The organism is Tsukamurella sp. PLM1 (genome assembly GCF_023168325.1).
Classification (GTDB): domain Bacteria; phylum Actinomycetota; class Actinomycetes; order Mycobacteriales; family Mycobacteriaceae; genus Tsukamurella.
In genome coordinates this window covers 2502779-2558167 of the sequence record NZ_AP025688.1, presented here as the reverse complement: position 1 = coordinate 2558167, position 55389 = coordinate 2502779, and the positions used below count along the sequence as shown (strand labels likewise).

The window sequence follows — 55389 nt, the reverse complement described above, 5'->3', positions numbered from 1 at the left end:
TCGGGCGGCACACCGTCGGGCACGACGACGGTGCGGTCGGCCGGGACGTTCACGAGCTCGGCGTACGACCCCGGGCCGTCGCACCAGGCGACCCGATCGCCCACGGCGCGGTTCGTGACGCCCTCGCCGAGGGCGACGACGGTGCCCGAACCCTCGCTGCCCGGGACGTAGGGCAGGGCGGTGGGGTACATGCCCTCCCGGAAGTACGTGTCGATGAAGTTGACCCCGATGGCGCCGGTCCGGACGAGCACCTGGCCGGGGCCGGGGACGGGATCCGGCGCCTCGCCGTAGGTCAGGACTTCCGGGCCGCCGTGCTGTGTCACCGTGATCGCGCGCATCCCTCATCTCTACCGCACGCGGTGTGGCAGGGTCGACGGGGCTGCAGAATCCGGCCCGCACATCCCGTCGACCGAGGAGTCCCTCGTTGCGTTCACTCGTCTATTACGTCGCGCTGTCACTGGACGGCCGGATCGCCGGCCCCGGAGGTGAGTACGACTTCTACCCCGTCGACGAGGAGTACTCGCGGCAGATGAACGAGGAGTGGGGTGACGGGCTGCCGACGGCGCTGCACGAGGCCCTGGGCATCACGCCACCGCTCACGAAGTGGGACACGGTGGTCATGGGGTCCGCGACCTACCGGATCGGCGCCGACGTCGGCGTGAACGACCCGTACCCGCACCTGCGGACCGTCGTCTACTCGCAGTCGCTGGACCCGGCGGCGTTTCCCGAGGTCGAGGTGGTGGCCGAGGACCCGGTCGCGCACATGCGCGCGCTCAAGCAGGAGGAAGGCGGCGACATCTGGTTGTGCGGTGGAGGAAGCTCGCCGCGACGCTCGCACCCGAGGTCGACCGGCTGGTGCTGAAGATCTACCCGGTGACCGCGGGCGACGGGATCCCGCTGTTCGCGGGCGGCTTCGCGCCGCAGCAGTGGAAGCTCGTCTCGCACCGCGTGTTCGACATCGGGGTGATCCTGGCGCAGTACGAGCGCTCCTGAGCCACCCGGGGTGGGGTGGTCATCGACTCGGCCGCTAGCGGGACGACGCCCGGTAGCCCGCCATCCGCTCGTGGTGGCCGGGCTCCGTGGTGGCCTTGCTGACCAACTCGCGGTCCCACTCGGAGGTGTCGAGACCGGCCTTCTCGGCGGCGTCCTTCGCCTGCGCGGGGTTCGCGACGATCTGGTCGCCCATGATCCCGTCGCCGCCGACGAGGGTGATGCGCACGCCCTCCTCGCCCATGTTCTGCAGCACGGCCTTCGCGCCGTCGTGCTTGGCGGCGAAGGCCTTCAGACGGGAGACGACGTTGCCGGGTGCCTGGTCACTCATGCGGCCAGCTTATCGGTCGTGCGGTCCGAACCGCGCACCACCCGCGCGGACATCAGCCGGTACAGGATCGCGGTCTCGGCGATGACCGACATCGCGCCCGCCACGTGCAGCACCACCAGCAGCGCCGGGACGCCGGTGAAGTACTGGACCACGCCGATGAGCGACTGCGCGGCGACCACGACGAACACGATCTTCACCCGGCGCCGCACGGCCTCGCTCGACGGCCCGCGGGAGATCAGCACGGCCGCCGCGACCAGCAGCGCCACGTACACCGCGACCAGCGCGCCGTGCAGCGAGGACAGCAGCGGGATCGACACGTCGAGGCGGTCGATGGCCTTGGGATTGGTGCGGTCGCCCGCGTGCGGGCCGGCGGCGGTGACCACGACGCCGGCGGCCAGGACGAGACTCATGACCACCGCGGAGGACGCCACCAGGCGCCGTGCGCCGGCGGGCGCGGCCGCGATGTCGGCACCGTCGTCCGGTTCCCCGACCTTCGCGTACAGGGTGGCGGCGAGCCACACCATCGCGCACGAGACCAGCATGTGCGCGCCGACGACCCACCAGCGCAGGCCGGTGAGCACGGTGATGCCGCCGAGGACGCCCTGCGCGAACGTCGACAGCGGCATGATCCACGCGTAGACCAGGATCTCGCGGCGGCGGCGCGCCCGCGTCACCGCGAGGACGATCGCGACCGACGTGGTGACCACGATCCACACCGCGATCTGCCGGTTCCCGAACTCGATGGCCTGGTGCCACCACGGCACCTCGTCCTGCGGGATCGGCAGAAGGGAGTCGTCGAAGCACTTGGGCCAGGTGGGGCATCCCAGGCCGGACCCCGTGACCCGGACCACCGAACCGGTGACGGCGATCAGTGCCTGGGACAGCAGCGCGGCGAGCGCGAACCGCTGCTGCGCCTTCGCGCTGGGGAGCGGCAGGCGATCGACGAGGCGCAGGAAGAGCTGGTACACGCGGGTCATGCTACGCGACGGCCGGCTGTCTACTACAGCGCGTCGGAGGTGTGGTGCGTCGCGGCCGCGATCCGGAGCAGGAGGAGCGCCGCCACGCTGAACGCCGCCGCGACCAGTGGGAGCGCCCCGACGCCAGCCGTCGCGAGGAGCGCCCCACCGATCGCGCCGCCCGCGGCCACCCCGAGGTAGGTCCCCGAGGTGTTCAGGGCCAGCGCCTGCGGAGCGACAGGCCCGGCGAGGGCGTACAGCCGGGCCTGGATCGCGGGGAGTTCAAGAAGGACAGCCCGCCCCACACGGTCCCCAGGGCCAGGAGGACCGCGAAGGGCACCGGACGTGCCAACCACAGCAGCCACAGGCACACCATCGAGGCGCCGATCCCGGCGATGCCGACCGTCAGGGTCCGGTCCGCGCCCCACCTGTCCACCGCGACGCCGCCGAGCCAGATGCCGACCATTCCGGCGACGCCGGAGAGGCTGAACGTCACGGCGCGCTGTCCGACGCCTGCGGAAGCGGTCTCCGCCAGCACCGGCGCGAGGTAGGTGAGCATCATCATCGAGCCCGTCATCAGCGCGGTGTTCGCGAGGAGCCCGAGCGAGACCGGCGCGGCGCGCAACGTCCGGAGTTGCTCACCCAGCGACGGCACGTCGCGTGGGGCTCGTCGCGCGGGAGCGTCGCCAGCAGGGCGACCAGGGCCACCACGCCGGCGGCGGCCATCGTCGCGAAGGTCGCGCGCCAGCCCCACTGTCCGCCGATCCATGCGCCCACGGGCACGCCGAGCGCGATCGACCCGGTCACGCCGAGCGCGACCACGGCGATGAACCGCCCCGTCCGGTCGGGTGGAGCCTGCTCCGCTGCGAACGCGAACACCGACGGGGTGACGCTCGCCGCCGCGAGCGCCGCAACGATCCGCAGGGCGAACAACGCGGGATAGCTCGGCGCGAAGGCGGCGGCCGTGTTGGCCGCGACGAACACCGCGAGTCCGGTGGCGAACAGCGCGCGCCGCGGTACTCGAATGAGCGCCACCGCGGCGAAGGGGCTGCGACCGCGACCGTCAGCGAGAACACGGTGATCAGCTGGCCCGCGGTGGCCTCGCTGACCGCGAGGTCGGCGGAGACCTCGGGAAGGATCCCGGCGATCACGTAGTCGTCGGTGTACAGCACCAGGCACGCGCCGAGCAGCGCGAGGAGCCAGGCGGGCAGGGAGACCGGCGCTCCGGTGAATCGGACATCGCCCAGATGTATCACCCGGTGCGAATGGTGTGCGAACGAATTAATCGACGAAGCGGAACAGGCGCACCGCGGCGGTGGCCCCGACGGCACCCCACACGAGCAGCACGGCGACGCCGAACCAGTCGACGGCGCCGGACTCGCTCGCTCGGGTCAGCGCCTCGATCAGTGCGCCCGACGGTGCCACGCGCGCGATCTGCACGACTGTGTCGGGCACGTGCTCGTGCGCCACCACGAGCGAGCCGATCGCGCCGAGCGCGAACCACAGCAGGTTCGCCAGCGCGAGCACGACCTCCGCCTTGAGAGTGCCGCCCAGCAGCAGCCCCAGCGACGCGAACGCGAACACGCCCAGCGCCAGCAGCGGTACCCACAGCAGCAGGCCCAAAGGCCCGGGGCGCCAGCCCAGCGCGATCCCGAACCCGCTGAGGATCACTGCCTGCAGCACCACCACCAGGATCACCGCGCACGTCTTGCCCGCGATCACACCCCACCGGGGCAGCGGGGTGGCGCCGAGCCGCTTGAGCGCCCCGTAGCGCCGATCGAAGCCCACCGCGATCGCCTGACCGGTGAACGCCGTCGACATCACGGCCACCGCCATGATCGCGGGCACCAGGTACTCGATCCGAGTGGCCTCCCCGCCGATCGGGAGCACCGTGAGCCCCACGAGCAGGGCGATGGGGATGAACATCGTCAGCAGGAGCTGCTCGCCGTTGCGCAGCAGCAGCGTCAACTCCAGGCGGGTCTGCGCCGCCAGCATCGCCGACGGGCGCGCCGCCTCGGGGTTCGGCAGGAACGTGCCGCGGGCGAACCGGGATTCGGTGGTCATGTCAGCCCCTCAGGTCGCGGCCGGTGAGGTCCAGGAACACGTCCTGCAGGCTGCGCGTGCCCACCCGCAGGTCCGAGAGCAGCGCCCCCTGCGCCGCGAGGAACGCCGCGGTGTCCGCGATCACGGCGGGGGTCACCTCCGCGCCGCGGATCACGTAGGTCGACCGGCCCGGGTCGGCGGCGTCCACCGTCGCCGTGAAGCCGGTGCCCAGCCGGGCGGTCAGGGCCGCGGTGTCCAGGCCCGACGGTGCCGTCACCCGCAGCTCGTGCTCGGCGCCTGCGCGCGTGAGTTCGTCCGGCGTACCGTCGGCGACGGCGCGACCGCGGTCGATGATGACGACCCGGTCGGCGAGGGCCTCGGCCTCGTCGAGCAGGTGCGTGGTGAGCAGGACGGTGACGCCGTCGCGGCGGAGCGCGGCGATGAGATCCCAGACCAGCAGGCGGGCCTGCGCGTCGAGGCCGGCGGTCGGCTCGTCGAGGAACACCAGCTCGGGCCGGCCGACGAGGGCGCACGCGAGCGCGAGGCGCTGCTGCTGCCCGCCGGACAGGCGGCGGTAACTGGTTCCCACGGCGTCGGTGAGCCCCAGGGTCGTGAGGAGCCAGTCCGGATCGAGGGGGTTCGCGGCGTAGGCCGCCACGAGCCGCAGCATCTCGCCCGCCTTCGCGCCCGGGTACGCGCCGCCGCCCTGCAGCATCACGCCGATCCGGGGCTTGAGTCGGGCGGCGTCGGCGACGGGGTCCAGGCCCAGCACCTCGATGGTCCCGGAATCGGGCGAGCCGAATCCTTCGCACAGCTCGACGGTGGTGGTCTTCCCGGCGCCGTTCGGGCCCAGCAGGGCGAGGACGGCGCCCCGTTCGACGGTGAGGTCCAGTCCGTCGACGGCGACGACGTCGCCGAACCGTTTGGTCACGGAGGTCGCGGACAGTGCGGGCACGGGAGGTCAGCGTACTCGGCTACTGCTGCGGCGCCGCTCGCGGTCACGCGGCAGCTCGAACGTCAGGTAGAGGGCCGGGCCACGATGACGACGGTGCTGATCCCCGCCTTGGCGATGACGTACGGTTCGATCTCGCCGCCGTTGGGCATGAGCATGACCGAGATGACGCTGGAGACGATGACCGCTGCCAGTCGGAAGCCGGGCGCGGTGGCCCAGGCGGCCAGGGGGACGATCGCCCACAGCAGGTACCAGGGTTGCACCACGGGGAACAGCAGGACGAGCGCGGCCATCGAGATGCCGAGCGCGCCGACCGGGTGGATGCGGTTCGACAGGGTGGCGATCAGCATCCGGAGCACGATCAGCGCGGCGAGGGCGGCGGCGATCGGCCGGGTGATCGCGAGGATCGCCGTCGTGTGGTCACCCAGGCCCAGGAGCACGCCGACCTGCCCGGTCCCGAGGCCGAGCACCGTCGGGATCGACAGCCAGGACCGCACCTTGTTGGCCGTGCCGAGCGTGCCCGCGTCGAGCCAGCCGTAGCCCAGACCCGTCACCTGGCACACCGCGACCACGACGATCACCAGGACCACCACGAGGAAGCCGGCCGACGCGGCGAGCGCGACGAGGGTGCGTCCGGCGTTCGGACGGAACTCACGCACCGCGGTGCGCCAGTCGCGGAGCCTGCCGCCGATGTCGGGGAAGCTGCCGCCGAGGCGCCGCGCGAGCGCCATGCCGATGAACCCCAGCGCGAGCACCGAGGTGATCTTGATCAGGCCGGACAGGGCGATGGTGGCGGCGCCGCCGGTGAGCAGCAGTCCCGTTCGCGTGGGGGTGAACCCGTCGAGGAACGGCAGCCCGGACGAGATCGCCCGCAGGCACCACTCCATGCCGACCAGCATCAGGCCGAGCATCAGCGCCTCGTTATGGATGCCGGCGATGAGATGGAAGATCAGCAGCGGGTTCGCGGCGCCCAGCCACAGCGCCGCGACCTCGTTGACGCCGCAGCGCCGCGCGAGCCGGGGAGCGCCCACACGATCATCGCGACGCCGGCCAGCGCGAGCACGCGGTGCAGCACGACGCCGGCGACCACGTTCTCGCCGGTCAGCCACGTGATGCCGCGGCCGAGGTAGAGGAACAGGGGGCCGTACGGGGCGGGCGTGTCCCGCCAGATGTTGGGCACCGAGCGGGTGAAGACGTGGTCGATGCCGAGCGCCTCGGCCGGCCCGATCGCGTACGGGTCCAGCCCGCGGGCGGTGATCTCCGACTGCGCCAGGTACGAGTAGACGTCCTTGCTGAACATCGGCGGCGCGAACAGGAACGGCAGCACCCACAGCGCGAGGATCCGGTCGAAGCCGCGGCGGGTGAGCCTGCGCGGGGAGCGGGGTCGGCGTGCGCGTTCGGGTTCAGGTAGCCGATGGTGTACCGGCGCAGCAGCACCCACGCGATCATCAGCATCGCCGTCCCGACCATCGTGACGGTCAGCGCGGTGGACTGCATCCGGAACATCAGGCCCAGCAGGCGCCGGCCCGCGATCGGGTTCTGCACCACCGGGAACGATCCGACCCCGAGCGCGCCGAAGGCGATCAGCACGGCCCCGACGCCGCCGAAGGTCGCGATCTTGCGGACGGTGCGCTTCTCCGCCGCGTTCAGGTCGGGGTGCTGCTGCTCGTCGGTGTGCAGCCGCGTCACCGCCCCGTGCGCGGCGGTGGGCGACGGCGGACCATCGGGCTTGGTGAGGCAGAGGAAGTCGGCGAACGTGCGCACGGGGGCCGGGACGTGAGGGGTTGCGCGCACGCACGCAAGCGTAGACGGTGCGCCGCAGGGCCCGGTCGCGGCGCGCGCTGAGATGGGGCCGCGTGCGGGTGGCGAAGCTTAGCCTGACCTTGCTGGCGGCGCTCGCCGAATTAGGAAACAATCGTGTTGTGAAAAACGAGCACGAGATCCAGCGCGACGGGGACACCCGTGACGCGGTGATCGCGCTGCTCGCGAACCGGGGCCAGGCCACTGCAGCCGATATCGGCGAGGCCCTGGGTATCACGACCACCGCGGTGCGGCGCCATCTCGACAACCTGCTGGACGCGGGGGACGTGACGGCGGCGGCACCGTCGGGCCTGGGAAGCCGCGGCCGGGGTCGCCCGGCCAAGGAGTTCCTCCTCACGGCCACCGGCCGGCGCAGGCTGGGCCAGGGTTACGACGCCCTGGCAGTGGACGCGCTGTGCGCCCTCCGCGAGGTCGGCGGTGAGGAGGCGGTGCGCACCTTCGCGCGGCGCCGGGCCGAACAGGCCATCGGCACCATCAGCCCCACGGAGTCCGCGGACCCGGTGGACGGTGCCCGTAGGATCGCGGCGTCGCTCTCGGACGCCGGGTTCTCCGCCGATGCCCGGGAAGTGGGCAACGGCGTCCAGATCTGCCAACACCACTGCCCGGTGTCGGAGGTCGCATCCGAATTCCCCGAACTGTGCGAGGCCGAAATTTCGGCGATCGAACAGGCGTTGGGAACTCATGTACAGCGTTTGGCCACCATCGCCAATGGTGACCGCGCATGCACCACCCACGTGCCCCTCGAGCGCGTGGTACCGCGAGCAACACCCGCTAAGGAGCTTCGATGACAACGGTCGAGAACGGCCCGCTGTCGGCGCCAGCCGCCGAGGACGCCAAGCTGTCCCAGGAGGAGACGATCGCCTCCCTGGGCACCTACGGCTACGGCTGGCACGATTCCGACGATGCCGGCGCCTCCGCCCAGCGCGGCCTGTCCGAGGCGATCGTCGCCGACATCTCGGCGAAGAAGAACGAGTCGGAGTGGATGCTGCAGCAGCGCCTCAAGGCCCTGAGCATCTTCGAGAAGAAGCCGATGCCCACCTGGGGCAGCGACCTCGACGGCATCGATTTCGACAACATCAAGTACTTCGTGCGCTCGTCCGAGAAGCAGGCCGAGAGCTGGGAGGACCTGCCCGAGGACATCAAGAACACGTACGACAAGCTGGGCATCCCCGAGGCGGAGAAGCAGCGCCTCGTCGCGGGCGTCGCGGCGCAGTACGAGTCCGAGGTCGTCTACCACTCGATCCGCGAGGACCTCGAGGAGAAGGGCGTCATCTTCCTCGACACCGACACCGGCCTGCGTGAGCACCCGGAGCTGTTCGAGGAGTACTTCGGCTCCGTGATCCCCGCGGGCGACAACAAGTTCTCCGCGCTGAACACCGCCGTGTGGTCGGGCGGGTCGTTCATCTACGTGCCCAAGGGCGTCCACGTGGACATCCCGCTGCAGGCCTACTTCCGGATCAACACCGAGAACATGGGCCAGTTCGAGCGCACCCTGATCATCGTCGACGAGGACGCCTACGTGCACTACGTCGAGGGCTGCACCGCGCCGATCTACAAGTCGGACTCGCTGCACTCCGCGGTCGTCGAGATCATCGTCAAGAAGGGCGGCCGCTGCCGCTACACGACCATCCAGAACTGGTCGAACAACGTCTACAACCTGGTCACCAAGCGTGCCAAGGCCGAGGCCGGCGCCACCATGGAGTGGATCGACGGCAACATCGGCTCCAAGGTCACCATGAAGTACCCGGCCGTGTGGATGATGGGCGAGCACGCCAAGGGCGAGGTGCTCTCCGTGGCGTTCGCCGGCGAGGGCCAGCACCAGGACACGGGCTCGAAGATGGTGCACTTCGCGCCGAACACCTCGAGCAACATCGTCAGCAAGTCGGTCGCCCGCGGCGGCGGCCGGTCGAGCTACCGCGGCCTGATCCAGATCAACAAGGGCGCGCACGGCAGCAAGTCCACCGTGAAGTGCGACGCGCTGCTGGTCGATACGATCTCCCGCTCGGACACGTACCCGTACGTGGACATCCGCGAAGACGACGTCACGATGGGCCACGAGGCCACCGTCTCGAAGGTCTCCGACGACCAGCTGTTCTACCTGATGAGCCGCGGCCTCACCGAGGACGAGGCCATGGCCATGGTGGTGCGCGGCTTCGTCGAGCCCATCGCCAAGGAGCTGCCGATGGAGTACGCGCTCGAGCTCAACCGATTGATCGAGCTGCAGATGGAAGGGTCCGTGGGCTAGTGACCAACACTCTCAACGACGCGGTGGAGGCCCACCCTGTCGCCAACAAGGGCGAGCTGTTCACGTCGTTCGACGCGGCGGCCTTCGAGATCCCCAGCCACCGCGACGAGGCGTGGCGATTCACCCCGCTGCGCCGCCTGCGGGGGCTCCACGACGGGTCGGCGCAGGCCGACGGTGCCGTCACCGCCACCGTCGACGCCCTGCCGGACGGCACGTCGTTCGAGACCGTCGCCAAGGGCGACGAGCGGCTCGGCCAGGCGGGCGTCCCGTTCGACCGCGTCGCGGCGCAGGCATTCACCTCCATGACGGAGGCGCATCTGCTGACCGTCGCCAAGGAGGCGGAGGTCGCCGAGCCGATCTTCGTCCGCATCGCCGGACCGGGCGAGGGGAAGACCGCCTTCACGCACATCCAGGTGCGCCTGGAGCGGCACGCCCGCGCCGTGGTCGTGCTCGACCACACCGGCTCGGGTACCGTCGCCGAGAACGTCGAGGTCGTCCTGGGCGACGGTGCCTCGCTGCAGATCGTCGACGCGCAGGACTTCGCCGACGACGCCGTGTGGGTCACCCAGCACCACGTCCGCGTGGGTCGCGACGCGCACGTCCGGCACTTCGCCGTGCAGTTGGGCGGCGAGCTGGTCCGCATGACGCCGCGCGTGCAGTTCGACGCCCCCGGCGGCAACGCCGAGCTGTTCGGCCTGTACTTCGCCGACGACGGGCAGCACCTCGAGCAGCGCCTGCTGGTCGACCACGCGGTGCCGCACTGCAAGTCGAACGTCGTCTACAAGGGCGCGCTCCAGGGCGACCCGTCCTCGAAGCTGCCCGACGCGCACACCGTGTGGGTGGGTGATGTGCTGATCCGCGCGGAGGCCGAGGGCACGGACACGTTCGAGCTCAATCGGAACCTCGTGCTGACCGACGGTGCCCGGGCCGACTCGGTGCCCAACCTCGAGATCGAGACCGGCGAGATCGCCGGCGCCGGCCACGCCAGCGCCACCGGCCGCTTCGACGACGAGCAGCTGTTCTACCTCCGCTCCCGGGGAATCCCCGAGGACGAGGCTCGCCGCCTGGTGGTGCGCGGCTTCTTCCAGGAGCTGATCGACCGGATCTCGGTCCCCGAGCTGCGCGAGCGTCTCGCCGCCGCCATCGAAAACGAACTCGCCACCGCCGGCGTCTGAAACTCGAAGAAGGAAATACGTTGTCTACTCTGGAAATCCGCGATCTGCACGTCAACGTGGTGCAGGCGGACGAGAACGCCGAGCCGATCCAGATCCTCAAGGGCGTCGACCTGACCATCAAGTCGGGCGAGACCCACGCGATCATGGGGCCCAACGGCTCCGGCAAGTCCACGCTGAGCTACGCCATCGCCGGCCACCCCAAGTACGAGGTGACCCAGGGCTCGATCACCCTCGACGGCGAGGACGTGCTGTCGATGACCGTGGATGAGCGGGCCCGCGCCGGCCTGTTCCTGGCCATGCAGTACCCCGTCGAGGTGCCGGGCGTGTCCATGTCGAACTTCCTGCGCTCGGCCGCCACCGCGGTCCGCGGCGAGGCCCCGAAGCTGCGGCACTGGGTCAAGGAGGTCAAGGAGGCGATGGGCGAGCTGTCCATCGACCCGCAGTTCGGCGAGCGCTCGGTCAATGAGGGCTTCTCGGGCGGCGAGAAGAAGCGCCACGAGATCCTGCAGCTGGGCCTGCTCAAGCCGAAGTTCGCCATCCTCGACGAGACCGACTCCGGCCTCGACGTCGACGCGCTGCGCGTCGTGTCCGAGGGCGTGAACCGGTACGCCGAGCGCGAGCACGGCGGCATCCTGCTCATCACGCACTACACCCGCATCCTGCGGTACATCCACCCCGAGTTCGTGCACGTCTTCGTGAACGGCCGGATCGTGGAGTCGGGCGGCTCCGAGCTGGCCGACGAGCTGGAGGAGAACGGCTACGTGCGGTTCACCCAGGCCGTATCGACCGGGCCGGGAGCATGACCGCTTCGGTGCAAGCCCTGGACGTCGCCGCGGTCCGCGGCGACTTCCCGATCCTCGCGCGCACGGTGCGCGACGAGAAGCCGCTGGTCTACCTGGACTCCGGCGCCACCTCGCAGCGCCCGCGCCAGGTGCTCGACGCGGAGTGGGAGTTCCTCACCACCCACAACGCGGCCGTGCACCGCGGTGCGCACCAGCTGGCCGAGGAGGCCACGGACGCCTACGAGGACGCGCGCGCCGCGATCGCGGAGTTCGTCCGGGTCTCGCCGGACGAGCTGGTCTTCACCAAGAACGCGACCGAGTCGCTGAACCTGGTGGCGTACACGCTGGGTGACGACCGCTCGGCGGCCGTCCTGGGCGGGCACCGGCTACGCGAGGGCGACACCGTCGTCGTCACCGAGCTGGAGCACCACGCGAACCTCGTGCCCTGGCAGGAGCTCTGCCGGCGGACCGGTGCGACGCTCAAGTGGTACGGCGTCACCGACGACGGCCGGATCGATCTGGACTCGCTCGAGCTCGACGATTCGGTGAAGATCGTCGCGTTCACCCACGCCTCCAACGTGACCGGCGCGATCGCGCCGGTGCCCGAGCTGGTCGCGCGGGCGCGCGCGGTGGGCGCCGTCGTGGTGCTCGACGCGTGCCAGTCGGTGCCGCACACGCCTGTGGACTTCGCCGCTCTCGACGTGGACTTCGCCGCCTTCTCGGGCCATAAGATGTACGGCCCGTCGGGCGTGGGTGTGCTCTACGGCAAGAGGGAGATCCTGGCGCAGCTGCCGCCGTTCATCACGGGCGGCTCGATGATCGAGACCGTCACGATGGAGGGCTCCACGTACGCGGCGCCGCCGCAACGTTTCGAGGCGGGCGTGCCGATGACCTCACAGGTCGTGGGGCTCGGCGCCGCCGTGAAGTACCTCGGCGGACTCGGCATGGCCGATGTGGCCGCCCACGAGCACGCGCTGGTGAGTGCGGCGCTCGACCGGCTGGACGCCATCGAGGGGCTCCGCATCGTCGGCCCCACCGAGAACCGCGATCGCGGCAGCGCCGTGTCGTTCGTGGTCGACGGCATCCACGCTCACGACCTCGGGCAGGTCCTCGATGACGAGGGCGTCGCCATCCGTGTCGGCCACCACTGCGCGTGGCCGCTGCACCGGAAGTTCGGCGTGGCCGCCACGGCGCGCGCCTCGTTCGGCGTCTACAACACGATCGCCGAGGTGGACGTGTTGGCGGACGCGATCGTCAAGGCCCAGAAGTTCTTCGGGGTGATCTGATGCGCATGGAGCAGATGTACCAGGACGTGATCCTGGACCACTACAAGCACCCGCACGGCCGCGGGCTCCGCGAGCCCTTCGAGGCGGAGGTGCACCACGTCAATCCCACGTGCGGCGACGAGGTGACGCTGCGCGTGCACCTGTCCGACGACCGCGAGACCGTGGTCGATGTCTCGTACGACGGCCAGGGCTGCTCGATCTCGCAGGCCTCCACCTCGGTCCTCACCGACCAGGTGATCGGCGAGCCCGTCGGCGAGGCGCTGAAGATGCTGCAGTCCTACACGGAGATGCTGCAGTCCCGAGGGCAGCTCGAGGGCGACGAGGACCTGATCGGCGACGGCATCGCCTTCGCCGGCGTCTCGAAGTACCCCGCGCGCGTGAAGTGCGCACTGCTCGGATGGATGGCGTTCAAGGATGCGCTGTCCCAGATCATCGACTCCAAGGAGAAGACGGCATGAGCGAGAACGCTGCTGAGGCCGCCGGCACCGCGTCCGACCCGGCGCAGGCCGGCGACAACCCGCTGAACCTGCCCAGCCTGTTCGACGTCGAGGAGGCCATGCGTGACGTGGTCGACCCCGAGCTCGGCATCAACGTGGTCGACCTGGGCCTCGTCTACGACCTCAAGGTCGACGACGATGCCGCCGTGCTCATCGACATGACCCTCACCTCTGCGGCCTGCCCGCTGCAGGACGTGATCGAGGATCAGACCCGCGCCGCGCTGGTCTCGTCGGGTCTGGCGACCGACGCGAAGATCAACTGGGTGTGGATGCCGCCGTGGGGGCCGGACAAGATCACCGACGACGGCCGCGAGCAGTTGAGGGCGCTCGGCTTCACCGTGTAGATCGCGTCCTCCGGTCAGCGGATGACCGTGGTGCCCGAGCACTCCAGGTACGGCCGGTTCAGCGAGCTGTCGGACACGTGCAGCGTGTACTCGACGGTGCCGGCGCCGGTGGGGACCGCGTTGATCGAGGACGACAACTGCCCGAGGAAGAGTCCCGGTGCGCCCGGTGCGCGCTGGGAGCCGACCTTGCCGGTCGTCGTGTTCCGCCAGTCCACCACGGTGCTCGTACTGGCCGGATCGGCCTTGCTGGGCCAGAGCGCGAGTAGATCGACAGCCGCGGGAGCCGACCGGGACTGTTCTGCGCCGACACTGAGGTCGTTACCCACATTGCACCCCGCCGGCGCGGCGGTGGCGGCAGTGGTTCCCATCGTTGAGCCACAGAGCGCGAGCGCGCCGGCGATCGTTGTGAGTTTGGCGATACGGGACATCTGAGAACCCTTCGATTCACGGAACACGTCGATGGCGTGGCCCCCTCCTTGAGCCTCGCGGTGAGTGTCGTTCCCCTTTGAAGATTCGTTACTGAACCATGAGAATCTATGCGGAACCATGGATCCGATCACGGTTCGACAGCGCGCCGCCACCGTGGTTGTGAATCAAACCCGCAGGTTGTCGGTGCTGCGAGAGCAGGCGGGCGCTGCCGAATTGTCGTGTAGCGTCCGGTGAACGAGGGGTTCGACATGGACAATCTGCCGGCGATCGTTGCATTTCTGGTTCCCATCGGATGCCTTGTCGCGCTGGGAATCGCTTTCGTTCCACTGGCCCGACGGGTGTCGTTCGGACCTCACGTACGCCTGGCGACGATGCGGGCACTCTGTGTGGGGGTGGTGATCTTCTTCGTCGTGGTGGGCTTGGGGCGACTCTTCGACTGGCCCGATGAGGGTGCCGGACCTGCGATCGCGCTCGTGGTCGGCGCCGGGACCGCGATGCTGCTCCCTGCTTTCGGTCACCGCGGCGAGCCGACCGGTGCGCCGTCGCGCGCCGCGACGCCCGTGCTGTTGGTGGGAGCCGGGCTCGCCGTGAGCTGGGGGATCCTCGCTGTGGTGCACAGCGAACTCAAGGCCGTCGAGGCGTACGGAACGCGCAAACCGAACGGTCAGATCGCCCTCGCCGTCGAAGGCCGGGGCGCATCGTCGGGAAGCCTGGCCGGAACTAGCGACTGCATCGTCGTCGCGGTCGCCCTCGGAATTCTCGCGGTCATCACCGGCATCTCCGTGCTGATGACGTCGAGCACGTGGCACCGGCATCGTGGGTACCTGTTGTACCTCGTGTTGCTCAGCGGCTCGACCGCAGCTGTGATCGTGGGCGGGTTGGCGCGAGACGGTCGCGACCTACTACGTCTGCTCCAAGAGATCGGTGCGTCTCTGGCCACCGCGCCGACCGGCGACGTGTTGTTTCCCGGGGTCGACGGCCACGAGAACACCCTGGCCGCCCTCGCGCAGCTCGAGAACTTCGGTCTGGTCGCGCTGCTTCTTGCCCTGGTCTTGGGATTCTCACGCGGAGCAGACGACCGGTTGGTGATCTCGACGGCAGCGACCGGTTCCGGTACGCGTCGCGGCCGCCGGATCGAGGCGTGACGATGCCGCTGCGCAACCGGGTCGACCCGTGGGGCCGGATAGTGGCAGATCCGGCCCGTGGGGCATGGTTGGGTAACCGCGGGATCCTGCACGACGCGTCCGGCACGGTGGTCCGCGAGCACGCGAACGCCATGTGGATCGCGTGCCGCCTCGACTTCAACGGCCGCTACCGCTCGCCGAAACAGCCGGATTCGCGGAAGTACACCCAGCTCTTCCTGTTCGACGAGGCCACCGCCTACGCCGCGGGGCACCGACCCTGCGGCGAGTGCCGTAACGCCGACTACCGCGAGTTCAAACGACTTTGGGCGCTGGCGAATCCGGTGATCGAGAACACGCCGAAGGCGATGGACCGGGCGCTGCGCGCCGAACGCAGGGCCGGGAACGCCGTCGTCACCTCATCCCTGCCCGACGGTGCCTTCGTCACCGACGGCTCGGACGCCCTCCTGCGGTGGGGCGGTGCTTGGCTGCGCTGGAGTTTCGAGGGGTACGCGCCGGCCGATCCGGCGGGGAGCTGTGCCTACTCACTCCGCCGTCGATCGTCCGCATGTTGCAGATCGGGCTCCCTGTCACCGCGCACCCGTCGGCGGGCTGACGGCGACCGCCGCACTCTGCCCGGCTCGTAGGTTGCGTGCTTGTCTGACAAGTTGTAGCGTCCCGGATCATGACTTCTTCGACGACGGAATCGACACCGCCGGGTTCGCCCACGGCGTCGCGCGACGATAACGGCTCGACCGGGGCGCAGCTCGGCGTCGGGTTCACGGGCGGGGTCATCGGCGGGTTGCTCGGCGGCGGCAGTGGGGTGTTCTTCGTTCCGGCGCTCGAGAAGCTGACGACGCTATCGCGGCCCGCGCTGCACGGCACTGCGGGCGCGGCCAACATCGCGGTGTGCGGTGGGCGCCGCCACCTTCGCGATCGTCGGCGGGTCGATCGACCTGCGCGCGGGCACGGGGATGCTCATCGGTGGCACGCTGGGCGCGTTCTTCGGCGCCAAGCTGATCGTGCGGATCTCGCACCGGCTGCTGCGCTGGCTGTTCGTCGGAATCCTGCTCGTCACCTGCGCGAAGCTGTTCTTGGACGCGGCGGGCGAGGATCCGCTGCAGGGTTCGGCGCTGGCGCCGCAGAGTCTCATCGACAACCTCTGGTTCACGGTTCCCGTGTCACTGGCGCTCGGCATGATCATCGGTGCGTGGTCCGCCGGAATGGGGCTGGGCGGCGGTCTGCTCGCGGTGCCGGTGTTGATGCTGATCTTCGGGGCTGACCTCACGACCGCCGAGGGCACGTCGCTGCTGATGTTCTTCCCGAATGCGATCGCCGGTACGATCGTGCACGCGCGGCAGGGGACGGCGGACGTCCGGCTCGCGGCGGTGCTGAATGCGGCGGCCGCGCCCGGCGCGGTGCTCGGTGTGCTGGTCGCGCTTGCAATGGACCTGCACGTGCTCGGGTTGGTCTTCGCGGTTTTCGCCCTGGCTGTGGCGATGCGCGAGATGTATCGCATGTACCTGGAGCGGCGGGCCGGCGGGGCCGGTAGTGTTGATGGCGATCATGATGTCAGACAACCCGATGCCTGAGGAATGACATGGATGCGCTGACCCGGGTTCCGCTCTCAGCAGGCCGCCGAGGCCCTGCTGGGCGAGATCTCCGGCGGCCGCTGGGAAGTCGGTGAACAACTCCCCGGCGAGGTGACGCTGGCTCGCGAGCTCGGGATCGGTCGATCGACGATTCGCGAGGCGATCCGGCTGCTCGCCGCGCGCGGCGTGCTGGCCACGCGTCAAGGCGTCGGAGTATTCCTGGTATCGACGGTGCCGGTGCTCCCGTGGGACCGGGTCGCGGAGCTCAGTGAGATTTCCGAACTGCTGCAGGTCCGCATCGCGATCGAGTCGCGCGCCGCGGCGCTCGCGGCGGGGCGCTGCGATGCCGGTGCGTTCGGGGAGGTCCGGCGGGCGCTCGAGCGCAGGGACGAGGTGCGGGACGCGTCGTCGGCCGAGCTCGCCGTCGCCGATATCGATTTCCACCGCGCGATAGTCCGTGCCTCGGGCAACGCGCCGCTGGTGGCCCTGTTCGACAGCCTCGTCCCGCGACTCGTCGCGGCGATGACGGGCTTGCTCGACCTCGTGCCGTTCTCTCCGAGCGATGCCGACGACCACGCGGGCGTCGTCGACGCGATCGTGGCGGGCGATGCGGCTCGAGCTGAAACCGTCACGCGCGAGCATCTTCTCGGCCTCGCGCGTACCGTGGAGTCGGTGGACGTGCGCTGAGCTGGTGGGGAGCGCGTAGACGCTCTGAGGAGCCCGGCTCAGGCCCGCAGGGCGGCGGTCGCAGCGGCGACGCGATGGTTGATCTCGGACGCCAACTCGTCGAACATCATGAGGACCTCATCCGGGTACTTGCTCAAGAGCTCGTTGAGCTCAGTCCCCAACCCGGCGAACAGGGGGCGATCTCGCGCTCCGCCACATCGTTCGCGAGCTCCACGTACACGCGTCGCCGATCCTGGGCATCGCGTCGACGGCGGACGTAGCCGGTTCGTTCCAATCGGTCGATCATCGTCGTCACCGCGCCGCCGCGGGTGAGTCGAAGGCGTGCCGCGAGCTCACCCGGAGTCATGGGCCCGTCTAGGGAGAGCATGTTGATGCAGGTGAAGTCGGTGACGGAGATGCCGAGCCGGTTCGCGACCGCCTCATGGAACTGAACGGACCGGACGGTCTGGACGCGGAGGGTCGAGGCGAGGGCTTCGGACGGCGATGTCGGGGTTTTCCTGGATGTCACGATCGCTCGACCGCACTACTCTCTCGATTCATAGAGATACTCTAGCAGTAGAGAGGAATGTCGAGATGCGTACCAGAGTGGTGTTACTGGCCCTGTTGGTGGTGTTCGTCGGAATCCAGTTCGGCGCGGGGCTCTACGAGAAGTTGGCGATCGTGCCCTTGTGGGCGGAGGCTCCGCCGGGTGATGCGTTCGAGGCGAACGCCGAATCCGGCTTCCGGACTGCTGGACGGGTGTTCTGGCCCTTCGTGTCCCCTGTCGTCGCCGTCCTAGCCGTGGCGAACGTCGTGGCCGGATCGAAGCATCGCGGTAGCGGGCGGCGCTGGTGGCTCGCCGGCGCGCTGCTCATGGTCGCGTACGCGGCATTCAGCTACGGCTACTTCGTGCCGCAGATGCTGGTGTTCCAGTCCGACGGGGCGAGCTGGGACGCAGCGCGGATCGAGACGTTCGTCCACGAATGGACCAGTCGCAACTACCTCCGCATGCTGATCGGAGCGGGCGGCTGGGGGAGTGCCGTCATCGCGCTGGCGATGATCGACATTCGCCGACTCGACCGGCGGCCACAGCCGGTTGCCCGCGAACGTCGGAGTCGGAATCGTCCGGTACAGCGGTGAGTGCGGGGTCGCCGCTACGGCACTAGCGCCGCACCGGCCTGCGGCGATCGGCCACGGTCCGCGTGCCGCCTCATCCGCGGCTCCGGCTCACCGGCTCGGGATCGCGTGCCGCCGCACTCGTCCCGGGACCGCCGGGCACGAGCACGATGTCGGGAGCAGGGTCTCGTCGAAGGGCGTGGGCACCTCGGTAGGGGCCGATGAGGTCGAGCGCGGTGAAGTCGGGGTAGGCGACGATGGCGATCTGCATGCTGCTCCTCACGACGTCACCAGCATGCACGATCGCCGTCCTCAGCGCCGCCGGCGCCGCCCCGACGCCTGCCGGAGCAGCCATCCGTTCGAGATCACCTTGAAGCACGGCCGCCCGTCCAGCTCTCGCATCGGCCGCGCGTCGGTCCGGTGCCAGACGATGCCCTCCGCCATGCGCCCGGGAGCGACGAGCGATTCGACGCCGTCCGCCTGGGCGATCGCCTCGTCCACCGTGCCCGGCAGGCGCATCTCGGCGTAGACCGGCACGGCGCGGTCGACCGCCCACCGCGGCCACTCCGCACGCGGGAGCTGCGCACCCTCGCGCCACACCGCGAAGACCGCGAACCCCACCTCGCCGACGGCGAGCGGGTTCGTCTGAACGGCCGGACCGTACAGTTCTCCCTGCACGACGAAGCCGGGCGGCACCGCGTCCGAGAGTCCTTCCGCCGCCGCGTACCGCATCGACACCAGCTCCGGCGACGGCACCCACTCGTAGTTCCGGCCGCACACCCGCAGTCCATCCGCGGTGGTGATGAACGTGGTCGACGTGCCGTCGATCTTCTCGGTCGCGTACCAGTCGCCCGGACCGAGCGCCGGGTACACCGCAGCGAGGTTCTGCACCCGCTCGGCGTCGGTCTTCCGCGCGAGCACTGACGGGTACGGCCCCAGCGCCGCGCCGCTGAGCTCGGCCGGGAGCGCCGTCTCGTACTTCACCACGCCCAGCGCCGCGGCGAGGTCGGCGGCACCGTCGGCCTCCGGGAACTCGGCGATCGGCAGGACCAGGCCCTGCGAGATCACGCCCCGGAGCTTCATCGTCCGCAGCACGTGGAAGCGTGCGCCCCCGATCGTGCGGCTGCCCCGCGGCTCGAGAAAGGCGAAGCGCCCGTCGGCCAGCGGGAGCGCGGCGTCGACCTCGACGTAGACGGCGCGGTCGCCCGGCCCGTACTGGCCCTTGCGCACCACGGACCGCCAGCCGCCGAACACTGCGACCTCGATGGCGTCCGCGCCGGCGATCTCCTCGATCGCGTCCACGGTCCGCACCGTGACCAGTTCCCCGTACTCATACGGCAGGTATATCCCGTGCCAATCCGTTTGTGCGACGGGATTTCCGGGTGCTACGGATGGGAACGCGAAAACGTGTCGGTCGGTCGTTCCAGCGTGAGCTCATCGACTCGGGGGAGAGGAGGAATCATGGCTCATGACGATCCGTACAGGACCGGCGTTGATGGCGGGGGAACTGATCACGTTCGAGCGCTGGTACCACCGCGTGACCGTGGAGGCCCGGCCCAACCGGGAGCACATCGTCCTCTCGGCGAATCAGTACTACCGCGTCCCGCCGGGCGATTCGGTCGCGGCCTTGGCTCCAGCCCGGCCCGGCGAGTTCCACACTAGAGGCGCCTGAAACGCTCACCCGCCGCGAGGGCCAGGTCCGCTCACGGCGACCGGCACGGCCTCACGGTGCGCAGGGCGCGTGCCGATGAGCTCATGGTTCTCGCGATCGCCCACGACGAACAGCGTGCCACCGTGGAGCCAAGCACGGTGGAGTTCGTGAATCCTCTCCCTGGTGGGCAGCCCTGTGCGATGGAAGGCGTTCTCCGCGTAGTCGAAGGGGCCGACCCGTCCGCAGAACGCGGCGTCCGCGAGTCTGCGTTCGGTGTCATCCCGCGGGTCGCGCGCCCTCCCGACAACGGTACCCCGGCGGAATCGGAGCGTGACTGACGGGTTGGCGCGGATGTTCTTGGCCCACAGCGCCTGTTCGCCACCGATCGACACGAAGAACACTTGCGGACCGACCTGGTACGCGCGAACGAAGGTGCTCCGGGGACGGCCCGAACGACGTCCGATCGTTGTGAGCTCGACGACACCGTCGGGCATTCGCAGGGCGAACCAGGGCCCGTGCACCAGTTTGAGCACGCGGGTGATGACGCGTTTCGCGTGAGGGGAACTCACCGTGCCGAGGCGGCGGAACCTCTCCGGGGTGTACTCGCCGTTCGAATACGCCAGCGGGCGCGGATCATCTCGGGTCATCGACGGTCTCCCAGTGAGGACTGCTGCCCTCGCCATGGTACTGGCATCTGCGCTCCCGCTCTGAGCTCTGCCGGAGCAACCAGCGGTTCTACGAGGCCCGACGTCCTGTGGCGGCGACGGTGAACGTTACAGGCGTCCTCGAGACCGCGAGAGCCGGGCGCTTCGCGGACGTCCCACCGCACCCGCTGATCGTCCGCGGCGCTGACCGCGTGATCCCGGCTGGGACGCGCAGTTCGCGTTCACCTCACCGCGAGGGCAAGCCGCGCGCGCGCGCACGTCCGCGTCGGAATCGTCGAGGGCGGACTCGAGCGCAGCCGCGACCGCAGGCACCGACGGCCAGGTCCGGAGCGCGACGACGGCCGCCTTCCGCACGTCGAGGTGCGGGTCCCGCAGGGCCGGTCCCAGGACGGCCACGGCACCGTCGGGCCCCAGGGCGACGGTGCCGCGTGCCGCGCCCTGCCGCACCTGCCAGGCCGGATCGGCGAGCCCGGCGGAGAGCAGCTCGACGTCGGTCGCATCGCCCAGCGCGCCGAACGCCTCCAAAGCTGCCGCGCGGACCAGCGGGTCGTGGTCGGCCGTCAAGGAGCGCACCGCGTCGACGCCGCCGCGGCCCACGGTCGCCAGGCCCACAGCCGCAGCGATTCGGACCTCGCGGTTCTCATCCCTGGTCGCGGGCACCAGAGTCGCCCAATCGTCGTGCGAGACGAGGCCACTGACGCCGACGACCCGCACGCGGTGGTCGGGATCCGCGGCCAGCGCGGCGAACCGGGCCGGGAGCCCGCCTTCAGCGAGCGCAGCAGGTTCCCCACGGCGGCGCGCACAACGGCGTCCGGCGAATCCAGATACGCGGACAGCCCATCCGCGGACGGCAGCACCTCCACCAGCTCGACCAGGCCGGCGGCGGCGGTACGCCGGACCGCGGCGTCGGCGTCACCGAGCGCGGTGACCAGGAGCGAGGAATCCGTCGGGTGCGCCCTCGATGAGGAAGGCGACCGCACTGCGGCGCACCGTGGTGTCCGGATCGGACAGGAACCGAGAGAGTTCCTCGAGCGATGGCTCCTCCACCGCGAGCAGCTCCCGTAGCCGCGGCGAGACCTCCGGCACGGCGGAGGTCCGGTCGGCGGCCGCGGGCACGGTGCCCACGGGCGCGACCGCCAGCGGGCCCAGGATTTCCACCTCCGCCGACGTCCCCGGGAGGTGGTCGAACTCGTCCACGGCCACGAGGTACGGCGCCACCGGCCGGGTGAGGAACTCCATCTCGCCGTCGGCGCCGAGCCGCAGGTTCAGGTGCCGTCCCCACCGCTCGTCGTCGCGTTCCGGCAGGTCCGGGCGATCGTGGTAGAGGCCCCACCGGGATTCGGTCCGCGCCAGCGAGGCCTTCGCCGCCATCTCGGCGCAGTCCCGGATGAACGAGACCTCCACGCAGCGCATCAGCTCGTGCGGCGTCCGCGCGCCCAACCCGCCGACCTCACTGCGCATCCGCTCGAAGGTCTCGATCGCGATGGTCAGCTTCGGGGCCGTCTTCGGCGGCGCGATGTAGTCGTTCACGAAGCGCCGCAGCTTGTACTCGACCTGGGGCTGCGGCGGACCGTCGGCCTGCGGGCCGCGCCGTAGATCAACTCGTGCGCCGCGGCGATCTGCCCCCCGAGGTCCTCGGGGGCCGGGGCCACCGACCGCGCGTGCCGCACCGCGTCCGCGCCCGCCAGCTCGCCGAAGACGAATGCGCCGATCATGTAGTTGTGCGGCACGCACGCCAGGTCGCCCGCCGCGTACAGCCCCGGCACCGTGGTCCGCGCGTTCTCGTCCACCCACACGCCGGACGCGGAATGCCCACCGCACAGCCCGATCTCGGACACGTGCATCTCGATGTCGTGCGTGCGGTAGTCGTGCCCGCGGCCCGCGTGGAAGGTGCCGCGCGTGGGGCGCTCGGTGGTGTGCAGGATCGACTCCAGCTCGCCGAGCGTCTCATCGGGCAGGTGCGAGACCTTGAGGTAGATCGGCCCGCGTGCCGAGTCGATCTCGGACTTCACCTCGGCGATCATCTGCCCGGACCAGTAGTCGGAGTCCACGAACCGCTCGCCCTGGGCGTTCACCTGGTAGCCGCCGAACGGGTTCGCCACATACGCGCACGCCGGTCCGTTGTAGTCCTTGATCAGCGGGTTGATCTGGAAGCACTCGATGCCGCTGAGCTCCGCGCCCGCGTGGAAGGCCATCGCGTAGCCGTCGCCGGCGTTCGCCGGGTTCTCGTAGGTGCCGTAGAGGTAGCCGGACGCGGGCAGTCCCAGCCGGCCGCAGGGCCCCGTCGCCAACACCACCGCGCCGGCCGCGATCTCGATGAACTCGCCTGTCCGCGTATTGAACGCGACCGCGCCCACGGCCCGCCGGTCGGACCCGCTGCCGGTGGTCAGCACCCGCACCGGCATCACGCGGTTCTCGATCCGGATCCGTTCGCGCATCTTCTTCTGGCGCAGTACCCGGTACAGCGCCTTCTTCACGTCCTTGCCCTCGGGCATCGGCAGTACGTACGAACCCGAGCGGTGCACGCGGCGGACGGCGTACTCGCCGTACTCGTCCTTCTCGAACTTCACGCCGTATCGCTCGAGCCGCTGGATCATCGCGAAACCCCTTGTCGCCGTTTGATACACGGTCCGTTGGTTCACTATGCCGTCGTTGGCGCGGGTGATCTCGGCGACGTAGTCCTCGGGTTCGGCCTTGCCCGGGATGACGGCGTTGTTCACGCCGTCCATGCCCATCGCCAGCGCGCCGGAGTGCCGGACGTGCGACTTGTCGAGCAGGAGCACGTCGGCGCCGGCCTCGGCTGCGGTGAGCGCGGCCATGGTGCCCGCTGTCCCGCCGCCGATCACCAGTACGTCGCAGGTCAGGCGGGTGCGGTCGTCGATCTCGGGGATGTTCATGAGACTCCTCACAGTTCAGCGTTCGGTGAGCGCGTCGACGACTCCGGCCCGCAGGGCGGATGCCGACGGTGCGCGGCGCACGTCGAACGAGGCCCGGACGGGCTCGCCGCGGCGGCCCAGCACGACGATGCGGTCGCCGAGCAGGATCGCCTCGTCCACGTCGTGGGTCACGAAGACGACGGTGGCGGGGTGGGCGTCGAGGGTGCGCAGCAGCAGCCGCTGCATGTCACCGCGGGTCTGCGCGTCGAGCGCGCCGAAGGGCTCGTCCATCAGGACGGCCCGGGGCGCACCGGCGAGCCCACGGGCAAGCTGGACCCGCTGCCGCATTCCGCCCGACAGTTCGCGCGGGAGGTGACGCGCGTAATCCGACAGCCCCACTTCGGCGAGCCACAGTCGCGCGTCGTCGGCCCGACGGTCCCGAGGCACGCCTCGCAGCTGTAGCGCGAGACGGACGTTCCGCTCGACGGTGCGCCACGGGAGCAGCGCATCCTCCTGGAAGACCATGGCGCGGTCGCGATCCGGGCCGGTCACGGGCGCACCGTCGGCGAGGACGACGCCGGCGTCGGCACGGAGCAGCCCGGCGAGGGCGCGCAGCACCGTCGACTTGCCGCAGCCCGACGGGCCCGTCAGGACCAGGCGTTCGCCGGGCTCGACGGTGAGGTCGAGCGCGCGCACAGCGGTCGCGCCCCGGTAGCCGAGGTCGACGGCGTCGAGCTTCAGGCGCAGCCCGTCGCGCTGCGCGGGCGGGCTGACCGCCGGGGCGCTCATCGGTCGCCCCGCGGCAGCCAGCGGGTGACCCGGCGGCCGGCCAGTTCGATGACGGCGGAGGTGAGGAAGCCCAGCACGCCGATCGTCAGCATGCCGACGAAGACCGCGGGGTAGTCGACGAGCGTGTACGACTGCCACGTGCGGTAGCCCACGCCGAGGCGCCCGGAGATCATCTCGGCGGAGACGAGGCAGATCCACGCGACGCCCACACCCACGGAGAGCCCGGAGAAGACGCCGGGGAGCGATCCGGGGAGCACGACCCGCCACAGCACCGCGAGGTCGCCGCCGCCCTGGGTGCGTACGGAGTCCTCCCACACTGTCGGCAGGGCGCGGACGGCGTGCCGCACGCTCACCGCGATGGGGAAGAACGCCGCCGTCGCGGTGATCGCGACCATGCCCGCCTCGGACGACGGGAGCAGCAGGATCATGACGGGAACGAGCGCGATCGCGGGGATGGGACGGGCGATCTCCAACAGGGTCCCGACGGTCAGCTCGGCGGCGCGGGAGCGGCCCAGCGCGACGCCGGCGGCGATGCCGAACACCGCGGCGACTGCGAAGCCCGTGCCGATGCGGATCAGCGACTGTGCGAGGTCCAGCCAGTACTCGCCGGTGCGCACCGACTGAGCGAGCCGCCCGGCGACGGCGCTCGCCGAGGGCAGCGTGTCGAATCGGATCCAACCGAGTGCCACGTGCTGGGTGGTGAGCAGCTGCCAGACGCCGATCGCGGCGGCGACCACCGCGATCCGGACCGGCCAGGCAGGGAGAACAGCCCGGCGGGTGGGGCCGTGGCCGGCCGGCGGAGCGCCGCGGTGGGGAGCGCGTCGAGGGCGGTCACCGTCGGGCCTCCTCGAGGAGGGCGCGGTACTCGACGGGCACCGCGCCGGGGTGCTCCGCGAGATAGCGGTCACGGGCGTCGGGACCCGCGAACGGCACGAAGGTCGCGCCGTCGCGAAGCCACAGCGATTGATCTGCGTACCAGCGGGTTCCGGTGAGCGCGTCGGAGACGTACGCGGCGCGGATCTTCCGGTCGGTCGCTGCGAGCGTACGGATGAGCGTCGTCGCGTCGGGGACGGTCTCGGTGGCGTCGGCACCGTCGAACCAGATCTCGAAGGTCGGCTTCGGTGCGGGCGTGGCGGCGTCGTACTGGAATCCGCCGCGCGCGGCTTGGGCCTGCGCGAGGGGTTCGGGGTCGACGAATCGATCCAGGTCGAGGGGTGCGCCGAACTGCCCGATCGACTGGAGGTACCCGACGTCGCCCTTGAGTGCTCCGATGAGCGGGGCGGTGAGCGTCGGGTTGGGGTCGGTGCCGCCCGGCCCGTTGTACTGGTAGACGACCTCGGCGGGGAGACCGCTGCCCTTCGCGACGTCCTGCGCGGCCTCGAGCGGGTGCTCGCGCTGGAAGTCGGTGGCGTCGAGCTGCGCCTGGAGGAAGGCGCGGACCACGTCCGGGTGCGACGCGGTGTACTTCGCGTTGGCGACCACGCCGTGCAGGGTGGGCGTGTTCAGCTCGCCGCCGTCGTAGAGCAGGCGCGCCTTGCCCTGGCGCACGAGGAGGCCGGGCCAGGCGACGAACTGCGCCAGCGCCTGGACCTGGCCGGATTCGAGCGCACTCGCCCCGACCTGCGGCTGCTGATTCACCACGGTGACGTCGCCGGTGGCGATGCCGGCGCGGCTCAAAGCGGCGACGAGGGTGCCGTGCCCGGCGGACCCGATCGACGCGGAGACTTGCTTGCCGCGCAGGTCCGCCAGGGCGCGCACCGGCGAGCCGGGGGAGACCACGACGGAGTTCAGGGCCCCGCGGCCGCTCGACCCGGTGACCGACAGCATGACGGTCTCGGTATCGGCGCCGGACTGTGCGCGGGATCCGTTGATCAGCAGCGGATAGTCGCCCATCGAACCGATCTGGATCTTGCCGGCGAGCATTCCGCTCGTGATCGGCGCGCCGGTGTCGAAGTCCTGCCAGTCGACGCGGAAGTTCCCGACGGCGGCGAGGCGCTTCTCCAGGAAGCCCTTGGCGCGCAGCAGGGTTCCCGCGGTGACGGTGTTGATGGTCTTGGACTGGTAGCCCACGACGAGGGTCTGGACGGAATCGTCCGCTGCGGGCTCGAGGGAGCAGGAGGCGAGGGCTGCGGCGGCGGCCGGCGCGGCCGCGCGCAGGTCGGGTGGTGTCATGGCTGGGTTCTCCGGTGGGCTGGGCGGGCTATCGCAGGAGGTAGGGCATGTTGACGGTGACGGCGCCGGTCGGGCAGCGCGCGGCGCACGGCCCGCAGTACCAGCACTCGTCGACGTACATGTGGGCGCGGTTGGTGCTCGGGTCGAGTGCGAGCGAGTCGAGGGGGCAGGCCTCGATGCAGATGTTGCAGCCCTCGATGCAGAGGGAGGCGTCGATGGTGACGGGGACGTCGACGCGCTGTTCGACCTGTGCCATGGTGTGTTCCTCCGTGTCGGGACGTCAGTCGCGGTGCAGGGTGCCGCGCAGGGTGATCCGGTCGGATCGCATGCGGATGTACTCGAGGTCCACGGGACGCCCGGTGTCGAGTCCGGTGAGGCGCTCGTAGAGCAGGAGCGGGGAGCCGGTGGCGATCTCCAGGTTCGCCGCGGTGTGCGGGTCGGCCGCGGCCGCGCTGAGGCTGAAGTCGCTGCTGCCCAGCCGGTGCCCGGTGACGGCCTCGATGAGGGGGAAGACGTCCTCGTTCTCGAGATCCTGTTCCAGCAGGAGATCACCGATGTCGGCCACGAGGTAGGTCAGGTCGAGGCTCACGGGCTCGTCGTTGAGGTACCGCAGCCGCTCGAGGTACACGGCCTCGGCGCCGCGCGGGATGCCGAGCTTCTCGGCGACGATCGGGGGCGGCACGAGCCGGCCGGCGGTACGTACGCGGTTGCGCACCTCGCCGTGCAGCGCGAGGGTCTCGCGCAGGCCGCGGAGGCTGTCGAGTCCGTGGTCGACGGTGCGGGCGATCACCTCGGTGCCCACGCGCGGGCCGCGGCGGATCCAGCCCTCGGCGCGCAGGATCGACAGGGCCTCGCGGACGGTGCCCCGGGAGACGGAGAACTGGTCGCCGAGGTCCTCCTCGCCGGGCAGGGTCCCGCGGTAGGTGCCGTCGTGGATCGCCTGGCGCAGGACGTCGGCGACGATGCGCGCGGAGTCGGCGCGGATCGGTCGGTCGGTCGCTGGCATGCGGCAACGATAGGAACTGGTCCGGCCGTCTCGGCGGTCGTCGGATGTGTGCCTCGGCGAAGGACCGGCGAGGGCGCCGCATTCCGCCGGTCGGTGCCCCCGCGCGGGCCTTGTCACCTGGCGTTTCGTGTCGTGGTGCAGCTATTGCGCCACCCGAGGGAGCGAGTCGCGGATTTGAATCTCGGTGATCGACTGGTTCCCGGACACCGCCCCTGGCGGCCGGGCGCCGTCAGAGATCCTTGGCGAACCAGTGCTGCGCGTACGGGTTGTCGTTGTACCGCTCGATCTCGCGGTAGCCGAGCTTCCGATAGAGCGCGATCGCCTCGGTGAGGTTGCCGTTGGTGTCCAGCCGCAGGGTTCGCACGCCCGCGGCGCGGGCACGCTCCTCCAGTTCGGCCATGATCCGCCGGCCGAGACCGAGGCCGCGCACCGAGGGCGCTGTCCAGACCCGCTTGACCTCGGCGAAGCCGCCGTCCTGGAAGGTGAGCGCGCCGCAGCCGACGGTCTCCTCGCGGAGCGTCGCCACGAGCAGCAGGCCCGCGGGCGGCGTGATCGACGGATCTCCGATCGCGCCGCCCACCCCCGGGTCGAACCCGCCGGGAAATCGGTCGGCGAGCTCCGCGTAGTACGACCGGGCCGCGAACCGCGCGGCGGGCGACTGCGCGTCCGCCTCCTCGACCCGCACCAGCGACGCGACGAGCAACCGCTCCACCTCGGCCATTGCCACGACGAGCCGCTCCCGCTGCCCGTCCGAGAGCGGATCGAGCAGCGCGTGCGCCGCGTCCTCGGAGCGGGTTTCGAGTTCGGCGTACTCCGCCGCACCCGCGGCCGTCACCCGCGCGGTCCGGACCCGGCCGTCACCGTCGTCCTGCCCGACGGTGACCAGCCCGTCCGACTCGAGCGCGCGCAGGAGTCGGCTGAGATACCCGGAGTCGAGATCCAGGCGGGTGCGCAGGTCGCGCACGTCCACGCCGCCGTTGGCGCGGCCGATCTCCCAGAGCAGCCGCGCCTGGCCCAGCGGCCGATCCCGCGCGAGGTAGCGGTCCTGCAATACGCCCAGCCGTTGCGTGACCGCCCGGTTGAACCGTCGCACCTGTGCAGCCTGCTCAATCATATTTCTGACTCTAGTCAGATAAATGATACTTCGGCAACGGTGTGCAACCCGGCCCGGTTCATCGAACCGGCCGCGCGAGCCGATGCGACGGCAATAGCCTGGCCGCATGTTCGTGAATCTGGGTGTACGAGACTTCCTGAACCGGGCCGAGATCGTCTACCCCGACCGTGTCGGGATGGTCGATGAGCCGGACCAGCCGGCACCGTCGTGGGGAGAGAAGTCGTACGCCGAGATGGCGGCCCTGGCACGCGGGCAGGCTGCTCGCCTCGACGAACTGGGCGTCCCCGTGGGCGGGCGCGTCGCGATCGTCTCGCAGAACGCCGCACGGCTGCTGACCTCGTTCTTCGGCGTCTCCGGCTGGGGCCGGATCCTCGTCCCGGTCAACTTCCGGCTCGCGCCGGCGGAGGTGCAGTACATCGTGGAGGATTCCGGTGCCGAGGTGCTGCTGCTCGACCCGGAGGTCGAGCACCTCGCCGAGACCGTCACGGCGAAGCGCGTGTTCGTGCTCGGCCGCGACGACGAGCAGATCTTCGGGCCCGCCGGCGCACCGTCGAACCCGCGGCCGTGGGCGGGCGACGAGAACGCCACCGCCACCATCAACTACACCTCAGGTACCACCGCCCGGCCGAAGGGCGTGCAGCTCACGCATCGGAACCTGTGGCTCAACGCGACCGTGTTCGCCATGCACGTGGCGCTCACCGACAACGACGTGCTGCTGCACACCTTGCCCATGTTCCACGCGAACGGGTGGGGAATGCCGTTCGCCGCCACGGGGATCGGGATCAAGCACGTGGTCCTCCGGAAGGTCGACGGTGCCGAGATCCTCCGCCGGGTGCGCGACCACGGGGTCACCGTGATGTGCGCGGCGCCCGCGGTGGTGACCGCGGCGCTCGACGCCGCCGCGGAGTGGGACGGCCCGATCCCGGGCGCGGGCACGGTGCGGATCATCGTGGCCGGCGCCCCGCCGCCCACCCGCGTGATCCATCGCGTGCGGTTCGAATTGGGCTGGGAGTTCATCCAGATCTACGGTCTCACCGAGACCTCGCCGCTGCTCACGGTCAACCGGGAGCGCGCCGAGTGGGCCGGCGACGATCCGATGGATATCGCGCGCCGCCTCGGCCGCGCCGGCACGCCCGCGCTCGGCGTGGAGCTGACGATCGACGAGGACGGCGAGATCCTCGCCCGCACCAACCACGCGCTGCAGGCGTACTGGAACAAGCCGGCCGAGACGGCCGCGGCGCTCGAGGGCGACTGGTTCCACACCGGCGACCGCGGTACCTACTCCGGCGGCTATCTCACGATCGCGGACCGGAAGAAGGACGTCATCATCTCCGGCGGCGAGAACGTGACGTCCATCGAGGTCGAGGACGCGCTCAACCTCCACCCCTCGGTGCGCGAGGTGGCCGTGATCGGCATCCCCGACGAGAAGTGGGGCGAGCTCGTCACCGCGATCGTGGTCGCCGACGGCGTCACCGCCGAGGAGCTGATCGCCCATACCCGCGAGCACCTGGCCGGCTACAAGTGCCCGAAGCGGGTCGACTTCGTCGACGCCCTGCCGCGCACCGCCACCGGCAAGATCCAGAAGTTCGTGCTCCGCGCCCCGTTCTGGGAGGGCCGTGAGCGGGCGGTGAACTGACCGCTCAGGCGTGCCAGGCCGGGTCGCCGACGTTCTCGATCATCCGCTGCAACGTGCGGATCGTGGTGATGAACTCCGCGTCGGTGACGCCGTCGCGGATCCGCGCCAGCGCGGCGCGGATGTCGGGCCACGTCTCGTCGCGCCGCTGCGCGCCCTGCGGGCTGAGCGCGAGGGCACCGTCGGACTCGGTGAGCAGGCCGGTCGCGACGAGCGCGAGCACGTCGGGGCGGAGCGCGTCGTCGGTGTCGACGAAGCCGCGGTGGTACTCGACCACCTCGTCGAGAGTGACCCCGTCCGGCCGGGCGGCGATGTAGTTGAGCGTCCACCACTGGGGCTGGGTGAGGCCGTGGCTTTCGAGGGTGGCGCGGATGAACGTGACGGCGGACCGTCCGGTCATGCTGGCCCAGTAGCCGATCGGTTGCGCGAGGATGCGGTCGTCCGTGTAGGTCTCCATGCGGGGAACGCTATTACCTCAACAAAGCTTCGGGTCAAGGCCCGATTTCGGGGTCCGGTCACCGTCGGGCGGGCGGAGTGGGACCATGGGGCCAACGATAGAACACGTTCTACATAGGAGGATGCCCGTGTTCGAGTGGTCCGAGGAAGACCTGATGGTGCGTGATGCCCTGCGGGCGTTCATCGACAAGGAGGTCCGCCCGCACGTCGACGAGTTGGAGACCGGCGCCCTGCCGCCGTACGACATCACGCGGAAGATGTTGCAGACCTTCGGGATCGACCAGGTCAACCGCGAGAACCTCGAGGCCGAGCTGGCCGCAGAGGAGGCGGGGACAAGCCCAAGGCTTCGGGTGGTGGAGGTTCCAGCACCTTGTCTTCCTCGATGTTCCTCATCCTCAACGTCGAGATGGCGGGCGTCAGCCTCGGCCTCATCGGCTCGATGGGCGTGTCGATGGGGCTGACGGTGTCCACGATCAAGTCCCGCGGCACGCTCGCGCAGAAGAAGCGCTGGCTGCCGGAGCTGGTGACGATGGAGAAGGTGGGCGCGTGGGCGATCACCGAGCCCGACAGCGGCTCCGACGCCCTGGGCGGCATGAAGACGACGGTGCGCCGCGACGGCTCCGGCGGATACATCCTCAAGGGGCAGAAGACCTTCATCACCAACGGCCCGCACGCGGATACGATCGTCGTCTTCGCCAAGCTCGACGAGGGCGACGGTACGCCGATCCGCGACCGCAAGGTGCTCACCTTCGTGCTGGACACGGGTATGGAGGGGCTGACGCAGGGTAGGGCCTTCAAGAAGATGGGCATGATGAGCTCGCCCACCGGCGAGCTGTTCTTCGACGATGTGCGCCTCGGCCCGGATCGGCTGCTCGGCGAGACCGAGGAGACGCCCGGTGGCGGCGGGGCGTCGGCGAAGGCGGGCTTCACCGCCGAGCGCATCGGCATCGCGGCGCTCGCGCTCGGCATCATCAACGAGGCGCAGCGGCTGTCGATCGACTACGCCCGCTCGCGCACGCTGTGGGGACAGGAGATCGGCAAGTTCCAGCTCATCCAGCTCAAGCTGGCCGAGATGGAGGTCGCGCGGATCAACGTGCAGAACATGCTGTTCACGGCGATCGAGGCGTCCCGTGCGGGCAAGCCGCCGACGCTGGCGCAGGCCTCGGCCATGAAGCTCTACAGCTCGCGCGCAGCGACGGAGGTGGCGATGGAGGCCGTGCAGCTCTTCGGCGGCAACGGCTACATGGCGGAGTACCGGGTGGAGCAGCTGGCCCGCGACGCCAAGTCGCTGATGATCTACGCGGGCAGCAACGAGATCCAGGTGACGCACATCGCGAAGGGCCTGCTCCGCGGCGAGTAGCCGCGCCCCGCACGTCCGTGAGACAGGACCGGCCGGCCTCGCGTGAACGAAGCCGGCCGGTTCGCGTCTCCGCGTCGGTGGGTCAGGGGATGGTGATGACCTGGCCGACGTTGATCAGGTCCGGGTTCGCGATGCCGTTGAGCTGCGCGATCTCGGTGTAGCGGTTGCCGTCGCCCAGGTACTGCTCGGCGATGGCCCACAGGGTGTCGCCCGAGGCGACGGTGTGGGTGCGCGGCGCGGGAGCGGCCGGCGCCTCGGCGGCGACGGGCTCGGCCCGGAGCGGCTTCACGGGCCGGCGCCGGGGCGTCGGTGGCGGTGTTGCTGGCCCACTTGTCGGCGTCGCAGGCGTAGACGACCAGGTTGCGGTCGTCCTGCAGCACGATCCGGTCGGCGCCACTGCCCTCGGTGTGCGTCGACCAGACGCCCTCGCCGGCGCCGGTGTAGAGAACGAAGTTGCCGTCGGTCTGGAAGTTCGCCCGCTCGACACCCTTGCCCTCGGTGCCGCTGGCCCACACCACAGTGCCGGCGCCCTCGGTGAGCACGAGGTTGCCATCGCCCTGCAGGGTCAGCGTGTAGCCGCCGTTGAGAGAGTCGAGCGTCTCCCCCAGGCCGAGCTGGTTACCTGCGCGAAGCACGTCGGTCATGTGTATCCCCTTAGTAGATGTACTCGGTGTACATGCGCGCGCCGCGCGCCCGAGACGACAATAGCGATCCCATCCGACATTTCGGCGAATGGGAATCATGCAGTCGGCAAAATCGTTGGAGGAGGTATGGCGACAGTTGAATTGACCGCAGACAAGTTCGATCAGACCGTGACCGGCAACGACATCGTGCTGGTGGACTTCTGGGCGTCCTGGTGCGGGCCCTGCCGGGCATTCGCGCCGACGTTTGAGAAGGCATCCGATACGCATACGGACGTGGTGTTCGCGAAGGTCGATACCGAGGCGGAGCAGAGCCTCGCCGCGGCGGCCAACATCCGATCGATCCCCACGCTCATGGTGTTCAAGAAGGGCAACCTGGTCTACAACGAGGCCGGCGCGCTGCCGCCCGCGGCCCTCGAGGACCTCATCAGTCAGGCCAAGGCGCTGGAGATCGATCAGGCCGACTTCAGCGGCGCCGGCGAGAAGTCGGCGGAGTAACCGCCCGCGCCAGGCGCCGGCGCAGCCCCCACGGCGCCGCCGCGAACGCCGCAGCCATCGCTGCGGCGTTCGCCGTCGTTCCGGAACACGGCGCGAGGAACGCGCGGACGTGGCGGTCGTCGAGCCCGAAGAAGGTCTCGAAGAAGGTGCGTTGCTCGGCGGGGTTCATCCCCAGCAGCGCGCGCAGCGCGGCGGCGCGCAGCCGGTGCGCGGCCACGGCGTCCACGCTCACCGGATTGCGGCCGCCGCGCAACGCGGTCACGGCGACATCCGCGAACGCCAGCGACCCCGCGACCGAGTATCCCGTCGCCGGGTGCAGCGTGGTGCCGCGCACACCCACTCCGCACCACCCGGGACCGCGTCGCGGCCCTGCGGTGAGCAGCGGGAAGTCCACCCGCTCGTCCAGGTCGCCCGTTTCGACCCCGCGGTGCGCCAGCCGGTTGCGTAGGCGCGCCTCCAGCGCGTCGACGGTGACCGCCGGCGCCCCGGCCAGGCACGTCTCCTCCAGCAGCACCGCGTCGTCGGACACCCGCACGGCGTAGAGGAACGAGGCCGGTGCTCGGTCGGGTACGCCGGGCGCGGGACGCCAATCCATCCACAACTCCTCGTGCGCCCCGGCCGGGACCAGGACCCCTGCGGCCGTCTGCCGGGGAACGGACGCCGGGGTCGACGGTGCCGGCCCCGCGCGTCGATCACGAACGCGGCGCCGTGCCCGTCCCGGTCCGCGCGGTCGGTCCGGACGTCCACTCCGTCGAGAGGCATCGCGTCCTGCAGGGCGTCGACGTCGAGCATCGCGTACTCCCGCCGCAGATCGTGCCGGGTCCGCACGACGACCTGCGGCGACGACACGGCCGCGACCGCCGCGCGCGGAAGCCACACCGGCAGCTCATCGGCCCAGAGCCCGAAGGTGCGCCGCCATCGCGCGTCCGGCGCGGGATCGAACGCCCGCACCCGGAGCCCGGACGCCGCCGCGCGATGGGCGATCGCACGTCCCGCCGGGCCGAGGCCCAACACGACGAGGTCCGGCGTGTTCACAGTGCCGCTCCGAGCAGCGCCAGCTGGGTCCGGTTCGCGCAGTCGAGACGGGTCATCAGGGCCGAGACATAGCCCTTGACCGTGGACTCCGCGAGGTGCAGCCGCGCCGAGATCTCGGCGTTGGACGCGCCGGTCGCGAGCTCGCGCAACACATCCTGTTCGCGAGCCGGGAGCTCCTCGATCCGCGGATCGTGCTTCCGGGCGCCGTCGCCCGCGAGCCGTACCAGTCGGCCGAGGGCGTCGGGGAGAGTAGGGAGCCACCCGCCGCCGCGGTACGCACGGCCGACGCCAGCAGCGCCGGCTCGGCGGTCTTCACGACGAAGCCGGCCGCGCCCGCGGCCAGCCCGTCCACCAGCACCGCATCGGTGTCCAGGGTGGTGATCAGGACGACCGCGACCGGCGGGTCGAGCTCGCGGAGTGCGCGGGTCGCGACGATCCCGTCGACGCCGGGCATCCGGACGTCGAGGAGGGCGACGTCGGGCTGATGCGCGATGGCGCCCTCGACAGCCGCCGCGCCGTCGGCCGCCGTCGCCACCACGTCGAGGCCGGTTTCCGAGGACAGCATCGCGCGGAGATATTCGCGCACGATCGGATCGTCGTCGGCCACGAGCACACGCACCGTCATCGTGCGACCGCCGGGAACTCGGCCTGCACTGTCCAACCACCGTCGGCCGAGGGGCCGTGCCGGAGTGTGCCGCCCACGAGCGCGGTGCGCGCGGCGAGCCCGCGGAGGCCCGTCCCGCTCCCGGTCGCGGCGAGGACGGGGTCGGCGGGCGCGGACGGGTTGTGCACGAGCAGGCCGTGGTCGGTCACCTCGACGTCGACGGGTGCGCCCGCGGCGTGCTTGCGCGCGTTCGCGAGGCCCTCCTCGAGCACGCGGGTCAGACAGTCGGCCGTCGCGCGGGGGAGCGGCGCCGAGGCGGATCCGGTCAGGGTCACGCGCTGGCCCGCGTCGCGGGCCCGGTCCACCGCTGCGGTGATCGTGCCTTCGAGAGCGCCCGGCGCGACCACGCCGCCGGTCGCGAGCGGGGCCGACGGCGCCTCGGCGGTCTGCAGCCCGACGACGACCCGTCGGAGGTCGGCGAGGGCGGCCTGCGCGTCCGATTCGATCCCCGGCTGGTCCGCCGCGCGGGCGACCAGCACGATCCGGGTCAATCGCGAGGTCGCGAGGTCGTGCAATTGGGCGGCGAGTGCGAGCCGCTCATCGGCCCGGGCCTGCCGCGCCGCCAACGCGCGCCGTTCCCGCTGGGCGACGCGCAGCCGCATCCCGAGGCCCACGGTCGTGCCGCCGAGCATCGGCGCGAGCGAACCGAGCGCGCCCCACACCGAGTGCGAGGACGCCCCCACCGTCGCCGCGAAGACCGCGAACGGGACGAAGGCGATCGCCGCCTCGACGCGGTTTCGCACGGTCTGCGCCGCGGCCGAGGAGACGAGGGAGGCCGCCACCGCGACCCAGAAGGCCGCGCCCGACGCCGTCGCCTCTGCCCAGGGGCCGAGCACGAGGTAGCAGCCCGCCGCCGCGACGACGGGCGCCGCGACCACGGGGCGCACGAACGCCGGCGCCGCGGACGCGGCGAGCATCGCCGCCGCGCCCAGCCAGAGGCCGGCGCCCCGCAGCGTGGGGAACAGTGCGATCACCAGCGCGACGGTGCCGGCCGCCGACACCGCGAGCAGCGTCGCGTGGGCGGCGCGGGAGCGGGGACCGGGTTCGAAGGGGCTGGACTCGGGCGGCATGCAGTCATCGTAGGGACGCGCGGGACGCGCCCGGTACCGACTTCCGTCGGTCGCCGGCCGGCCCTTCGTCGGTCGACGGTCCGCCGAACGCCGCTACCGGCTCTGCGCCCCGTCCGCGACCGTCGTAGCCATGACATCCCAGGTCGCCGCCTCACCATCCACCCGGTCCACGGATATGAGCGGGGCACCGCCGCCGCCCGTCGCGCGGCGGCACCTCGCCCTCATCGGCTCCGCCGTGCTCGTCGTGATGCTGCTCGGCAGCCGCAACTACGGCTACTTCTTCGACGAGGCGTACTTCGTCGTCGCGGGGCGGGAGCACCCCGCTGCCGGCTACTTCGACCAGCCGCCGCTGGTGCCGCTGCTCGCCGCCGGACTCGATCACCTGGCGCACGGGAACCTCGTCGTGCTGCGGCTGCCCGCGACGCTCGCCGTCGTGGCCAACACCCTGCTGACCGGCCTCCTCGCCCGCGAGCTGGGCGGGCGCGCCGGGGCGCAGGCCTTCGCCGCGGCGGCGGTCGCGATGTCGCTGGTGAGCTCCGTCGGGCACTGGCTCGCGACGTACTCGCTCGACCCGCTGTGGTGGACGGTGATCCTGTACCTGCTGGTCCGCTGGGTGCGCACTCGCGCCGACCGGCTGCTGCTCCTCGCCGGCGCGGTGACCGCGCTGTCGCTGCTCACCAAGTTCCTCGTGCCCGCGCTGTGGGTCGCGGTCGCCGTCGGCGCCCTCGCGTGCGGTCCGCGGCGGCTGCTCACCCGGCCCGCCCTGTGGGCCGGCGCCGCCCTCGCCGTCGTCGCCGTCGCGCCCACGCTCTGGTGGCAGGCGGGGCACGACTGGGCCTACACGCGGATGGGTGCCGTCGTCCGGGCCGAGTGGCCCGGCGGCACCGGGTTCGCGCTCGTCGGGCTGTTCGGCGCGGGCCTGCTGATCGGGCTGCCGCTGCTCCTGGCCGGGGTCGTCGCACTGCTGCGCTCGCGCGACCTGCGCCCGTACCGCTTCCTCGGCGTCGCGCTGGTGCTGGTCGTCGCCGCGATCGTGCTCACCCACGGCCGCGCCTATTACCTGGCGTCGGTGTACGCCCTGCCGATGGCCGCGGGCGCCGTCGTCGCCGAAGGGTGGCTCGCGCGCCGCGGACGCCGGCCCACGGCGTCCTCCGCGCGATCGCGGTCCTCGCGCTACTCGGCTCCGCCGCCAGCTGGATCGCGGCCTCGCCGGTGTGGACGCCCGCGATGGCCGAGTGGATCGGGACGCCGCTGCGCGCGCCCGCCACCATGCTCGTCGACGGCGACACCCTGCTGCAGAAGCTGTCCGGGACGGTCGTCGCCGCCTACCGGACCCTCCCGCCCGCGGAGCGCGACGGCACCGTCATCGTCGCCGAGAGCTACCCCTTCGCCGCCGCCGTCGACTTCTTCGGCCGCGACGAGGGCCTGCCCCGCGCGTACAGCGGGCACCGCGCGTACTACTACTTCGGCCGCCCGCCGGCCGACGCCCGCGCGGTGCTCTGGATCGGCGACCCGTCGCCCGTGCTCGACGGGGCCTTCGAGCACCGTCGGGCCGTGTCGGCGCCCGGGGAGACCGGTGATCCCGTCGTACACCTCTACACGGGGCGAACCGTCGCCTGGCCCGAGCTGTGGGAGCGGCTGCGCTCGCAGTGACGCCCCGTGTCGGCGGTCAGTAGGGTGACGGGCGTGATCCTCGCGAGCATCCCGAGTCCCGCGCAGGGCGTCTGGCACCTCGGGCCCGTCCCGATCCGTGCGTACGCGCTGTGCATCATCGTCGGCATCGTCGTCGCCTGCTGGTGGGGCGACCGCCGCTGGGTGGCCCGCGGCGGCAAGCCCGGCCAGGTCCTCGACGTGGCGGTGTGGGCCGTCCCGTTCGGCCTCATCGGCGGTCGGCTCTACCACGTGCTCACCGACTTCAGTACCTACTTCGGCGAGAACGGGCGCGGCCTCGCCGCGGTCTTCCGGATGTGGGACGGCGGCCTCGGGATCTGGGGCGCCGTCGCACTCGGCGGCGTCGGCGCGGCGATCGGCTGCCGCCAGATGGGGATCAAGCTCGGGCCCTTCGCCGACGCGATCGCGCCCGCGATCATCGTCGCGCAGGCCATCGGCCGACTCGGGAACTGGTTCAACCAGGAGCTGTACGGCGGGCTCCACCACACTGCCGTGGGGCCTGCAGATCTTCGAGCGCGCCAACGACGTGGGCCAGCGCGGCCCGGACGTGCTCGACGGGCACAGTACGGGCGTGGTCCTGGCGACCGTCCAGCCCACATTCCTCTACGAACTCGTCTGGAACCTGCTGGTCGCGGCGTTCCTGGTGATCGTCGACCGCAGGTTCCGGATCGGCCACGGCCGCCTGTTCGCGCTCTACGTGGCCGGCTACTGCCTGGGCCGGTTCTTCATCGAGCTCATGCGCGACGACCACGCGACCCTGATCCTCGGCGTGCGGATCAACGTGTTCACGGCGGCGATCGTGTTCGCGGGCGCGCTCGCGTACTTCTTCCTGGCGGCGAAGGGGCGCGAGGAGACGGTGCTCACCGGGGCACCGGAGGTGGCTGCGCCGGGAGAGCCCGACGAGGCGGCTGCGCCGTTGGACGAGGCACCGTCGGACGCGGAGACCGGGGCCGAGGAGCCGGACGCCACCGAGGAGGAGGCTGATGTTCGCCAGATGGATACCCGCGGGTTAGCAGGAGAGTCCACAGAGCGGAATGCGGGGGACTAACGTGGACGCGGTGACTCGTCGAACAAAGATCGTCTGCACCCTGGGCCCCGCCGTCGGAACCGACGAGAAGGTGCTCGCCCTCGTCGAGGAGGGCATGGACGTCGCCCGACTCAATTTCAGCCATGGTGAGCACGCCGACCACGCGGTGAACTACGACCGGGTGCGTGCCGCGTCGAACAAGACCGGGCGGGCGGTCGGGATCCTGGCGGACCTGCAGGGTCCGAAGATCCGGTTGGGTCGGTTCGCCGGCGACGGCCGCACCGTCTGGGAGACGGGTGAGACGGTGCGGATCACCGTCGAGGACGTCACCGGCACCCACGACCGCGTCTCCACCACCTACAAGGAGCTGGCGCAGGACGCCCAGCCGGGCGATCGGCTCCTCGTCGACGACGGCAAGGTCGGGCTGCGCGTGGTCTCCGTCGACGGCGACGACGTGGTGTGCGAGGTCACCGAGGGCGGTCCGGTCTCGAACAACAAGGGCGTCTCGCTGCCCGGGATGAACGTCTCGGTCCCGGCGCTGTCCGACAAGGACATCGAGGACCTCGAGTTCGCGCTGGAGCTCGGTGTGGACTTCATCGCCCTGTCGTTCGTGCGGTCCCCGGCCGACATCGAGCGGGTGCACGCGGTCATGGACCGCGTCGGCCGGCGGGTGCCGGTGATCGCCAAACTGGAGAAGCCCGAGGCGATCGACAACCTCGAAGCGGTGATCCTGGCGTTCGACGCGGTGATGGTCGCCCGCGGGGACCTCGGGGTGGAGCTGCCGCTCGAGGAGGTGCCGCTGGTGCAGAAGCGGGCCATCCAGATCGCCCGGGAGAACGCCAAGCCGGTGATCGTGGCCACGCAGATGCTCGAGTCGATGATCGAGAACAGTCGCCCCACCCGCGCCGAGGCCTCCGATGTCGCCAACGCCGTCCTCGACGGCGCCGACGCGGTGATGCTCTCCGGCGAGGTCTCGGTGGGCAAGTACCCGATCGAGACCGTCCGCACCATGGCCAAGATCGTGCAGGCGGTGGAGGACGGCGGACCGTCGGTCCCGCCGCTGAACCACGTGCCCCGCACCAAGCGCGGCATCATCTCCTACGCGGCCCGCGACATCGGCGAACGCCTCAACGCCAAGGCGCTGGTCGCGTTCACGCAGTCGGGTGACACCGTGCGCCGCCTCGCTCGCCTGCACACCCGCCTGCCGCTGCTGGCGTTCACGCCGCTGCCGGAGGTGCGTAGCCAACTCGCACTGTCCTGGGGCACTGAGACCTTCCTCGTCGACGGGGCCGACAGCACCGACGCGATGATCAAGCAGGTGGACCAGTCGCTCGAGGGCATCGGCCGCTATTCCAAGGGCGATCAGGTGGTCATCGTGGCCGGCGCGCCCCGGGACCATCGGTTCGACCAACCTCATCCAGGTGCACCGGATCGGCGAGGACGACCACTAGGTCGTGGCGGGCGGCTCGGTGGCCTTCCCCGAGCCGCTCGGGCGGCTTCAGTACGCTCGTCGTCATGACGGAGACTGAAACCGATTTCGACGGGTTCCTGGCGACCTTGGACCTCGCGGAGGCGGGTGACGACCGGTTCCTCGGCCGGCATCCCGCGAAGGTCGCCGCCCGCACCTTCGGCGGCCAGATCCTCTCGCAGGCGATCGTCGCCTCGGGCAACACCGTTGCCGGGGCGCGGGATTCGCTGTTCCTGCACGCGGCGCACACGCACTTCATCAATGGCGGCGAGGTGACGGCCGACCTGGAGTTCAGCGTGCGCCGGCTGCGCGACACCCGCAACGTCGCGAACCGCCTGGTCTCGGTCGAGCAGGGCGGCACCGTGCTGGCGCTCATGCAGCTGGCGTACCAGACCGACGGGCGCAACCCCCTGGTCCACCACGACGCGCCGCCGCAGGTGCCCGGGCCAGAGGGCCTGCCGAACATCCAGGACACCCTCAAGGGCTACGAGGACGTCGTCACCATGTTCGTCGAGGCGCCGCAGCCGATGGACATGCGGTTCACCAACGATCCGGCGTGGATCGCCAAGGGCAAGGGCGTGATCCAGGAGGACAACAACGTCTGGATCCGCACCGCCGGTCCGCTGCCGGACGATCAGGTGCTGCACGACGCCGCGCTCGCGTACGCCTCCGACACGACCATCCTCGATTCGATCATCACCCGGCACGGCCTGTCCTGGGGGTACGACCGGATCATGGCCGTCACGCTGAACCAGTCGTTGTGGTTCCACCGCCGGGTGAAGTTCGACGAGTACAACCTCTACGCGTCGCATTCCACCGTCGCGGACGGCGGCCGCGGTATGTCGAACGGGCAGTTCTTCGATTCCGAGGGCATGCTGGTGGCAAGCACCACCCAGGAGGGTGTGCTCAAGTACTTCCCGTCGAAGGGGGCCAAGTGACCAGCCAGGAGTTGCAGGAGCGGCCGGAGTCCTCGCCGGTGCCGTCCGTCCCCGAGGGCACCCCGGGCCGGGATCCCCGCGCCGAGCTGCCCGCCCCGTTGCCGCCCGGCGCCCAGCAGCCGTGGCGTCGGCACGGTCCGGGCAATCGCACGTGGGTCGTCGTGGTCACCGCGGTCGCAGCGGTCCTGATGGCGGTCGTCGGCATCGTGGCGGTGACCTTCGGGTTCGCGACCACCGCGTTCGTCAAGCACGGCGCTGTCGTCCTCATGCCCGCGCAGTACACGGCCACCACCACCACGTGCAGCGGGACCGGCGGCGCGGCCGACGTGCGCGAGGGCGCGCGGATCACGTTCCGCGGCCAGGGCGGCACGTTCGATGCCACGCTCGACAAGGGCGTCCTCCGGTCGGGCCGGTGCGTGCTCGGATTCGAGGTGTCGACGCTCGACGCGAACCCGAACCAGAACTACGCCGTCTCGGTGGCCGGAATCGAGGGCACACCGGTCGCGGGCGACGAGCTCGCGAGCTCGTCGGGCACCGTCGTCGTCAACCTGATCGCACGCTGACCGCGGCGCGCCCGCGCGCCCGGCTGGGCGCGCGGCAGATCACCGAGGCCGCGGCCCTGGCGGACGTCGCGGCCGCGCTGGTGCTCGTGTCCCAGGTGTCGCCGTACGCGGCGGGGATCGCGTTCGCGGCGTGCCTGCCGTTCGGGGTCATCGGCCTGCGGCACACGTTCCGCACGTGCGCTCTCGCACTTCTGGTGGGCGTGGTGATGGCGTTCCTGCTCGGTGGGACGGCGCCGGTCGTGCTCACGATCGAGTCGGGCCTGGTGGGCATGCTGCTCGGGGCCTCGGTCCGGCGCGGATGGTCCACCGCGCGGCTGGTCCGCAACGCGCTTCCCCTGCTCGCGATCCCGTCGTCGGCGCTCGCGGTCCTGCTGCTCGTGGTGTTCCCCGGGGCCCGGGAGGTCATCTTCTCGGTCACGGGCGGGGCGGTGACCGGCCTCGCCCGGATCCTCGACGCGGTCCACCTGGGCGTCCTCGGGCGCCCGATGGTGGCGGCGTGGGAGTGGGGGCTGCGCTGGTGGCCGCTGACGGTGCCGCTGGTACTGATCGTCGCCGTGCTGGCCGTCGTGTGGCTGGCCCGGTTCATGTTCGGCGCGCTGCTGTTCCGCGCCGACCGGGTACTGCCGCGGGACACGGGGCACCTGTCGGCGATCGAGCCCGCCGACGGTCCTGCTGGGCCGGTCCCCGTGCGCCTGCGGGACGTGACGGTGCGGTACGGCGACCGGCTCGCCCTCGCCGTTCCCGGGCTCACCGTCGAGCCGGGGGAGTTCGTCGCGGTCACCGGCCGCAACGGTGCCGGCAAGTCCACGCTGACCCGCGTGCTGGCGGGCGCGGCGCCCACGTCGGGCACCGTCGAGCGGCCGGGTGGCCCCGGGCTCGGCGCGCCCGGGGGCACGGCGGTCGTGTTCCAGCGCCCCGAGTCACAGGTCCTGGGGGTGCGCGTAGGGGACGACGTGCGGTTCGGCCGCGCGCTCGCGTCCGGTGCCGACGTCGCCGGCGTGCTCCGGCGGGTCGGGCTCGGCGGCCTCGAGGAGCGCGAGACGGCGACCCTGTCTGGCGGGCAGTTGCAGCGTCTGGCCGTGGCGGCCGCGCTCGCGCGCGATCCCGCGCTGCTGATCAGCGACGAGTCCACAGCGATGCTCGACCGGGAGGGCCGCGGCGCCGTCCTCGACGTGATGCGGGACGTCTCCGCCTCGGGGACCTCCGTCGTGCACGTCACGCACCACGACGCGGAGGCCGCCGCGGCCGGGCGCGAGGTGCGACTGGGTGCGGCACGGGGCACCGTCGACGTGCTCGGCGCGCGCGGCGCACCCGCCGACGGTGCGCGGGGCACCGTCGAGCTGCGGGGCGTGAGCCTGATCCGCGATCCGGGCACTCCGTGGGACCGGCCGGTGCTGCGGGACGTCGACCTCACCGTTCCGGGCGGCACCGCGCTCGCCGTCACCGGCGACAACGGCTCCGGCAAGTCCACGCTCGCGTGGGTGATCGCGGGGCTGCTGCGGCCGACGTCGGGCACCGTCACCGTCGACGGTGCGCCGGTGGTCAACGGCCGCGGTCGCGTGGTGATCGGCGTGCAGAACGCGCGGCTGCAGGTGCTGCGGGACACCGTGCGCGAGGACGTGGCCGACGCATCCGGCGCCGACGCAGACGGCGTGCGGGCGGCGCTGCGGACCGTGGGCCTGGACCCGGGCGAATTCCTGAACCGGCGCGCCGACGAGCTCTCGGGCGGGGAGCAGCGCCGCGTGGTGCTCGCGGGGCTGCTCGCGTCGAAGCCACAGGTCCTGGTGCTGGACGAGCCGCTCGCGGGCCTCGACGACGAGGCGACCGTCCGGATGACGGCTGCGCTGTCCGCGGCGAAGGAGGCCGGCACCACCCTGGTGATCGTGACGCACGACCTGGCGCCCCTCGAGTCGGTGACCGACGCGGTGTACGACGTCACCGCCTCGGCCGACCCCGTTCTGCCCGGCCGGCGGCGCCGGGGCGGCCCGCCTTCGCGGACGTCGTGGGCCGGCCGTTGCCGGGCGGGAGTCCGGCCCGGCGCGTGTGGGTCGGCACGAAGCTCGCGGTCCTGGTGGCCATGGGCGTGGTGATGGGGGTGCGGACGGACTGGTGGAACATCGGCGCGTCGGCGCTGGTGCTGCTGGGCTGGTTCCTCCTGGCCCGGGCGCCGTGGCGGGCATGGCCGCGGATGCCGCGCCTGTTCGTGGTCTTCATCGTGCTCAGCCTGGTCGTGGTGGCGCTGGGCGCGGGGGAGACCACGGGGCATCTCTTCGGCGTCGAAGTCAATCTGTCCGGCGTGGACGTGTTCTTCCGCGGCCTGGCGGCCCTGCTGGTGTCGCTGTACGCGGCCCTCGTGTTCTGCTGGACCACGCCGCTCGGCGACGTCCCCGGCTTCCTGCAGCGATGCCTGGACCGGGTCGGCGGCGGGCGGTTCGTGGCGGCCGCGTCGTCGCTCGCGCTGGCCATCCGGCTGGGGCCGCTCGCACTCGCCGAGGTCCGCGCCATGTGGGGGCTGTCCCGGCAGCGCCGGCCGCTGCGGCGCAACGGCCGGCCGCGCGGCGTGAGCATCGAGACCCTGCTCGAGCTGCTGCTCCTGGCGACGGTCCAGTCGTGCCGCCGGGCGGGCGAACTCGCCGATGCCATCGCCTCGCGCGGTGGCCTGGGCGCCGTCGCGCAGCCCGACCGCGGGCCGTCCGGCTCGACGGTGCCGTCGTGCTCGGGGCGGTCGTGCTGCTGACGGCCGGGGTCGTGCTCGGCGGCGTGTTCCCCGGCATGGTGGACTAGGCCCGTGACCGCCATCGGATCGACGACGCGCCGCGACTGGCAGCCCGTGCTCACCTACTCCCTGATCGCGGTGAACGTGATCGCGTTCGCGTTCAGCGCGAAGGCCTCGGGGAGCATCGAGCACAACATGTACTCGGACGAGGTGGCGCGGCTCGCGCTGTCGGAGTACGCCACCGCGCACGGCTGGTGGTGGACCGCGGTGACCTCGGGGTTCCTGCACTTCGGACCGATCCACCTGCTGGTGAACATGTTCACGCTGTACGTGTTCGGACGCAACGTCGAGCGGGTGCTCGGGCGGGCGCGGTTCGGGGCGGTCTACGCCCTGTCGTTGCTCGGCGGCAGCGCGGCCGTGCTCTGGTTCGGGCTGGAGAACTCGATCACGGTGGGCGCCTCCGGCGCGATCTTCGGGCTGATGGGTGCCGAACTGGTGCTGAGCATGAAGCTCAAGATCAATCCGACGTACCTGCTGGTGCTGATCGGCGTGAACGTGGTCGCGTCGTTCACGATCCCGGGGATCTCGCTGTTCGGGCACCTCGGCGGCCTGGTCGCGGGCGCGCTGGTGACCGCCGGCATCGTCTACGCCCCCGAACTGCTGCCCGGGACCGGCGTACCCGCCGACAGGTCGAGTCCGTCGGGTGGGCGTGCGTCGGCGTCGTCGCCGCGGTCCTGGTCGCGGCGATCGGGCTGCGGTTCGGGACGGTCCCCGACGCGGTGCTGTACACGCCCCGGAGCTGAGCTCAGTGCCCGCGGTTCATCTCCCGTAGCCGCGCGTTGTACGCGGCCAGGGCGGCCTCGTCGTCGTCCACGTCACCGTCGGCGTCGTCGCCGATCAGGGTGCTTCGCCGTGCGGAGTCGAGCCAGGCGCCCATGTTGCCGCCGCGCTTGCCGGTGGCCTCCGCGGTGATCCACTGGAACGCGACCACCAGCAGCAGCACCATCATCAGGCCGTCGCCGCCGAACCACATGATCGCGCCGGCCGCCGACTGGTCCTCGAGGCCCGTGGGACCCCATCCCGCGCGCGACGCCGCGTAGCCGGGGGCGAGCTCGGTGCTGGTCATCATGAGCGTGACGCCCACCAGCGTGTCCGGCCCCATCGCCAGCAGGAACGAGGCGAACCGCAGCGGATGCGAGAGCTTCGTCGGTCCGCACAGCTCGTTGCCCACGAGCGGCAGCATGAAGATCCAGCCCACCACGAAGTAGCCCGTGTACTCGAGGCTCTTGAGCCATGGGTGTTCGATCGCGAGGTCCTGGAATCCGGTGAGGTGGGTGCTGATCAGGGCGAACGCGTACAGCGGCAACCCGACGACGGGGCTGGTGATCAGCCGGACGGCCCGGTTGCCGAGGACGGCCCGGACGCGCCGGTCACCGTCGGGCCCCGTGGCCGTGGCCAACAGCCGGATGGGCTGGGCCAGTACGAGGAACAGCGGCACCACGGTGATCAGGATCAGGTGGACCACCATGTGCGCCCAGAACAGGTGCTTGGACAGCTCGCCCATCACGCTGTTGACGGAGAACACCAGCAGCGCCATCGCGAGGAACCACGAGACGGTGTGCGATATCGGCCATCGGACGCCGGCGCGGCGGGCGCGGACCACGCCGTACACGTACAACGCGGTGGACAGGACCATCAGGGTGGTCACGACGGGGGTGAATACCCAGGTCTGGAGTATGTCGGGCGGATCGGCCGCCACCGAGGAGGGATGCATCGATGCCCGTTGTACCACCCCTGGCAAACTAATCCAACCGCCGTGTAACAAACCGCGGAGAGCGTTCGATGTACGGACGAACGCCCAGTCAACCTCGCCCGGGTACCCGCCCCGGGCTAGAACTCACGGAGTAGAGATGCCGAAGGTCCCCGAGCCCACGCCTCAAGAGGTCCGCGATTTCCTCAGCCCGATCTCGCACTGGTCGCACCTGAAGGCGAACGCGGAGGAGCAGTACCGCAAGACGATCCTGGCCGCGTACGCCGCGCGCATCCCGATCGTCCACATCGCCCGCTACACGGGCACGTCGCCGCAGGCCGTGAAGAAGGTCATCGACCGTCAGAACGACAAGGCCGTCGGCGACGCCCCCGCGTTCCCCAACACCCCGCGCACGGGGTACTACCGGGGACAGCAGCTGCCGGCCTCGCGCCCCATCCGCGCGGTGTGACGCGCTAGGGCGCTCCCGACTCCGACGTACCGGAGGGAGCGCCCAGCGTGTCGATCACCAGGTGCGCCACGGTGCGCATATCGGTGCGGCGGTCCATCGCCGTGCGCTGGATCCAGCGGAACGCCTCGGGTTCCGACACGTCGTGCGCCTGCATGAGGATGCTCTTCGCCCGGTCCACCAGCTTGCGGGTCTCGAGCTGGCCGGCCAGCGTGGTCACCTCGCGTTCGAGCGCCGCGAGCTCGGCGAAGCGGCTGATGGCGATCTCGATCGCGGGAACGAGATCGGCCTTGGTGAACGGTTTCACCAGGTACGCCATCGCGCCGGCCTCGCGAGCCTTCTCGACGAACTCGCGCTGGCCGAAGGCGGTGAGCATGACCACGGGGGCGATCCGCTCGCGGGCGATGTCCTGCGCCGCTTCGAGGCCGTTGAGCACCGGCATCTTGACGTCCATGATCACCAGGTCCGGCCGGAGTTCCCGGGCCTTCTCCAGGGCGACCTGGCCGTTCTCGGCTTCCCCCACCACGTCGTAGCCCTCCTCGCGGAGCATCTCCGTGAGGTCCAGGCGGATGATCGCCTCGTCTTCGGCGACGAGCACGCGGTGCGGGGTGGCGGGGTCGGTGTCCTTCATCAGGATTCAAGGTTACCGGGCGGCCGGATCAGCCCTTCGCCTGCGCGGTAACCTTTCCTCATGAACGTATTGAGCATGGCTCAATTGCGGGAGCGCGCCGGGAACCTGTGGGCGCTCACGCTGGGCGACGGCATCCGTCCCGTCGAGCGCACCGACCACGTCGTCGTCGCCGAGGGACTGCACCGCACGCTGCGGCGCTTCTCCTCCGACGGTGCGCGGTCCGCAGCGGCCGTGCCCGGGGCGGCGCCGGTGCTGCTGGTGCCGCCGATCGCCGCGCCGGCCGCCTGCTACGACCTCTCGCCGGAGTACTCGGTGGTGCGGCACCTCGCCGAGCAGGGGCGGGTTCCGTACGTCCTCGACTTCGGTGAGATGTCCTACTCCGACCGCGGACTCGGGTTCGAGGACTTCGCCCTCGACATCATCCCGCAGGCCATCGCGCGGGCTCTGGACGACTTCTGGGGCGGAGAGGTGCCCGACGGTGCTGGCATCGACCTGTTCGGCTGGAGCCTGGGCGGCGTGCTGTCGTTCCTCACGGCCGGCGCTTCGCCGCAGCCGATCCGGTCGATCGTGTCGGTCGCGACGTCGGTCGACTACGCGAACCAGCCGCCGTATCCGGTGGCGCGGGCGCTGACCAAGCCCGTGGGCGGGTTCGGTCCCGCCGCGCTGATCGGCCTGATGGGCGGCGTGCCGGCGCCGCTCGTGCAGGTGGTGTACCGCGCGACGTCGTGGGATCGCGAGCTGAAGAAGCCCAAGTTCGTGCTTGAGAACCTCGGCAACACCGAGAAGCTGGCGCGTATGGAAGTCATCGACCGGTTCCAGCGCACGTTCCCCGGCTATCCCGCACGGCTCGCCGGGCAGCTGTGGGAGCGCCTCGCGTACCGCGGCGAGTTCGGTGCGGGCGAGGTGCACCTGGGGAAGCACGTGGTGGACCTCCGGTCGATCGACGTGCCCATCCAGCTGTTCGGCTCGCACCGCGACGCGCTGTGCTCCTGGGAGACGGCGCGTCACGGCCTCGAGCTGTTCAGCGGGTCGCCGCGGGTCGAGTTCGCCACCGTCGAATCCAGTCACCTGGGCCTGCTCGCCGGCCCCGACGCCGTGCGCGAGACCTGGCCCGTGATCGACGCCTTCCTCGCTTCCGTGGACGCCGATTCCGCAGTGTCCGGTCCGGCCCGGTAAGCTTGCTCGGCCGGCCGTCTCCGACGGTCCGCCGGACGCCCCCGTAGCCCAATTGGCAGAGGCAACGGATTCAAAACCCGTCCAGTGTGAGTTCGAGTCTCACCGGGGCACCACAACAGGACTCGTGCCCGTCGCATCGCGGTGTCGGTCACGGACCGATGCGATCGCACCGGGTAGTGTGCGAGACGATTCTTCCGTGAAGTAACTGCGGTCGTACGCCCGAGTCGGAGGTGTTCATGCGCGGTCACTGGTCGGGGCAGCGGATTCCGCGGATCCCGGGCGGAACGCGGCTCGCTGGGGATCTGGGGGTGCTCACCTCCCGGCCGGCCGCACGCGACGCGCTGAACTGGGTCCGCGAGACCCGGCCCGACATGGTGCAACTGCGGCTCGGAACCCGCCGAGTCACGCTGGTGCCCAGCGCGCGGATCGCCGCGGAGCTCTGCGATCCCAAGCGATTCACCAAGGCGCTCGCGCCCGGGATGCACGAGCTGCGGCAGTACGCCGGCGACGGCCTGTTCACCGCATACTCCGACGAACCGAATTGGCAGCTCGCGCACGACATCCTGATGCCCGCGTTCAGCCGGCGCGCGATGGAGGACTACCACGGCATCATGGTCGACGCCGTCGACCAGCTGTGCACCCGCTGGGATCGGGCGTCCGGTCCGGTCGACGTCACCCATGACGCGGCGAAGCTCACCCTCGAGACCATCGGCCGCGCGGCGTTCAGCTACGACTTCGGCTCCTTCGAGACCGACGACCGGCATCCGATGGTCGCTGCGCTGTTGCGGGCGCTCTACACCTCGGGCCAGAAGACGAAGCTCGGGTCAGTGCCCGGCGGTCGCCTCCTCGGCCCCTGGTACGACCTGCGCAACCGCGAGCACCAGAAGTACGCCGACGACCTGCTCGACGAGCTCATCGACAACCGCGAGGCCGTCCGGTCCGCCGAGGGCAACGGCGACATCCTCGACCTGATGCTGAGCACGCGGCATCCGATCACGGGGAGTCGTTGTCGCAGCGCAACATCCGCTATCAGATCCTCACCTTCCTCGTCGCCGGCTACGAGACCACCGCCAGTGCGATCGCGTTCGCGCTCTACTACCTGGCGCAACACCCCGATGTGCTCGACCGGGTGCGCGTCGAGGTCGATGAGGTCGTCGGTGACGAGGTGCCCACCTTCGAGCAGGTCCCGCGCCTGCGCTACCTGCGCCGCGTGCTGGACGAGACGCTCCGCCTGTGGCCCGCCGCGCCCACCATGGCGCGGACGGCGCTGCACGACACGGTTATTCGGGATACGACGGTGCCCGGCGGTTACGCCATGCACCCCGGCGACGTGGCGGTCGTGGTGCTGCCGCTCGTGCACCGGGACCCCGAGGCGTGGGGCGCCGACGCCGACGCCTTCGACCCCGATCGGTGGCTGCCCGAACGCAGCCGCGGGCGGATGCCGCACGTGTACAAGCCGTTCGGCACAGGGGAGCGCGCATGCATCGGTCGCCAGTTCGCGTTGCACGAGTCGACACTCGCGCTCGCCCGCATCGCCCAGCGCTTCGATCTCACGCCGGAGCCCGGTTACGAACTCGACATCACCACCCGCATGTCGTTGGCTCCCCGCCGTTTCCGCCTCGGCATCTCGGGCCGCTCGGTCATGTCGGCCGTGCGTTAAGCCGCGTGCCCCGGCGCGGTCGACCGGTACACGTGGCCGGACGGCGTCTGCGTCTCGACCGTGTGCCGGCCGGATGGATCCTCCACGGAACGGCTGCGCCAGCCGGCCCCTTCCTTCGCGTAATTGCAAGCGGCGCACAGACCCTGGCCGTTCTCGTAATCCGTGCCGCCGCCGGAGGCATGCCGGTGCACGTGATCGGTGTGGATGATCGGGGCGTCGCAGTACGGCGTGCGGCAGTACTGGTCGCGCGCTGCGATGAGCTCGGCCAGCCCCTCGGGGAACCGTCGGGCGCGGGAGTCGAGCCCCACGACGGCGCCGGACTCGGGCCGCACGTACAACCGCTTGACCCAGGCCCGACCCTTCGCGGTCGCGACTCCGACGATCTTGCGGGCGATCTCCGCCGGGAGCGCGCCGCCACCCGCCAGGTGCGCCACGCCGGGGCGATCGCACAGCAGCACCGTTGCCGGCACCGTCAGGTTGACCGTCACGTCCTGCCCGTCGGCCACTGCGCGCCCCGTGAGCCGCTCGTACGCGAGATCGGCCATGATCTGGGTGAGCGTCCGGGTCTCGCCCGCGACGCCCTTGATCGCCACGGCCGCCTTCCGGAGTGCCGAGTACACCCCGACGCCCTGCGCCATCGGCAGAAGGAGCGAGATCCGGGTCATGAGGTCGGGCACGGGGCGGATGGTGACGCGCCGGTCCTTCGGCGCGCTCGCAAGATGCTCGACGGTGCCCTCCCGGTCCAGTTCGTACGCGACCTGCTGCACCTTGTCGTGCAGGCGCCCGAGCCCGAGTCCGGCGAGGATGTGTGGGTCGCCGCAGAGGATCTCGTCCGCCCGACAGCGCAGATCGGGATCGAGGTGGGCGACGCCCTGCACGATGACGGGCACCGCGTCCGGAGACAGGTCCCCGTCGCGCAGCAACGCGAGCGTATGCGGCAGGTTCGTCCGCAACTCGCGCGCACGGGCGAGGACCCCGCGGGCACGGTTCGAAGAGATGCGCAGTGCCAGCGCGATCTCGCCCGCGATGCCCACCTCCCACCGGTCCTGCGGCAGGCCGGCCGCGATGCGTTCGGTGACCCGCTCCGCGAGAAGCTGCGCGGCCAGGTCGTACTGCTCGAACTCGAGGCGGCACTGCTCGCGTCGAATCGAACTAATCCGATCGGCGATCGACCATGCGTCGACCTCCGTAGGTGGAGTATCTGCAGGTAATAGTACTGGCTGGCTCATGACTTGAGCGTACCCGGCTCCACTGACAAGTTTTCGGTGCTGAACCGAATTTAGAACGTATGAGTGTATTCGGTTTCGCGCGCGAACGCCGTGCAGGCGCTAATATCGGACGCTGTTGCCCGGCGTACGGAGCGTCGGGAAAAGAGGGGGATCCGATGTCCGCGAACTGCCCGAGTTGTCGGCAGCTCGATATGGCGCAGTCGGTGCCCGCCGTCGTGCACGGCGGGACGTCGACCGGCACCACGTACTCGTCCGTCAGCGGCACCGCGTTCACCGGAAGTGGAGTGGTGCCGGTGTGGGGTGGTGGGGTGTCGACGGTGAGGAGTCAGTCCGCGCTCGCTGCGGAGTTGGATCGCGCGCCGGCGCGGCCCCGAACCGGTACCGGCCTGGGGATCACCGGGGTCGTGCTCGTCGTGATCGCTGCGCTGTTCTGCATCCCTGCCGTGCTCACGGTCTCGTCCGTGCCGCCCGACGCGATCTTCGCGGCGTACGTGGTCGGCGCGTTCGCGATGCCCGCGCTGCTCGCGGGAACCCGTGCCGCCCTGTTCTACGCGGTGTACCGGTCCCAGAAGCGGCTCGGGCGGTATCGGGAAGCGGAGCTGGTGGCGTACCCGATCTGGGAGGCGGGATGGTACTGCCACAGATGCCACGCCTGCTGGTGGCCGAGGCAGGTGGCGGGGCACGTTCCACCGGGCGTCGCGGTGCCGCCGCCGGTGTTCAGTAGTTACGTGTGGGCCCACTGGAGGGGCTGACGAGGGCCAGGGGTCGCGCACCGTCGGAAACACGAAACCGGCGGCCGGGCAACGAAGCCCGACCGCCGGTCCGAAGTGAATGCTCAGTACTTGCCGAAGGCGAGCGCTACGTCGTGGCCGCCGAAGCCGAACGAGTTGTTCAGCGCGTACTTGAAATCGCCCTTGCGCGCCTCGCCGTGCACCACGTCGAGCTCGATCTCCGGATCCTGGTTCTCCAGGTTCAGGGTGGGCGGGATGATGCCGTCGCGCAGCGACAGCACCGTCAGCGCGGCCTCGAGGGCGCCGACGGCGCCGATCGAGTGGCCCAGCGCGCCCTTGGGGGCGTAGATCGCGGCGTCGGTGCCGACCACGGCGTTGATGGCCTTGGCCTCCGCGAGGTCGCCGATCGGGGTCGCGGTGGCGTGGGCGTTGATGTAGTCGATGTCCTCACGCTTGAGACCGGCGGTCTCCATGGCGCGCTTCATGGCGCGTGCGGCGCCGCCGCCCTCCACATCAGGAGACACCATGTGGTAGCCGTCGGAGGTGATGCCGGCGCCGAGCAGGCGCGCGAGCGGCTTGGCGCCGCGGGCGAGGGCGTGCTCCTCGGTCTCGATGATCATCAGCGTCTGGGCCTCGCCGAAGACGAAGCCGTCGCGGTCCTTGTCGAACGGCCGCGAGGCGTGTTCGGGGTCGTCGTTGCGGGTCGAGAGGGCGCGCATCATCGAGAACGGGGCGATGACGGGGCTGTCGATCCGGCCTTCGATGCCGCCGCAGACCGCGATGTCGGCATCGCCGAGCACGATCTGGCGCCACGCGTGCGCGATGGCCTCGTTGCCGGTCGAGCAGGCGGAGACGGGGGCGATCGCGCCGGCGCGGGCGCCGATCTCGAGCGCGGCTACGGCGCAGGCGCCGTTCGGCATCGCCATCTGGACAGTGAACGGCGAGACCTTGCGCACGCCGTGGTCGCGCAGCGCGTCGACGGCCTCGACCATCGACTCGCCGCCGCCGAGCCCGGTGCCGACGACCGCCGCGAGACGGTTGTGATCGATGTCGGGCCGGCCCGCGTTGTCCCACAGTCGCTTGGTCATCACGTGCGCGGCCTGCTCGACGTACGACATGCGGCGCTTGGACACGTGCTGCTTGCTGATGTCGCCGGCGTACTTGCGGTCGGGGCGCTCGGGGACCTCGGACGTGGGGTCCTCAAGGAGCTGCCCGCCGAACCGGACGGGCAGGTCGGGGATCTGCACGCCGATGAAGTCGCCCTTGAGCTCGCGGATGCCGGTCTTGCCGGCCAGGAGGCCGCTCCACGTCGATTCGGTGTCGGTACCGATCGAGGTGGTCATCTCGATCGCGGTCACGACGACGTTGGGGAACTGTCCCCCGAGCGTGCTGAAACTCCGGATGTCTGCCATGCCTTCCATGAAACAGGATGACGGCGCCGCTTCGGCTGTTCTCAGGTGAGAACTTCACCTCCGTGTCTTGTGGGATCGTCACGAACCGTTCGGTTCACGTCCCCGGCGTGCCTGGTCCGCACCAGGCTCGCGCACACCGACCCGAGTGCGATCGCGAAGCACAGCAGCGTGAACGGCAGGTTCCCCACGGGGTCGCCGCTGCTCGTCACGCCGCCGGTCGCGGAGAGGAAGTCGGGGAGCGCCGTCGCCCACAGCGCGGCGAACACCACCAGGTAAAGCAGTGCGTACGCCTGGACCAACCGGTTGCGGTACGGGCTTTCCGACGGTGCGCTCGCCAGGCACCGTCCGACCGCGTACAGGGCGACCACCGCGATCGCGGCCAGCTCCAGGGCGTAGACGGCGCCGCGCACCGTGTCGCCGGCCAGGCCGAGGACGGTCGCCGGCAGGGGGAGGACGAACGTGCCGACCGACGCCGCGAGCCCGATCACGACGGTGCGCCACACCACCTGGAGGCCGGTGCCCCGCACGCCGGCGTCGGCGTGCCGTCCCACGAGGAACTGCGCGCACAGCGCCAGCGACATCGGCCAGAGTGCCGCGAACACCACGACCGACCCCATCGGCACCGCGGCGAAGAACGGCAGGTTGATCGGATTCTCCGGAGCCCACTCCCACCAGCGAAGCTGGGGCCCCAGATGGTCGAAGATCTCGTAGAACGCGCCGTGCACCACGCCCACGGTGCACGCGCCGACGAACGTCCCGAACCGCCGGAACACGCCGATCATCCGCACTATCTCGAACGCCATCGTGGCCATCATCGGGTAGATCGCCACGATGTACAGCGGCAGCCTGCCCCAGAGGAACTCGACCGTGAACAGGTTGTGCGCGAACATCGTGTCCACGTAGCCGTCGATGCCGAAGGCGCCGGGGAAGTAGAGCGGCGGCTCGATCACGAAAAGATAGGCCGTCGCGCCGAACCAGACCGCGAGGTTGGTCGCGTCCCCGGCCCGGCGCCACCGTCGGACCGCGTTGGCGAGCATGAGGACCGAACCGGCGATGATCGTCAGCTCCAGGACCGGCAGGGTCCAGTTCTCCAGCGCGAGCGGGCTCCGAATCCGACGAGGCCGCCGGTGTCGTCGCAGGTGAAGCCCATCCGGCGCGCGAGCGCGTCGAAGGTCGTCGTGCACAGGTCCATCGGTCAGGCCCCGATCGCCGCGTCCGAGGCGTACCACCGGGTGCAGTCGACGCCGCTGTCGTAGCGGCGCAGCCACTCGCCCGCGAGCGCGGGCAGGTTCTCGTGCGCCGGGTCGTGCAGCGGCATCTGGCTGCGGATGATGCCCTTCATGGCGACGGCCTGCTCGGCCTTGGGGAGCACGTCGAAGGCGCGCGGCATGGCGCCCTTCGTCAGGTGCGGCGCCACCGCCACCAGCACCTTCTGCTTGAGCCGGTACCGGCCGAACATCGACAGCGAGTCCACCTTCCGGTCCTTCAGCGGCACGTGCTGGTTGAAGCCGGCGCACGCGATCCGGATCACCTTGAGCACATGCGCGAAGACCGACGGTGCCATCCGCATCCGGTACACCTCGCTCCCCACGATCGCGTTGTAGATGATGAGCGCGGAGCTGCGGTGTTCGACCTCCTCGACGAAGTGCCACAGGAACATCGATGCCACCCGGTCGTCGCCAGGGCGGAAGAGTGCCTCCTCGTTATCGAGCATGAGCTTGAACACCGGCGTGAACGTGGCCTCGAGGTCGGCCGTGTAGGCCAGCCGGTAGTCGGTGGAGGTGGCCTCGGTGAGGAGGTCGAACTCGCCGATCACCGCGTCGAGGGTGTTCTCCAGGCCCGGGTACTGGGCGATCAGCGCTCCCACGTGCCGACGGTGCGCGGTCGAGTGGTGTCCCTCCTGCTGCATGAACGCCGTCGCCTCCGCGGCCACCTCCGGATCGGGGAACTCCTTGCGCAGCTGCAGGATCAGCTT

The 55389-nt window shown here is 70.8% G+C and carries 56 protein-coding genes, 1 tRNA gene and 10 pseudogenes (2 of these 67 only partly in view); 32 read left to right on the top strand and 35 right to left on the bottom strand.

What is annotated here, in order from left to right; translation table 11 throughout:
• Positions 1-338, bottom strand: the 5' portion of a protein-coding gene (locus MTP03_RS13230; RefSeq protein WP_248488689.1) for a quinone oxidoreductase. The gene continues 628 nt to the left of window position 1, outside the view; only the first 338 of its 966 coding nucleotides appear in the window; it begins with the start codon at positions 336-338; the stop codon falls past the left edge of the window.
• Between the two features lie 86 nt (positions 339-424).
• Between MTP03_RS13230 and MTP03_RS13225 the strand changes: the two genes are divergently transcribed.
• Both MTP03_RS13225 and MTP03_RS13220 read left to right on the top strand, forming a co-directional pair.
• On the top strand, positions 425-862 hold the full coding sequence (locus MTP03_RS13225) for a dihydrofolate reductase family protein (protein WP_248488688.1): 438 nt from the start codon (positions 425-427) through the stop codon (positions 860-862).
• A complete protein-coding gene (locus MTP03_RS13220) occupies positions 856-993 on the top strand; it encodes a hypothetical protein (protein ID WP_248488687.1) in 138 nt (45 codons plus the stop codon). The genes MTP03_RS13225 and MTP03_RS13220 overlap by 7 nt, the downstream gene beginning before the upstream one ends.
• Positions 994-1027: 34 nt before the next feature.
• On the opposite strand, the gene MTP03_RS13215 is transcribed toward MTP03_RS13220, so the two are convergent.
• The 10 genes and pseudogenes from MTP03_RS13215 to MTP03_RS23790 form a co-directional block, all read right to left on the bottom strand.
• Entirely contained in the window at positions 1028-1321 is a 294-nt protein-coding gene (locus MTP03_RS13215) for a hypothetical protein (protein WP_248488686.1), read from the bottom strand.
• Positions 1318-2298 carry a heme A synthase gene (locus tag MTP03_RS13210; protein ID WP_248488685.1) on the bottom strand — a complete coding sequence of 327 codons (981 nt, stop codon included), beginning with the start codon at positions 2296-2298 and terminating at the stop codon, positions 1318-1320. Before MTP03_RS13210 ends, MTP03_RS13215 begins: the two co-directional genes overlap by 4 nt.
• A gap of 23 nt (positions 2299-2321) precedes the next feature.
• Positions 2322-2468 (bottom strand): hypothetical protein, encoded by a 147-nt coding sequence (locus MTP03_RS13205; RefSeq protein WP_248488684.1) that lies wholly within the window; start codon positions 2466-2468, stop codon positions 2322-2324.
• Positions 2469-2491: 23 nt separating this feature from the next.
• Positions 2492-2932 (bottom strand): hypothetical protein, encoded by a 441-nt coding sequence (locus MTP03_RS23810; RefSeq protein ID WP_371820759.1) that lies wholly within the window; start codon positions 2930-2932, stop codon positions 2492-2494.
• Positions 2854-3312, bottom strand: a complete 459-nt coding sequence (locus MTP03_RS23805; RefSeq protein ID WP_371820758.1) for an MFS transporter — start codon at positions 3310-3312, stop codon at positions 2854-2856. The genes MTP03_RS23810 and MTP03_RS23805 overlap by 79 nt, the downstream gene beginning before the upstream one ends.
• A gap of 246 nt (positions 3313-3558) precedes the next feature.
• A complete protein-coding gene (locus MTP03_RS13195) occupies positions 3559-4341 on the bottom strand; it encodes an ABC transporter permease (protein WP_248488683.1) in 783 nt (260 codons plus the stop codon).
• A gap of 1 nt (position 4342) precedes the next feature.
• Positions 4343-5275: an ABC transporter ATP-binding protein gene (locus MTP03_RS13190; RefSeq protein WP_248488682.1), complete on the bottom strand. Its 933-nt coding sequence runs from the start codon at positions 5273-5275 to the stop codon at positions 4343-4345.
• Positions 5276-5337: 62 nt separating this feature from the next.
• On the bottom strand, positions 5338-6303 hold the full coding sequence (gene mptB / locus MTP03_RS23800; RefSeq protein ID WP_371820757.1) for a polyprenol phosphomannose-dependent alpha 1,6 mannosyltransferase MptB: 966 nt from the start codon (positions 6301-6303) through the stop codon (positions 5338-5340).
• On the bottom strand, positions 6222-6599 hold the full coding sequence (gene mptB / locus MTP03_RS23795) for a polyprenol phosphomannose-dependent alpha 1,6 mannosyltransferase MptB (protein WP_371820756.1): 378 nt from the start codon (positions 6597-6599) through the stop codon (positions 6222-6224). Before mptB (MTP03_RS23795) ends, mptB (MTP03_RS23800) begins: the two co-directional genes overlap by 82 nt.
• Positions 6600-6742: 143 nt before the next feature.
• Positions 6743-6961 (bottom strand): annotated as a pseudogene (locus tag MTP03_RS23790) (hypothetical protein); the annotation flags it as partial.
• 167 nt (positions 6962-7128) lie between these two features.
• Between MTP03_RS23790 and MTP03_RS23145 the strand changes: the two are divergent.
• From MTP03_RS23145 to MTP03_RS13150, 7 genes are read left to right on the top strand one after another with little or no spacing between them, the layout of a single operon-like run.
• On the top strand, positions 7129-7881 hold the full coding sequence (locus MTP03_RS23145) for a metalloregulator ArsR/SmtB family transcription factor (RefSeq protein ID WP_305852761.1): 753 nt from the start codon (positions 7129-7131) through the stop codon (positions 7879-7881).
• Positions 7878-9338, top strand: a complete 1461-nt coding sequence (gene sufB / locus MTP03_RS13175; RefSeq protein WP_248488681.1) for a Fe-S cluster assembly protein SufB — start codon at positions 7878-7880, stop codon at positions 9336-9338. Before MTP03_RS23145 ends, sufB begins: the two co-directional genes overlap by 4 nt.
• Positions 9338-10513, top strand: a complete 1176-nt coding sequence (gene sufD / locus MTP03_RS13170; protein ID WP_248488680.1) for a Fe-S cluster assembly protein SufD — start codon at positions 9338-9340, stop codon at positions 10511-10513. The genes sufB and sufD overlap by 1 nt, the downstream gene beginning before the upstream one ends.
• A 20-nt stretch (positions 10514-10533) precedes the next feature.
• Positions 10534-11316 carry a Fe-S cluster assembly ATPase SufC gene (gene sufC / locus MTP03_RS13165; protein WP_248488679.1) on the top strand — a complete coding sequence of 261 codons (783 nt, stop codon included), beginning with the start codon at positions 10534-10536 and terminating at the stop codon, positions 11314-11316.
• Positions 11313-12581, top strand: coding sequence for a cysteine desulfurase (locus MTP03_RS13160; protein ID WP_248488678.1), 1269 nt, complete (start codon positions 11313-11315; stop codon positions 12579-12581). The genes sufC and MTP03_RS13160 overlap by 4 nt, the downstream gene beginning before the upstream one ends.
• Complete coding sequence (gene sufU / locus MTP03_RS13155; RefSeq protein ID WP_248488677.1) at positions 12581-13039, top strand: Fe-S cluster assembly sulfur transfer protein SufU; 459 nt, start codon at positions 12581-12583, stop codon at positions 13037-13039. The genes MTP03_RS13160 and sufU overlap by 1 nt, the downstream gene beginning before the upstream one ends.
• Entirely contained in the window at positions 13036-13422 is a 387-nt protein-coding gene (locus MTP03_RS13150; protein WP_248488676.1) for a metal-sulfur cluster assembly factor, read from the top strand. The genes sufU and MTP03_RS13150 overlap by 4 nt, the downstream gene beginning before the upstream one ends.
• Before the next feature lie 14 nt (positions 13423-13436).
• Here the strand turns inward: MTP03_RS13150 and MTP03_RS13145 are convergent, their stop codons facing one another.
• Positions 13437-13790 (bottom strand): hypothetical protein, encoded by a 354-nt coding sequence (locus MTP03_RS13145; protein WP_248488675.1) that lies wholly within the window; start codon positions 13788-13790, stop codon positions 13437-13439.
• Between the two features lie 432 nt (positions 13791-14222).
• Between MTP03_RS13145 and MTP03_RS13140 the strand changes: the two genes are divergently transcribed.
• From MTP03_RS13140 to MTP03_RS13125, 4 genes are all read left to right on the top strand, one after another.
• Positions 14223-14996 (top strand): hypothetical protein, encoded by a 774-nt coding sequence (locus tag MTP03_RS13140; RefSeq protein ID WP_248488674.1) that lies wholly within the window; start codon positions 14223-14225, stop codon positions 14994-14996.
• A 2-nt stretch (positions 14997-14998) separates the two neighbouring features.
• Positions 14999-15619 carry a hypothetical protein gene (locus MTP03_RS13135; protein WP_248488673.1) on the top strand — a complete coding sequence of 207 codons (621 nt, stop codon included), beginning with the start codon at positions 14999-15001 and terminating at the stop codon, positions 15617-15619.
• 267 nt (positions 15620-15886) lie between these two features.
• Entirely contained in the window at positions 15887-16564 is a 678-nt protein-coding gene (locus MTP03_RS13130; RefSeq protein ID WP_248488672.1) for a sulfite exporter TauE/SafE family protein, read from the top strand.
• Positions 16565-16618: 54 nt separating this feature from the next.
• Positions 16619-17251: a FadR/GntR family transcriptional regulator gene (locus MTP03_RS13125; RefSeq protein WP_248492155.1), complete on the top strand. Its 633-nt coding sequence runs from the start codon at positions 16619-16621 to the stop codon at positions 17249-17251.
• Between the two features lie 133 nt (positions 17252-17384).
• On the opposite strand, the gene MTP03_RS13120 is transcribed toward MTP03_RS13125, so the two are convergent.
• Positions 17385-17759: a MarR family winged helix-turn-helix transcriptional regulator gene (locus MTP03_RS13120; RefSeq protein ID WP_248488671.1), complete on the bottom strand. Its 375-nt coding sequence runs from the start codon at positions 17757-17759 to the stop codon at positions 17385-17387.
• Positions 17760-17824: 65 nt separating this feature from the next.
• Here MTP03_RS13120 and MTP03_RS13115 point away from each other — a divergent pair, with 65 nt between their 5' ends.
• Positions 17825-18370 (top strand): DUF1772 domain-containing protein, encoded by a 546-nt coding sequence (locus MTP03_RS13115; protein ID WP_248488670.1) that lies wholly within the window; start codon positions 17825-17827, stop codon positions 18368-18370.
• Positions 18371-18440: 70 nt separating this feature from the next.
• Here the strand turns inward: MTP03_RS13115 and MTP03_RS13110 are convergent, their stop codons facing one another.
• The gene (locus MTP03_RS13110) at positions 18441-18617 is read right to left on the bottom strand and encodes a hypothetical protein (RefSeq protein WP_248488669.1); all 177 of its coding nucleotides are present in this window, start codon (positions 18615-18617) and stop codon (positions 18441-18443) included.
• A gap of 41 nt (positions 18618-18658) precedes the next feature.
• Positions 18659-19657 (bottom strand): RNA ligase family protein, encoded by a 999-nt coding sequence (locus MTP03_RS13105; protein WP_371820755.1) that lies wholly within the window; start codon positions 19655-19657, stop codon positions 18659-18661.
• Between the two features lie 157 nt (positions 19658-19814).
• On the opposite strand from MTP03_RS13105, the gene MTP03_RS13100 reads away from it, so the two are divergent.
• Positions 19815-20018, top strand: a complete 204-nt coding sequence (locus tag MTP03_RS13100; RefSeq protein ID WP_248488667.1) for a hypothetical protein — start codon at positions 19815-19817, stop codon at positions 20016-20018.
• 5 nt (positions 20019-20023) lie between these two features.
• Here the strand turns inward: MTP03_RS13100 and MTP03_RS13095 are convergent, their stop codons facing one another.
• The 8 genes and pseudogenes from MTP03_RS13095 to MTP03_RS13060 all read right to left on the bottom strand — a co-directional run bounded on the left by MTP03_RS13095 (position 20024) and on the right by MTP03_RS13060 (position 28619).
• The gene (locus tag MTP03_RS13095) at positions 20024-20644 is read right to left on the bottom strand and encodes a nitroreductase family deazaflavin-dependent oxidoreductase (RefSeq protein ID WP_248488666.1); all 621 of its coding nucleotides are present in this window, start codon (positions 20642-20644) and stop codon (positions 20024-20026) included.
• Positions 20645-20905: 261 nt separating this feature from the next.
• A pseudogene (locus tag MTP03_RS13090) lies at positions 20906-23559 on the bottom strand (fumarate reductase/succinate dehydrogenase flavoprotein subunit); the annotation flags it as partial.
• A gap of 15 nt (positions 23560-23574) precedes the next feature.
• The gene (locus MTP03_RS13085) at positions 23575-24327 is read right to left on the bottom strand and encodes an ABC transporter ATP-binding protein (RefSeq protein WP_248488665.1); all 753 of its coding nucleotides are present in this window, start codon (positions 24325-24327) and stop codon (positions 23575-23577) included.
• The gene (locus tag MTP03_RS13080; protein ID WP_371820971.1) at positions 24324-25226 is read right to left on the bottom strand and encodes an ABC transporter permease; all 903 of its coding nucleotides are present in this window, start codon (positions 25224-25226) and stop codon (positions 24324-24326) included. Before MTP03_RS13080 ends, MTP03_RS13085 begins: the two co-directional genes overlap by 4 nt.
• Positions 25159-26499, bottom strand: coding sequence for an ABC transporter substrate-binding protein (locus MTP03_RS13075; RefSeq protein ID WP_248488664.1), 1341 nt, complete (start codon positions 26497-26499; stop codon positions 25159-25161). Before MTP03_RS13075 ends, MTP03_RS13080 begins: the two co-directional genes overlap by 68 nt.
• 28 nt (positions 26500-26527) lie before the next feature.
• A complete protein-coding gene (locus MTP03_RS13070) occupies positions 26528-26755 on the bottom strand; it encodes a ferredoxin family protein (protein WP_068520690.1) in 228 nt (75 codons plus the stop codon).
• A 24-nt stretch (positions 26756-26779) separates the two neighbouring features.
• Positions 26780-27505 carry a GntR family transcriptional regulator gene (locus tag MTP03_RS13065; protein ID WP_248488663.1) on the bottom strand — a complete coding sequence of 242 codons (726 nt, stop codon included), beginning with the start codon at positions 27503-27505 and terminating at the stop codon, positions 26780-26782.
• Between the two features lie 229 nt (positions 27506-27734).
• Positions 27735-28619: a helix-turn-helix domain-containing GNAT family N-acetyltransferase gene (locus tag MTP03_RS13060; protein ID WP_248488662.1), complete on the bottom strand. Its 885-nt coding sequence runs from the start codon at positions 28617-28619 to the stop codon at positions 27735-27737.
• Positions 28620-28725: 106 nt separating this feature from the next.
• Here MTP03_RS13060 and MTP03_RS13055 point away from each other — a divergent pair, with 106 nt between their 5' ends.
• Positions 28726-30255 carry an AMP-binding protein gene (locus MTP03_RS13055; RefSeq protein ID WP_248488661.1) on the top strand — a complete coding sequence of 510 codons (1530 nt, stop codon included), beginning with the start codon at positions 28726-28728 and terminating at the stop codon, positions 30253-30255.
• Positions 30256-30259: 4 nt separating this feature from the next.
• Here the strand turns inward: MTP03_RS13055 and MTP03_RS13050 are convergent, their stop codons facing one another.
• Positions 30260-30709: a MarR family winged helix-turn-helix transcriptional regulator gene (locus MTP03_RS13050; RefSeq protein ID WP_248488660.1), complete on the bottom strand. Its 450-nt coding sequence runs from the start codon at positions 30707-30709 to the stop codon at positions 30260-30262.
• 127 nt (positions 30710-30836) lie between these two features.
• Here MTP03_RS13050 and MTP03_RS23785 point away from each other — a divergent pair.
• Positions 30837-32068 (top strand): annotated as a pseudogene (locus MTP03_RS23785) (acyl-CoA dehydrogenase family protein).
• 82 nt (positions 32069-32150) lie between these two features.
• Here the strand turns inward: MTP03_RS23785 and MTP03_RS13035 are convergent.
• Positions 32151-32712, bottom strand: a pseudogene (locus MTP03_RS13035) (LysM peptidoglycan-binding domain-containing protein).
• A gap of 126 nt (positions 32713-32838) precedes the next feature.
• On the opposite strand from MTP03_RS13035, the gene trxA reads away from it, so the two are divergent.
• Positions 32839-33207 (top strand): thioredoxin, encoded by a 369-nt coding sequence (trxA, locus tag MTP03_RS13030; protein WP_248488659.1) that lies wholly within the window; start codon positions 32839-32841, stop codon positions 33205-33207.
• Here trxA and MTP03_RS13025 read toward each other — a convergent pair.
• The 4 genes and pseudogenes from MTP03_RS13025 to MTP03_RS13015 form a co-directional block, all read right to left on the bottom strand.
• Complete coding sequence (locus tag MTP03_RS13025; protein WP_248488658.1) at positions 33176-34084, bottom strand: lycopene cyclase family protein; 909 nt, start codon at positions 34082-34084, stop codon at positions 33176-33178. The genes trxA and MTP03_RS13025 overlap by 32 nt on opposite strands.
• Before the next feature lie 154 nt (positions 34085-34238).
• Positions 34239-34394, bottom strand: coding sequence for a response regulator transcription factor (locus tag MTP03_RS23140; RefSeq protein WP_305852760.1), 156 nt, complete (start codon positions 34392-34394; stop codon positions 34239-34241).
• A gap of 137 nt (positions 34395-34531) precedes the next feature.
• A pseudogene (locus MTP03_RS23135) lies at positions 34532-34867 on the bottom strand (response regulator transcription factor); the annotation flags it as partial.
• Positions 34864-35976 (bottom strand): sensor histidine kinase, encoded by a 1113-nt coding sequence (locus MTP03_RS13015; RefSeq protein WP_248488656.1) that lies wholly within the window; start codon positions 35974-35976, stop codon positions 34864-34866. The gene MTP03_RS13015 and the pseudogene MTP03_RS23135, both read right to left, overlap by 4 nt.
• A 175-nt stretch (positions 35977-36151) precedes the next feature.
• On the opposite strand from MTP03_RS13015, the gene MTP03_RS13010 reads away from it, so the two are divergent.
• The 8 genes and pseudogenes from MTP03_RS13010 to MTP03_RS12975 form a co-directional block, all read left to right on the top strand.
• Complete coding sequence (locus tag MTP03_RS13010) at positions 36152-37657, top strand: glycosyltransferase family 39 protein (RefSeq protein WP_248488655.1); 1506 nt, start codon at positions 36152-36154, stop codon at positions 37655-37657.
• Positions 37636-38695 (top strand): annotated as a pseudogene (gene lgt / locus MTP03_RS13005) (prolipoprotein diacylglyceryl transferase). The gene MTP03_RS13010 and the pseudogene lgt overlap by 22 nt, the downstream one beginning before the upstream one ends.
• A gap of 10 nt (positions 38696-38705) precedes the next feature.
• A pseudogene (gene pyk, locus MTP03_RS13000) lies at positions 38706-40125 on the top strand (pyruvate kinase).
• Between the two features lie 64 nt (positions 40126-40189).
• On the top strand, positions 40190-41080 hold the full coding sequence (locus MTP03_RS12995; protein ID WP_248488654.1) for an acyl-CoA thioesterase II: 891 nt from the start codon (positions 40190-40192) through the stop codon (positions 41078-41080).
• Positions 41077-41643 carry a hypothetical protein gene (locus MTP03_RS12990; RefSeq protein WP_248488653.1) on the top strand — a complete coding sequence of 189 codons (567 nt, stop codon included), beginning with the start codon at positions 41077-41079 and terminating at the stop codon, positions 41641-41643. Before MTP03_RS12995 ends, MTP03_RS12990 begins: the two co-directional genes overlap by 4 nt.
• An 86-nt stretch (positions 41644-41729) precedes the next feature.
• The gene (locus tag MTP03_RS12985) at positions 41730-43733 is read left to right on the top strand and encodes an ATP-binding cassette domain-containing protein (protein WP_248488652.1); all 2004 of its coding nucleotides are present in this window, start codon (positions 41730-41732) and stop codon (positions 43731-43733) included.
• Entirely contained in the window at positions 43685-44380 is a 696-nt protein-coding gene (locus MTP03_RS12980) for an energy-coupling factor transporter transmembrane component T (protein WP_248488651.1), read from the top strand. The genes MTP03_RS12985 and MTP03_RS12980 overlap by 49 nt, the downstream gene beginning before the upstream one ends.
• A 174-nt stretch (positions 44381-44554) precedes the next feature.
• Positions 44555-44941, top strand: a pseudogene (locus tag MTP03_RS12975) (rhomboid family intramembrane serine protease); the annotation flags it as partial.
• Between the two features lie 223 nt (positions 44942-45164).
• Here MTP03_RS12975 and MTP03_RS12970 read toward each other — a convergent pair.
• Positions 45165-46133, bottom strand: coding sequence for a cytochrome c oxidase assembly protein (locus MTP03_RS12970; RefSeq protein ID WP_248488650.1), 969 nt, complete (start codon positions 46131-46133; stop codon positions 45165-45167).
• 136 nt (positions 46134-46269) lie between these two features.
• On the opposite strand from MTP03_RS12970, the gene MTP03_RS12965 reads away from it, so the two are divergent.
• Positions 46270-46578 (top strand): hypothetical protein, encoded by a 309-nt coding sequence (locus MTP03_RS12965; RefSeq protein WP_248488649.1) that lies wholly within the window; start codon positions 46270-46272, stop codon positions 46576-46578.
• Between the two features lie 4 nt (positions 46579-46582).
• Here the strand turns inward: MTP03_RS12965 and MTP03_RS12960 are convergent, their stop codons facing one another.
• Positions 46583-47206 (bottom strand): ANTAR domain-containing response regulator, encoded by a 624-nt coding sequence (locus MTP03_RS12960; protein ID WP_248488648.1) that lies wholly within the window; start codon positions 47204-47206, stop codon positions 46583-46585.
• A 60-nt stretch (positions 47207-47266) separates the two neighbouring features.
• On the opposite strand from MTP03_RS12960, the gene MTP03_RS12955 reads away from it, so the two are divergent.
• From MTP03_RS12955 to MTP03_RS22810, 4 genes and pseudogenes are all read left to right on the top strand, one after another.
• Positions 47267-48382: an alpha/beta hydrolase gene (locus MTP03_RS12955; protein ID WP_248488647.1), complete on the top strand. Its 1116-nt coding sequence runs from the start codon at positions 47267-47269 to the stop codon at positions 48380-48382.
• Positions 48383-48419: 37 nt separating this feature from the next.
• Positions 48420-48495 (top strand) — tRNA-Leu (locus tag MTP03_RS12950).
• A gap of 123 nt (positions 48496-48618) precedes the next feature.
• Positions 48619-49308 (top strand): annotated as a pseudogene (locus MTP03_RS22815) (cytochrome P450); the annotation flags it as partial.
• 80 nt (positions 49309-49388) lie between these two features.
• Positions 49389-50042 carry a cytochrome P450 gene (locus MTP03_RS22810; RefSeq protein ID WP_256465146.1) on the top strand — a complete coding sequence of 218 codons (654 nt, stop codon included), beginning with the start codon at positions 49389-49391 and terminating at the stop codon, positions 50040-50042.
• Here MTP03_RS22810 and MTP03_RS12940 read toward each other — a convergent pair.
• Positions 50039-51271: an HNH endonuclease signature motif containing protein gene (locus MTP03_RS12940; RefSeq protein WP_248488646.1), complete on the bottom strand. Its 1233-nt coding sequence runs from the start codon at positions 51269-51271 to the stop codon at positions 50039-50041. The two genes, MTP03_RS22810 and MTP03_RS12940, sit on opposite strands and share 4 nt — an antisense overlap.
• Before the next feature lie 155 nt (positions 51272-51426).
• Between MTP03_RS12940 and MTP03_RS12935 the strand changes: the two genes are divergently transcribed.
• Positions 51427-52023, top strand: a complete 597-nt coding sequence (locus MTP03_RS12935; RefSeq protein ID WP_248488645.1) for a hypothetical protein — start codon at positions 51427-51429, stop codon at positions 52021-52023.
• A gap of 83 nt (positions 52024-52106) precedes the next feature.
• Here the strand turns inward: MTP03_RS12935 and MTP03_RS12930 are convergent, their stop codons facing one another.
• From MTP03_RS12930 to MTP03_RS12920, 3 genes and pseudogenes are all read right to left on the bottom strand, one after another.
• Entirely contained in the window at positions 52107-53414 is a 1308-nt protein-coding gene (locus tag MTP03_RS12930; RefSeq protein WP_305852759.1) for a KasA/KasB family beta-ketoacyl-ACP synthase, read from the bottom strand.
• A 41-nt stretch (positions 53415-53455) separates the two neighbouring features.
• Positions 53456-54606, bottom strand: a pseudogene (locus MTP03_RS12925) (hypothetical protein).
• A 3-nt stretch (positions 54607-54609) separates the two neighbouring features.
• Positions 54610-55389, bottom strand: the 3' portion of a protein-coding gene (locus tag MTP03_RS12920) for a metal-dependent hydrolase (RefSeq protein ID WP_248488644.1). It continues 144 nt past the right edge of the window; 780 of the gene's 924 nt are visible here — the last part of the coding sequence; the start codon falls outside the window, past its right edge — the gene reads right to left on this strand; it ends in the stop codon at positions 54610-54612.

Bases quoted from the DNA above. Each gene is read 5' to 3' on its own strand.
- MTP03_RS13160 (WP_248488678.1), top strand. From the start codon at position 11,313: ATGACCGCTTCGGTGCAAGCCCTGGACGTCGCCGCGGTCCGCGGCGAC.
- MTP03_RS13140 (WP_248488674.1), top strand. From the start codon at position 14,223: ATGCGGGCACTCTGTGTGGGGGTGGTGATCTTCTTCGTCGTGGTGGGC.
- MTP03_RS13110 (WP_248488669.1), bottom strand. From the start codon at position 18,617: ATGCAGATCGCCATCGTCGCCTACCCCGACTTCACCGCGCTCGACCTC.
- trxA (WP_248488659.1), top strand. From the start codon at position 32,839: ATGGCGACAGTTGAATTGACCGCAGACAAGTTCGATCAGACCGTGACC.
- MTP03_RS12955 (WP_248488647.1), top strand. From the start codon at position 47,267: ATGAACGTATTGAGCATGGCTCAATTGCGGGAGCGCGCCGGGAACCTG.
- MTP03_RS13135 (WP_248488673.1), top strand. From the start codon at position 14,999: ATGCCGCTGCGCAACCGGGTCGACCCGTGGGGCCGGATAGTGGCAGAT.
- MTP03_RS13210 (WP_248488685.1), bottom strand. From the start codon at position 2,298: ATGACCCGCGTGTACCAGCTCTTCCTGCGCCTCGTCGATCGCCTGCCG.
- MTP03_RS13070 (WP_068520690.1), bottom strand. From the start codon at position 26,755: ATGGCACAGGTCGAACAGCGCGTCGACGTCCCCGTCACCATCGACGCC.
- MTP03_RS13215 (WP_248488686.1), bottom strand. From the start codon at position 1,321: ATGAGTGACCAGGCACCCGGCAACGTCGTCTCCCGTCTGAAGGCCTTC.
- MTP03_RS12965 (WP_248488649.1), top strand. From the start codon at position 46,270: ATGCCGAAGGTCCCCGAGCCCACGCCTCAAGAGGTCCGCGATTTCCTC.
- MTP03_RS13095 (WP_248488666.1), bottom strand. From the start codon at position 20,644: ATGACCCGAGATGATCCGCGCCCGCTGGCGTATTCGAACGGCGAGTAC.
- MTP03_RS13050 (WP_248488660.1), bottom strand. From the start codon at position 30,709: ATGGAGACCTACACGGACGACCGCATCCTCGCGCAACCGATCGGCTAC.
- MTP03_RS12970 (WP_248488650.1), bottom strand. From the start codon at position 46,133: ATGCATCCCTCCTCGGTGGCGGCCGATCCGCCCGACATACTCCAGACC.
- MTP03_RS13075 (WP_248488664.1), bottom strand. From the start codon at position 26,499: ATGACACCACCCGACCTGCGCGCGGCCGCGCCGGCCGCCGCCGCAGCC.
- MTP03_RS13100 (WP_248488667.1), top strand. From the start codon at position 19,815: ATGACGATCCGTACAGGACCGGCGTTGATGGCGGGGGAACTGATCACG.
- MTP03_RS12930 (WP_305852759.1), bottom strand. From the start codon at position 53,414: ATGGCAGACATCCGGAGTTTCAGCACGCTCGGGGGACAGTTCCCCAAC.
- MTP03_RS13085 (WP_248488665.1), bottom strand. From the start codon at position 24,327: ATGAGCGCCCCGGCGGTCAGCCCGCCCGCGCAGCGCGACGGGCTGCGC.
- MTP03_RS12995 (WP_248488654.1), top strand. From the start codon at position 40,190: ATGACGGAGACTGAAACCGATTTCGACGGGTTCCTGGCGACCTTGGAC.
- MTP03_RS13145 (WP_248488675.1), bottom strand. From the start codon at position 13,790: ATGGGAACCACTGCCGCCACCGCCGCGCCGGCGGGGTGCAATGTGGGT.
- MTP03_RS13055 (WP_248488661.1), top strand. From the start codon at position 28,726: ATGTTCGTGAATCTGGGTGTACGAGACTTCCTGAACCGGGCCGAGATC.
- MTP03_RS13060 (WP_248488662.1), bottom strand. From the start codon at position 28,619: ATGATTGAGCAGGCTGCACAGGTGCGACGGTTCAACCGGGCGGTCACG.
- MTP03_RS13195 (WP_248488683.1), bottom strand. From the start codon at position 4,341: ATGACCACCGAATCCCGGTTCGCCCGCGGCACGTTCCTGCCGAACCCC.
- MTP03_RS12935 (WP_248488645.1), top strand. From the start codon at position 51,427: ATGTCCGCGAACTGCCCGAGTTGTCGGCAGCTCGATATGGCGCAGTCG.
- sufB (WP_248488681.1), top strand. From the start codon at position 7,878: ATGACAACGGTCGAGAACGGCCCGCTGTCGGCGCCAGCCGCCGAGGAC.
- MTP03_RS13150 (WP_248488676.1), top strand. From the start codon at position 13,036: ATGAGCGAGAACGCTGCTGAGGCCGCCGGCACCGCGTCCGACCCGGCG.
- MTP03_RS13065 (WP_248488663.1), bottom strand. From the start codon at position 27,505: ATGCCAGCGACCGACCGACCGATCCGCGCCGACTCCGCGCGCATCGTC.
- MTP03_RS13115 (WP_248488670.1), top strand. From the start codon at position 17,825: ATGCGTACCAGAGTGGTGTTACTGGCCCTGTTGGTGGTGTTCGTCGGA.
- MTP03_RS12960 (WP_248488648.1), bottom strand. From the start codon at position 47,206: ATGAAGGACACCGACCCCGCCACCCCGCACCGCGTGCTCGTCGCCGAA.
- sufU (WP_248488677.1), top strand. From the start codon at position 12,581: ATGCGCATGGAGCAGATGTACCAGGACGTGATCCTGGACCACTACAAG.
- MTP03_RS12940 (WP_248488646.1), bottom strand. From the start codon at position 51,271: ATGAGCCAGCCAGTACTATTACCTGCAGATACTCCACCTACGGAGGTC.
- MTP03_RS13015 (WP_248488656.1), bottom strand. From the start codon at position 35,976: ATGCCGCCCGAGTCCAGCCCCTTCGAACCCGGTCCCCGCTCCCGCGCC.
- MTP03_RS13010 (WP_248488655.1), top strand. From the start codon at position 36,152: ATGAGCGGGGCACCGCCGCCGCCCGTCGCGCGGCGGCACCTCGCCCTC.